Consider the following 57,671-nt stretch of genomic DNA (forward strand, 5'->3'; position numbering starts at 1 on the left):
GGGGGTGTGGCCGGGGGTGGGGTGCGCGGAGCGTAGCGAGGGCCCGTGACTTTGCCAATCGCCGGGTCTGGCCGTTCGCGCAGGCCGTCGAACGCCGTCATGGCGGGCTTTGCCGGGAATGCTGCAGCGCAGCGCTCCGGCGTGGCCCCGGGATCACGGACCCGCTCGGCGCGGGCAGCGAACGGCGCACGCATCGTTTGAGATTGACAGCGTTGTCATGCGCTGGGTACAACGCATCCCGCGGTGCCGTCCGGCAACGCGTCCGGATCTGGGAGGGTCGGGGAATGTCGTCGACGCGCCTGGCGCGAAGGGCGGACGCGGCCCATGCCGCGCCGCCCGCTCACCGGTGGACCGCCATCCGCGCTCAGCGCGCGGCGGCGGCCGGCGTCATCGAATACGGCGCCTCGGCTCCTGCGCCCGGCCACGCCTGCGACGGCTCGGCCTGCATCGTGAAGCGCAGTTCGCCGCCGGCGAGAATCTCGGCGTGACGCAGGAACGCGCGCTGCAGCGGCTTGCCGTCGAGCGTGACGCTGCCGATGTAGCCGTGGCCCTGTGCGAGTCCGTCGGCGACGACGGTGAACTGCCTGCCGTTCGGCAGCTTCAGCGTGGCACGCGGCAGGAACGGCCGGCCGATCACGTACTCGCCGCTGCCCGGCGCGACCGGATAGAAGCCCAGCGCGGTGAACAGATACCAGGCCGACATCTGGCCGAGGTCGTCATTGCCAGCCAGGCCATCGGGCCGGTCGGCGTACTGCGTGTCCATGATCGTCTTCAGCCGCGCCTGCGTGCGCCAGGGCTGGCCGGCGTAGGCGTAGAGATACGCGACGTGATGGCTGGGTTCGTTGCCGTGGGCGTACCAGCCGATCAGACCGGTGATGTCTTCCATGTGCTCGAAGATCGACGGATCGACCTCGGCCTCGAAGGCCGCATCGAGCTTGCCGAGCAGCGCGTCGGCGCCGCCGTGCGCGGCGGCCAGGCCGGCGACGTCGTGCGGCACGTACCACGAGTACTGCCAGGCGTTGCCTTCGGTGTAATCGGTGCCGTAGCCGCTGGCGGTCGGATCGAACGGCGTGCGGAAACTGCCGTCGCGGTTCTTCGCGCGCATGAAGCCGGTGCCGGGATCGAAGGCGTTGCGCCAGTTCGCGGCGCGCGTATCGAAGCGGCGCGCGATGTCGGTGCGGCCCATCGCCTGCGCCATGCGCGCGATCGTCCAGTCGCCATAGGCGTATTCGAGCGTCTTCGACGCGGCCTCGCCCTCCTCGTCGATCGGCACCCAGCCCAGTTCCATGTACTGCCGCAGGCCGTCGTAGGGGCCGTAGGACGCGCTGGCGACCATCGCGTCGAGCGCGGCGTCGGCATCGAAACCGCGGATGCCCTTCAGATACGCATCGGCGATCACCGGCACCGAGTGGTAGCCGATCATCGTCCACGTCTCCTGCCCGTGGAACGACCAGACCGGCAGGATGCCGTAGGGACTGCGTCGCCGGTGCGCGAGCAGCGAGTCGACGAAGTCGGCGTTGCGCTTTTCTGGCTGCACGATCGTCAGCAGCGGATGCAGCGCGCGATAGGTGTCCCACAGCGAGAACGTCGAGTAGTGGACGAAACCGTCGGCCGTGTGCACGGCCTGGTCCGGCCCGCGATAGCGGCCGTCGACATCCATGAAAAGCGTGGGGCCGAGCAGCGTGTGATACAGCGCGGTGTAGGCGCTGCGGCGGTCCGGCTCGGGCGCGTCGATGTCGAGCACCGACAGCGCCTCGGTCCATTCGGCCTTGGCCGCGCTGCGCACGCGGTCGAAATCGAAGTCCGGCACTTCGGCGTCGAGATTGGCGATCGCGCCGGCCTCGTCGACCGACGAGATCGCGACCTTGACCACGAGCGGCGCATCCAGCTTGCCGAAATCGAAGGTGCCGACCAGTTGCCGGCCTTCGATCTGCGCGCGTTCGCCCGGGCTGCGGTCACCCGGCGGCGCGAAGCCCTTGTAGGCGATGTCGGTCTCGGTGTTGTGGAAGGCGTGTCCGGTCAGCGGACGCGAGAAACGCATCGCGAAGTACAGCTGCCGGCCCGGCGCCCAGCCGCGGGTCTCGCGGAAACCGGTGATCGTGCCGTCGGGCATCTGCCGCAGTCGCGACCACAGGACCTTGCCGGGGTAGTCGTACATCGACGTGCGCAGGTCGAGCAGCACGCGCGCATCGGTGTCCTCCGGGAAGGTGTAACGGTGCACGCCGGCGCGCGCGCTCGCGGTGAGTTCGGCGCGCACCCGCGCATCGTCGAGGGTGACGGCGTAGTAACCGGGCTGGGCGATCTCGTCGTCGTGGCGGAAGCGCGACGCGTAGCCGCTGCCGGGCACTTCGGGATCACCGCGTTCGAGCTTCTCGGGGCCGGTGACCGGCATCAACAGCACGTCGCCGAGATCGGAATGGCCGGTGCCGGAGAAGTGCGTGTGCGAGAAGCCGACGATGCTGGTGTCGTCGTAGCGGTAGCCGGCCGCCCAGTCGTAGGCCTGCGCGCGCGGCTGGATGCGCGTGTCCGGGCTCAGCTGGACCATGCCGAAGGGCACCGTCGCACCGGGATAGGTATGGCCCTCGCCGCCAGTGCCGATGAAGGGATCGACCGACGCGTAGGCCTGCTCGCCCACGTCGCGCGCATCCGCCGGCGCCGTGCCCGCGCCCAGCAGCGCACCCATCGCGAATACCGCCTGTGCCATCGCCGCTCCCAGCTTCGCCATCGCGCCCTCGATTGGATCGGTTCAATGGCGGCGAACCTAGCACCGGCGCGCCGGCGCCGCATGCTGCGCCGCAGGATGCCGTCGACCGCCGCAATGGTCACCATGCGCGCGTCTGAACCGGTTCAAATTCCTGGCATGTCTCCGACCCGACGCGTGACCCTGGCCGACATCGCGGCCGCCTGCGGACTGTCCAAGGCGACGGTGTCGATGGTGCTGCGGGACAACCCGCAGGTGCATCCCGACACCCGCGCGCGGGTCCGCGCCGAACTGGAACGGCAGGGCTACGTCTATCACCGCGGCGCCGCCAGCCTGCGCCACGGCGGCGCGTCGAATGCGGTGGCGCTGGTCGTCAACGATCTGGCGAATCCGTTCTTCGCCGAGTTCGCCGCGGGCGTCGATGCGGCGCTGGCCGAAGCCGGTCATGTGATGCTGCTCGGCAGCACCGGCGAGTCGGTCGAGCGCCAGCAGGCCGTGCTGGCCTCGCTGGTCGAGCACGCGCCGGCCGCGCTGATCCTCTCGCCCGCCGAACACAGCAGCGCGGCGCGCCTGCGGAAAGTCTGCGGGCCGCGCCTGCCGGTGCTGCTGTTCAACCGCACGCTCGACGACGGCGGCACCGGCGACTGGGATTATCTGGCGCTCGACAACCGCGCCGGTGCGCGTCTGGCGACGGAACACCTGCTCGCGCAGGGCCATCGCGCGATCGCGTTCTTCGGCGGTCATCGCGAGTCGAGTTCCTGCGGCGAGCGTCGCGCCGGCTATCGTGAAGCGCTGGCCGACGCGGGCATCGCGCCCGATCCCGCGTGGCTGATCGAGTGCGCGCCCACGCGCCTCGAGGCCGCGCGGCAGACGCCGGCGCTGTTCGCGCGCGATCCCGCGCCGACCGCGGCGGTCTGCTACAACGACGCCGTCGCGCTGGGCCTGATCGCCGGCCTCGCGAGTTGCGGCCGCCGCGCCGGCCACGACTTCGCCGTGACCGGTTTCGACGACATCGCCGAAGCCGCGTTCGCCTCGCCGACGCTGACCACCATCGCCACCGATCCACGTGCCCGTGGCCTGCAGGCCGCACGACTCGTACTCGCGCGATTGCGCGGTGCGCTGCCCGACTCGCCCCACACCACCATCGCCCCCGTTGCGCTGCAGATCCGTGCCAGCACGGCCGCCGCGCCCGACACCGCATTCCCATCGCCCGCCCGGGCCCGAGGTAGCGCCGCATGAATCCGTCCAGCCGCACGATGTCCAATCCCGCCGCGATCGCGGTGGTCAGCCTGATCTTCTTCACCTGGGGCGGCCTGACCAGTCTCAACGACGTGCTGATCCCGCATCTCAAAGCCGTGTTCTCGATGAACTACACGCAGACGATGCTGATCCAGTTCACGTTCTTCGGTGCGTATTTCCTGATGTCGATGCCGGCCGGCGCCGTCGTCGCTCGGGTGGGCTACAAGGCGGGCATCGTCATCGGCCTGGTGATCGCGGCGATCGGTGCGGCGCTGTTCTACCCGGCCGCGCGCCTGCCGTCGTATCCGGTGTTCCTGACCGCGCTGTTCGTGCTGGCCAGCGGCATCACGTTGCTGCAGGTCGCGGCCAATCCGTACATCAGCCTGCTCGGCCGGCCGGAGACCTCGCACAGCCGCCTCAATCTGGCGCAGGCGCTGAACTCGCTGGGTACGACGGTGTTTCCGCTGCTGATCGGTCCGCTGATCCTGGTCGGCGCGGTGCTCGGCGCCGACGAGATCGCCGCGATGGGCGCGGCCGAACAGATCGCCTACCGCGCGGCCGAAGCACGCTCGGTCGAAATGCCTTACCTGCTGCTCGCAGGCGGCCTGCTGTTGATGGCGGTGTTCGTGCTGCTGATGCGCATTCCGTCGCTGCGCGAATCCACCGAGGCCAGCCCGGCGGTGCACCACACCTATCTCGAAGCGCTGCGCACCCCGCATCTGCGCTGGGGCGTGCTGGGCATCTTCTGCTACGTCGGCGCGGAGGTCGCGATCGGCAGCTTCCTGATCAACTACATGGCCGAGCCCGAGATCGGTGGACTGACCGAAGCGCGCGCCTCGCAGTTCCTCGCGTTCTACTGGGGCGGTGCGATGGTCGGCCGCTTCCTCGGCGCGGCGCTGATGACCTTCATCGACGCGCGCAAGCTGCTCGGTTTCGCCGCCGGCATGGTCTGCCTGCTGCTGGTGGTCACGATGAGCACGACCGGTCACGTGGCGATGTGGAGCGCACTGGCGATCGGCCTGTTCAACTCGATCATGTTCCCGACCATCTTCACGACGGCGATCGAGCGTCTCGGCACGCTGACCAGCAAGGCCTCGAGCCTGCTGGTGATGGCGATCGTCGGCGGCGCACTGATCCCGCTCGCGCAGGGCGCGCTGGCCGACAACATCGGCATCCAGCATGCGTTCGTCGTGCCGCTGGTCTGCTACGTCTACATCATCTGGTACGGCCTGCGCGGCTCGCGCCTGAGTGGCGCCGCGCTGACCACGGCCGATGTGCCGGCGCCGCGTCCCGGTGCGATGCATTGAGGGTGCAGGCAACGATTGCAGCCACGCGCGACATCGTCGCCTGCTTCGGCGAGGCGCTGATCGATTTCCGCGCCGAGCACGGCGGCGACGGCACGCGCCGCTTCATCGAACAGCCCGGCGGCGCGCCGGCCAACGTCGCCGTCGGCGTGGCGGCGCTCGGCGGTCGTGCGCGTTTCATCGGCATGCTCGCCCAGGACATGTTCGGCGACGCGCTGCATGCCGCGCTCGCCACGCGCGGCGTCGATGTCTCGCAGGTACGACGTACCGGCGAGGCGCCGACGGCACTGGCCTTCGTCGCCCTGGCCGCGGACGGCGAACGCAGCTTCAGTTTCTACCGGCCGCCGGCTGCGGATCTGCTGTTCCAGGACGGCGATTTCGTCGAACACGCCTTCGACGACGTCGCCGTGCTGCACGTGTGCTCGAACAGCATGACCGCGCCCGCGATCGCGGCCACCACGCTGCAGGCGATGGCGCGCGCCGCGCACGCCGGCGCACTGGTGAGTCTGGATCTCAATCTGCGGCCCGCGCTGTGGCCGCGCGACGTCGATCCCGCGCCGACCCTGTGGCAGGCGCTTGCGGCGGCGCGGCTGATCAAGCTCAGCGCCGAGGAGTTCGCATTCCTGACCGGCAACGGCGATCTCGCCGGCACGATCGCGCGGCTGTTTGCCGGTGATGCCGCGGTGGTGCTGGTCACCGACGGCGCCGCCCAGATGCGCTGGTGGACGCGCACGCGTGCCGGTACTGCCGGCACGTTCACGGTCGATGCGATCGACACCACCGCTGCCGGCGATGCCTGCGTCGCCGGCCTGCTGCAGCGCCTGGTCGCACGCGGCATCGATGCCGACGGACTCGCAGCCGCGTTCGAGGACGACGCGGTGCGCGAGGATCTGCTGCGCCATGCGGCGGCCGCCGGTGCACTCGCGACCACACGTCACGGCGCGTTCGACGCGATGCCCGACGCGGCTGCCGTGCGCGCCCTGCTGGAGACCGCACGATGAGCCTGCCCGCTTCGCCGCTGCCCGATTTCACCGCGCAGGCCACGTTGCGCGCGCACATCGCCGACACGATGGCGTTCTACCACCCGCGTGCGATCGATCCCGACGGCGGCTTCTTCCACTATTTCCGCGACGACGGCAGCGTCTACGACCGCGGCCATCGCCACCTCGTCAGCAGCACGCGCTTCGTCTACGACTACGCGATGGCCGCGGTCGAGTTCGCCGATTCGCGTCATGCCGACGACTGGCGCGCCGCCGCGATGCACGGGCTGCGCTTCCTGCGCGAGGCGCATCGCGATACCGAGCGCGGCGGCTACGTCTGGACATTGCAGGACGGTGCGATCGAGGACGATAACCGCCACAGCTACGGCATGGCCTTCGTGCTGCTCGCCTGCGCCAGCGCGCGCAAGGCCGGGCTGCCGACGCAGGCGTGGATGGACGAGACCTGGGATCTGCTCGAGCGCCACGCCTGGGATGCGGATGCGGGCCTGTATCGGGACGAGGCCGATGCGCAGTGGCGCTACAGCGGCTATCGCGGCCAGAACGCGAACATGCATCTGTGCGAAGCGCTGATCGCTGCACACGAGGCCGGCGGCGACGCGCGCTATCTGCAACGCGCGCTGCAGCTTGCCGATCACATGACGCGCCGCCAGGCGGCGCTGTCGGGCGGCCTGGTCTGGGAGCACTGGCACGCGGACTGGTCGGTCGACTGGGACTACCACCGGGACGATCCCAGGCACCTGTTCCGGCCCTGGGGCTTCCAGCCCGGCCACCAGATCGAATGGGCGAAGCTGCTGCTGTCGCTGCGCGCGCATCTGGGCGATGCCGCGCCGGCGTGGTTGCTGCCGACCGCGCGCCATCTCTACGACACCGCGCTCGCGCACGGCTGGGACGCCGAGCACGGCGGCATCGTCTACGGCTTCGCGCCGGTATCGCTGCGCGAGGCGTCGCCCGCGCGCGGCGCGGCGCCGCCGGACCTCGCACAGGTGCCGATGTTCTGGTGCGACGACGACAAGTATTTCTGGGTGCAGGCCGAAGCGATCGCCGCGGCCTGGCGGCTGTTCGACGCGACCGGCGACGCGCGGTACCGCGACGACTACCTGCGTCTGTGGGACTACGCGTGGCGGCACTTCGTCGACCACACCCACGGCGCGTGGTTCCGCATCCTCGACCGCCGCAACCGCAAGTACGACGACCTCAAGAGCCCCGCGGGCAAGACCGACTACCACACGATGGGCGCCTGCCACGACGTGCTCGCGGTGATGCGCGGCGCACACACCCGGAGCATCGACGCATGAGACTTCCGCGATACCGGTTCCGCCGGCGCGCCCCCGCCATCGCATTCGCCGCCTGCGCCGCGCTGCTCGCCGGCTGCGCATCGATGGCGCCGGCTGCGCGCACCGCCACCAACCACAGCGTCGTGCACGTCGCACCGGACGCGCAACGCCGCCTCGATGCCAACGGCGCGGACGCGGTGATGGCCGCGCGCGTCAAGGCCGAGTTCCTGCACGGCTGGCGTGGCTACCGCCAGTACGCCTGGGGGCGCGATGCCCTCAAGCCGCTGTCGAGCACCGGCAGCGACTGGTACGGCGAATCGCTGCTGATGACGCCGGTCGACGCGCTCGACACGCTGCTGGTCATGGGCCTGACCGAAGAGGCCGACGCCGCGCGCGAGCTGATCGCGACGCAGCTCTCGTTCGACAAGGATCTCGACGTCAAGCATTTCGAGATCGTGATCCGCCTGCTCGGTGGCCTGCTGTCCGGTTACCAGATGACCGGCGACGCGCGCCTGCTCGCGCTGGCCGACGATCTGGGCACGCGGCTGCTGCCGGCGTTCGATTCGCCGACCGGCCTGCCGTACGTCACCGTCAACCTGCGCACCGGCGCGACCGGCGGCACCGAAAGCAACCCGGCCGAGTCCGGCACGCTGTTGCTCGAATACGGCACGCTCGCGCGGCTGACCGGCAAGCAGGTGTACTGGGACAAGGCCTGGCGCGCGCTCGAAGCGACGTACGCAATGCGCTCGCCGATCGGCCTGGTCGGCGAACGCTTCGATGTCGAGACCGGCCAGTGGACGCAGACCCGCACCCACGTCGGCGCGCGCATCGACTCCTATTACGAATACCTGTGGAAGTGCTGGCAGCTGTTCGCCGAACCGCGCTGCAAGACCATGTGGGACACCCACATCGCCGCGCTCAACACGCATGTGGCCGACGAGGTCGACGGCGCGCTGTGGTACGGCCACATCGACATGGCGAGCGGTGCGCGCATCGCGCCCCGCTTCGGCGCGCTGGATGCGTTCTTCCCGGGTCTGCTCGCGGTCTCCGGTGATCTCGACCGCGCCGCCCGCCTGCAGCGCTCGGCGTTCTCGATGTGGCAGGCACACGGCATCGAACCGGAAGTCTGGGATTACCGCACCCGAAAGGTCGTCTCGCCCGGCTACCCGCTGCGGCCGGAGATCGTCGAATCCGCCTGGTACCTGTATCGCCTGACCGGCGACGACGCCTGGCGCGACATGGGCCGCGCGATGTTCGACGACTTCGTCCGCCATACGCGCACCGACAGCGGCTTCGCCGCACTGGCGAACGTGGTGACCAAGGAGAAGAAGGACGACATGGAGAGCTTCGTGCTGGCCGAGACCTTCAAGTACTTCTATCTGCTTTACGCCGACCCGGCGACGCTCGATCCGGCGACGACAGTTCTGACCACGGAAGCGCATCCGCTCCAGCCCGTCGCGGCGCAGCGCTGATGTCGCAGTCGGCTGCTGCGTCGCAGCACGAATTCCCTGTTTCGACCCGTTACGAATGCGTTTTCGACCCATCGACCCATGCCCGTTGACAACGCTGTCAACCTGACATCCAATCCGCGCTGAAATACACCGCCCGCATTCCCCCGGACGCGCGGGTACACAACCGAACTGCATGCGAATCCTTGGGAGGGGAGATCCATGAAGCGATTGCACGCCGCGCCGAAGAAGCGGCTTCTCACGTCTGCGTTGTTGTTCGCGCTCGCGCCACCGCTGGCGGCGCAGGTCGCCGAGCCGGCTACCGACGGTCCCGACGCCACCACGCTCGATGCGGTCACCGTGACCGGTATCCGCGGCAGTCTCGAATCGTCGATGAACCTCAAGCGCGATGCCCGCGGCATCGTCGACGGCATCATCGCCGAGGACATCGGCAAGTTCCCCGACACCAACCTCGCCGAATCGCTGCAGCGCATCTCCGGCGTGTCGATCGACCGCAGTGCGATTGGTGAAGGTTCGCGCGTGACGGTGCGCGGCGTGGGTCCGGACTTCAATCTGGTGCTGCTCAACGGCCGCCAGATGCCGGCGTCGAGCAACGGCGACGGAAGCACCGTGTCCAACTCGCGCGCGTACGACTTCGCCAACATCGCCTCCGAAGCCATTTCCGCGGTCGAGGTCTACAAGAGCGGCCGCGCGGAGACCCCGACCGGCGGCATCGGCGCGACGATCAACATCAAGACCGCGCGTCCGCTCGACAACCCGGGTTTCCGGGCCAATGTCGGCATCAAGGGCGTGCACGACACCTCGCTCGACAACCTGCCCGACCAGTTCAAGGGCAGCTCGGTCACGCCGGAAGTCTCGGGCATCTTCAGCACCACCAGCGCCGATGGCCGCTTCGGCATCGCGGTGACCGGCAGCTACCAGGAACGCGATCTGGGCTACAACCAGGTCTCGGTGCCGGGCGGCTGGCGCGGCTTCCGCGGCGACGAGGAAAACTGGGGCACGATCCCGCAGCCCGGCGCGCCGGGTTCGGAGAACATCGTCAACCGGCCCGGCCCGGACGATGTCTATTCGGTGCCGCAGAACCTCAACTATTCGGTCACCGGCGTGCAGCGTCAGCGCACCAACGGCCAGGTCGTCCTGCAGTGGGCGCCGACCGACAGCATCACCACGACGCTCGATTACACGTACTCCGAGAACAAGATCCAGCAGCAGCGCAACGACATGTCGGTGTGGTTCAACTACGGCCCGTCGTCGTCGTCGTGGACCGATGGCCCGGTCGCCGCGCCGCTGCTCTACACCGAAATTCTGCCCTTCACCTGCGCGCCTGATTCGGGCGTCTGCCGCGGCGCCGATCTGGCGATGGGCGGCGCGGACATCGCCAACCGGAACGAGAACAAGTCGCTCGGCTTCAACGTCGAGTGGGAAGCGACCGACAATCTCGGCTTCGAGCTCGACGTGCACAAGTCGACCGCGGAGACGAGCCCGGACAGCCCCTACGGTTCCGGCGGCACGCTCGGTACGGCGGCCTTCATCCGCGGCAACACCACCGCCGATTTCAGCGGCGACTTCCCGATCCTGACCGTGCAGTACCCGCCGGGTTACACCGGCCCACGCGCGTCCGACATGCTGGTCACCGGCTCGGTGTTCCACCGCAGCTACATGAAGTCGGAGATCGAACAGGTCCAGGCCCGCGGCCACTTCAAGTTCGGCGACTACTCGCGCCTCGACTTCGGCGTGGCGGCAACGGAAGCCAACAACCGCACCGCCTACGGCAACGTGCAGCGCGACAACACCTGGGGCGGCGCGGAAGGCAGCGCCGAGGACTATCCGGACAACATCTGGATCCCCGGCAACATGGGCGACTACTTCGACGCGTTTCCGGGCAGCGGCAATCCGGCGTTCACCGACGGCTTCTTCATGTTCGACTTCAAGACCGTGCGCGATCTCGCGGCGCAGTTCGCCGGCGACGAAGCGCTGTATCTCGCGCCTGCGACCTACAACACCGATCGCCGCGTCACCGAGAAGTCGAAGAGCGCCTACATCCAGGTGAGTTCGACCTGGGACATCGGCATCCAGTTGAACGCCGCCGCCGGCGTGCGCTACGAGAAGACCGACGTCACCTCGTCGGCGCTCGTGCCGGTCGCCACCGCGCTGCTGTGGGAATCCAACAACGAGATCGGCATCCAGCGTGACGGCTCCGACTTCACCACGCTCTACGGCGATTACGCGCACTGGCTGCCCAGCATCGACCTCAGCGCCGAGCTGACCGACAGCCTGATCCTGCGCAGCAGCTACAGCCGCACGATCGGTCGACCGGGCTGGGGCGACATCCAGGGCGGACAGACGCTCAACGAACCGGTGCGCATCGACGGCGGCACCGGCCAGCAGGGCAACCCGGGGCTGGAGCCGCTCAAGGCCGACAACTTCGACCTGTCGCTGGAGTGGTACTACGCCGAGGCGAGCTACCTGTCGTTCGGCTACTTCCAGAAGAATATCGACAACTACATCGGCACGACGATCATCCAGGCGACGCCGTTCGACCTGACGACGCCGATCGGTGGCGCGTACTGGAATGCCGCGGTCGCCAACGCGTGTCCGACGACCGATCTGACCTGTATCCGCAACTACATCTTCACCAACTTCAACGGCCAGCCGGGCGTGGTCCGTGGGCCGAACGACGCGGGCGGCAATGCGACGGGCACGATCACCGGCCAGCCGGGCGATCCGATCGCGAACTTCCGCATCACCACGCCGGCCAACACCGGCTCGTCGAAGCTCGACGGTGTCGAACTCAATCTGCAGCACGTGTTCGGCAACAGCGGCTTCGGTCTGGCGGCGAACTACACCTACGTCGACAGTCCTGATCTGAACTACGACAACTACAACCTCGGCGGCCAGTTCGCGCTGGTGGGCCTGAGCGATTCGGCCAACCTGGTGGCGTTCTACGACAAGGGGTCGTGGCAGGCGCGTGCGGCCTACAACTGGCGCGACAAGTTCCTGTCCAGCGGCTTCGACAGCGAACGTCCCAACCCGGTGTACGTCGAGGAATACGGCCAGCTCGACGTCAGCGTGGGCTACAAGGTCACCGACAACCTCACCCTGCAGGCCGAGGCGATCAACGTGACCGACGAGACCCAGCGCACGCACGGACGCAACGCACGCCAGCTGCTGTACGGCACCCAGACCGGTCCGCGCTACATGTTCGGCGTCAGGTACACGTTCTGATTCCGGTGAGCGCCCATGCGCCGCGGCTTCGTGCCGCGGCGCTGTTTTTCCACGGCGCCCGTCGCGATCCGCGGGCTGCCTGTACGGACATGCCCCGTTGAGCCGCCCGCTGCGTCACGTCGTCATCCTCGGCGGCGGTTCCGCCGGCTGGCTGACCGCGGCCTTGCTGGCCGCCGATCACGACAGCGCATCGCCCACCGGCCTGCGCGTGACCCTGATCGAATCGCCGGACGTGCCGACCATCGGCGTCGGCGAAGGCACCTGGCCGACGATGCGCGACACGCTGCGCCGCGTGGGCGTGTCGGAGACCGACTTCGTGCGCGCCTGCGATGCGACCTTCAAGCAGGGCTCGAAGTTCGCACGCTGGACCCACGATCGCGCCGACGATCACTACCACCATCCCTTCGTGCTGCCACAGGGCTACCACGATGCGGATCTCGTCGCCGGCTGGATGCGGCATGGCGATGTGCCCTTCGACCGGCTGGTGAGTTTCCAGCCGCAGCTCTGCGATGCCGGCCGCGCGCCCAAACAGTTCGGCACGCCGGAATACGCCGCGGTCGCCAACTACGCCTACCACCTGGATGCGGCGAAGCTCGGCCTGTTCCTGCGCGCGCACTGCACGCAGCGCCTGGGCGTGCGGCTGGTGTCGGATCATGTCGAAGGCGTGGACGTGCACGACAGCGGCGACATCGCCGCGCTGCGTACCCGCGCGCACGGCGCGATCGACGGCGATCTGTTCGTCGACTGCACCGGCCTGCGTGGGCTGCTGATCGGCCAGCACTACGGCGTCGAGAAGACCGCCTGCGGCGACGTGCTGTTCAACGACCGCGCACTGGCGCTGCAGGTGCGTTATCCGGATGCCGACACCCCGATCGCCTGCCAGACCATCTCCACCGCGCAGGCCAACGGCTGGATCTGGGACATCGGCCTGTCGGCGCGACGCGGCGTCGGCCACGTGTATTCCAGCGCGCACACGGATGCCGACGCCGTCGAGGCCACGCTGCAGCGCTACATCGCCGACACCGGCGGCGCGGACTGCGAGGTCATCGCGCGCCAGTCGCTGTCGTTCGAGCCCGGCTACCGGCGCCGCAGCTGGCACCGCAACTGCGTGGCGATCGGCCTGTCGAGCGGCTTCGTCGAACCGCTGGAGGCGTCCTCGCTGGTGCTGGTCGAACTGGCCGCGACGATGCTCAGCGATCAGCTGCCGGCCACGCGCGAGACGATGGACACCGTCGCGGCGCGCTTCAACGACACGTTCGCCTACCGCTGGGAGCGCGTCGTCGAATTCCTGAAGCTGCACTACGTGCTGTCGCACCGCGACGACAGCGCGTACTGGCGCGATCATCGCGATGCTGCGCGCATGCCGGCGCGTCTGACCGAACTGCTGGCGCTGTGGCGCCACCAGGCGCCGTCGCGCTACGACCTGCCGCGCGTGGACGAGGTGTTCCCCTCGGCGAGCTGGCAGTACATTCTCTACGGCATGGGATTCCGGCCGGACTTGCGCGCCACCACACGTCGCGCCGCCGATGCGGGACGCGCCGAAGCGGCGTTCCGCGAAGCGTCCGATCTCGCGCGCAAAATGATTCCGGCGCTGCCCAGCCACCGCGAACTGATCGACCACATCCACACCCGGGGCCTGTCCCCTGTCTAGGCGAGCGTGATGTCCAGGACCGTGCAACTCAACAACGTCGACCACAAGGATCTGCGCGTCGACACCGGCCATGGCGCCGCGCTCGGCGACGCCGTGATGTGGGCGATCACGTTTCCCGCCGAGTTCCGCAACGTGCAGGCGAACTATCCGATCGTGTTCGGCAAGTCCGCCGACGGCGAGTTCCAGCCGCTGGCGCTGTTCGGCTTCACCGATGGACAGAACCTGTTCCTCGACGGCGAGCGCTGGGACGCGACCTACATCCCGCTGACCATCGAGCGCCAGCCGTTCCTGATCGGCCGGTCCGCCGACGAGATGCTGGTGCACATCGATCTCGACCATCCGCGCGTCGGCAGCGCGCGCGGCGAAGCGCTGTTCCTGCCGCACGGCGGCACCAGCGACTATCTCGAACGCGCGAGCTCGATGCTCAACACCATCCACCAGGGCCTGCAGACCAATGCGCCGTTCGTCGCCGCGCTGCTGCAGCACCAGCTGCTCGAACCCTTCGTGCTCGACATCCGACTCGACGACGGCTCGGACAACCGGCTGTCGGGCTATTACGCGATCGACGAGGACCGGCTGCGCCAGCTCGACGGCGATGCGTTCGCATCGCTGGGCCGCGCCGGCCATCTGGAGCCGATCTACATGATGCTGGCCTCGGTCGCCCGCTTTCGCGACCTGATCGACCGGGTGAACCGTGCCGGCGCTGCAGGTCGATAAGCGCATTCCGGAGATCGCCGGGGTCGATCCCCGCGCGATTCCCGAGGCCGTGCTGCGTTCGGAAACACCGCTGGTGCTGCGCGGCCTGCTGGCCGACTGGCCGGTCGTGCAGGCGGCGCAGCAATCGCCCGATGCGGTGGCGCAGTACCTGCACCGCTTCGAACGCGTCGACGGGCCGCCCGTGGTCGCGACCGTCGGGCCGCCGGAGATCGACGGCCGCTTCTTCTACGACGACACTTTGCAGGGCTTCAACTTCCGCCGCGAGAACGTACCGCTCTGCGTCGCGCTCAAGACACTGCTCAAGTACGCGGTCGATCCGGCGGCGCCGGCGATCTACGTCGGCTCGACGACCATCGACACCTGGCTGCCGGGCTTCCGCGCCGAGAACGACCTGCCGCTGGGCGGGCGCGATGCGCTGGCCAGCATCTGGATCGGCAACCGCACGCGCATCGCCGCGCATCAGGACCTGCCCGACAATCTCGCCTGCGTGGTCGCCGGCACGCGGCGCGCGACGCTGTTTCCGCCGCAGCAGCTCGAGAATCTCTACATCGGACCGCTCGACTTCACCCCGGCCGGCCAGGCGGTGAGCCTGGTCGATTTCGCCGACGTGGACCACGCCCGCTTTCCGCGCTTCGCGCAGGCCCAGGCGCAGGCGCAGTGCGCCGATCTCGCGCCGGGTGACGCGCTGTTCATTCCGAGCATGTGGTGGCACCACATGGAAGCGCAGACGCCGTTCAACGTGCTGGTGAACTACTGGTGGCGGCAGGCGCCGGCGTGGGCGAATACGCCGATGGACACGCTGATGCTCGCGATCATGAGCATCCGTGATCTGCCGACCGCCGAGCGCGCGATCTGGGGCGACGTCTTCCGTCATTACGTCTTCGACTACGACGAGGACACCGTCGCCGGCCACGTGCCCGCGCCCGCCCGTCGCAGCCTGGCACCGCTCGACGAAACACGCGCGCGCGAAATCCGCGCGCGTCTGCTCAAACGCCTGAACCGCTGAGGATCGCACTCGTCATGCACACCCATTCCGACATCGCCGGGCGTCCGGTCAAGCGCGTGGTCATCGCCGGCGGCGGCACCGCCGGCTGGATGGCCGCCGCTGCGATTTCGCGCACGCTCGGCAAGGTGCTCGACATCACCCTGATCGAATCGGAGGAGATCGGCACCGTCGGCGTCGGCGAGGCCACGATTCCGACGCTGATGACCTTCCACCGCCTGCTCGACATCAAGGAGCAGGATTTCATGGCCGCCACCCAGGGCACAATCAAGCTGGGCATCAGCTTCGAGAACTGGCTGGACCAGGGCGTCGACTACATCCATTCCTTCGGCCTGACCGGCACCGACCACTGGACGGCGGGCTTCCAGCATTTCTGGATGAAGGGCCGCGAGCGCGGCCTCGCCGGTGATTACGGCGACTACTGCGTCGAGCTCAAGGCCGCCGAACAGGGCCGTTTCGCGCATCTGCCCAAGCGCCGCCTCAACTACGCCTACCACATGGACGCGAGCCTCTACGCGCGCTTCCTGCGGACCTTCAGCGAAAGCAACGGCGCGAAGCGTGTCGAAGGCAAGATCACCGAAGTGAAGACCGACGACGCGTCGGGGTTCATCACTTCGCTGGTGCTCGCGAACGGCGACGAGATCGAGGGCGACTTCTTCATCGACTGCACGGGCTTCCGTGCCCTGCTGATCGAAAAAGCGCTCGGCGTCGGGTTCACCGACTGGTCGCACTGGCTGTTCAACGACAGTGCTCTTGCGACGCAGACCACGGCGGTTCGCGACGCGGTGCCCTATACGCGCGCGATCGCCGACACGGCCGGCTGGCAGTGGCGGATTCCGCTGCAGCACCGCGTGGGCAACGGCATCGTCTATTCGAGCCGCTACATGGGCGACGACGAGGCGAAGGCACGCTTCCTGTCGAGCATCGAAGGCGAAGTCATCAAGGATCCGTGGCCGGTGCGCTTCCGTCCCGGCCAGCGCGAGCAGTGCTGGCACAAGAACTGTGTGGCACTGGGGCTGGCGGGCAGCTTCATCGAGCCGCTGGAATCGACCACGATCCACCTGATCCAGCGCGGCATCATCCATCTGATGCAGACCTTCCCGCGCGTGGTCTCGCAGCCGGACATCGACCAGTACAACGCGCGCCTTTCGGAAGAAATCCAGCACACGCGCGACTTCGTGATCCTGCATTTCCATCTCAACAACCGCACCGACACGCCGTACTGGATCGACTACCGCGAGATGACGATCCCCGCGACGCTGAAGCACCGCATCGATCTGTTCCGCGAAACCGGCCGCGTCTTCCACGTGCCGACCGAGCTGTTCGCGGAGAACTCGTGGATCCAGGTGATGATGGGTCAGGGCATCTACCCGAAGCATTTCCACCCGTCTGCGGATCTGATGGGCGACGCCGAGCTGTCGCATTTCCTCGGCCAGATCAGCACCGACGTCGAGCGCACGGTGCGCCAGCTGCCGACGCACATGGATTACATGCGCAGTTACGCGCCCGGTGGTGCGCCGCCCGTCTGAAACGGCGGGATCGGGTCAGGCGCGCACGGGTCCGGTCGACTTGCGCACCTGCAGCGCGTACGGCAGTTCCAGCGTTTCGCCGGCGCTGCTGTCGCGGATCGCCTTGAGCAGTTCGAGACCGGCCAGTCGACCCATCTCGCGGCTGGGCTGACGCACGGTGGTCAGCGAGGGATAGATATGGCGCGCGATCGGCATGTCGTCGAACCCGCAGACCGACACGTCCTTCGGCACCGACAGGCCGCGCTCGCAGATCGCGCAGATCGCGCCCGCCGCCATGTCGTCGTTGGCGGCGAAGACCGCGGTCGGCGGATCCGGCAGATCGAGCAGGGTGTTGGTCGCGTCGAAACCGGATTCGTAGAAGAACTTGCCGGCGACGACCAGCGCGGCGTCGTAGGCGAGGCCCGCCTGCTTGAGACCGTCGCGATAACCCGCCAGACGCCAGCGGCTGGCGCCGTGCGCGGGGTGGCCCTTGATGTGGGCGATGCGGCGATGGCCGAGACCGGCGAGATGCAGCACGACATCGCGCGCCGCGCTGCGTTCGTCGACGACGGCGCCGATGCGCCGGTTCTGTTCCTGCGCCGACACGCTGGCGAACGGGATGCCCATCTCGTCGAGCCGTGCGAGCAGCCTGGCGTCGTCGGTGATCGGCGGCGTCAGCACCACGCCGTCGAGCTGCGACTGCACGATCATCGACTCGACCTTGGCGACGATGTCCTTGGCGGTGTAATCCACCGGCGCAAGCATCAGGTTGTAGTGCTGCGACTGGCAGGCATCGAGCACGCCGAGCTCGACTTCCATGAGGTAGTTGCTCGACGGATTGTCGTAGAGCATCGCGACGAGATACGAGCGGCGCCCGGCGAGCAGCCGCGCCGAAGCCAGCGGCCGGTACTGCAGCTTCTCGACCGCGGCCTCCACGGCCACGCGCGTGCGCTCGGAGACGTTCGGCTCGTTGTTGAGCACGCGCGACACCGTCTTCATCGACACGCCCGCCGCTTCCGCGACATCCTCGATCCGCACACGCATGCTGTTCAATCCGGCCATCGTCTTCCCGGTGGCGCATTCTGCCAGAGCCCACAGTGCAGCACGTGCGGTGCCGTACGCGTCGATGACGCCCTGCAGCAAGCTTCGGCGGGCGTGCGCCGGTATGCTGGCGCCCGCCTGACAACGCTGTCATCGCTGCCGTGCAGCATGGCGCCCGTCCCCACCGCGGCTCCGGTCGCACCCTCCTGATCCGGAGCCCTTCGATGATCCAGTCGCATCGCCCCGCATACCGCTCGTTCCGTCGCGCCCTGCTGCCGGCGATGCTCGCCGCGCTCGTCCTCGGCGCCTGCGCGCGCGACGACGCGCCTGCCCCCGTGGCCGCGCCCGCATCTGCCCCGGCGAATACCGCCGATGCCGGCGCGATCGATCCGGCCAACTGGCCCGAGACCACATGGCCGCTGGCCGAGGATCCCGCGCTCGAGCAGAAGATCACCGACCTGATGGCGACGATGACCGTCGAGGAAAAGGTCGGCCAGATCGTGCAGGGCGACATCGCCGACATCACGCCCGAAGACCTGCGCAAGTACCGGCTCGGCTCGATCCTCGCCGGCGGCAACTCCGATCCGGGCGGCCGCTACGACGCCGCGCCGGCCGAGTGGCTGAAACTGGCCGACGCGTTCTGGGAAGCCTCGATGGACACGTCGGGCGGCGGCAAGGCGATTCCGGTGATCTTCGGCATCGACGCCGTGCACGGCCAGAGCAACATCGTCGGCGCGACGCTGTTTCCGCACAACATCGGCCTGGGCGCGACGCGCAATGCCGAACTGATGCGCGAGATCGGTCGCGTCACCGCGATCGAAACCCGCACCACCGGCATGGAGTGGGCGTTCGCGCCGACCGTTGCAGTGCCGCAGGACGACCGCTGGGGCCGCACCTACGAGGGCTATTCCGAATCGCCCGACATCGTCGCCGCGTTCGCGCCGGCCGTCGTCGAGGGCATGCAGGGCAAGGCCGGCTCGCCGGAGTTCCTCAACGATCACCACGTCATGGTGTCGGTGAAGCACTACCTCGGCGACGGCGGCACTACGGGCGGCAAGGACCAGGGCGAAACCGCGGTGACCGAAGCGCAGTTGCGCGACATCCACGGTGCGGGCTATCCGCCGGCGATCGCCGCGGGTGCGCAGGCGGTCATGGCCTCGTTCAACAGCGTGCATGGCCAGCGCATGCACGGGCACAAGGCGCTGCTGACCGACGTGCTCAAGGACCGCATGAACTTCGGTGGCTTCGTCGTCGGCGACTGGAACGGCCACGGCCAGCTGCCGGGCTGCACCACGACCGATTGCGCGTCGACGTTCAACGCCGGTCTCGACATGGCAATGGCGCCCGACAGCTGGCGCGGCCTGTACGACAGCACGGTCAAGCACGTGCAGTCGGGCGAACTGCCGATGGCGCGTCTCGACGATGCGGTGCGCCGCATCCTGCGCGTCAAGTTCCGCATGGGTCTGTTCGATGCGCCCAGGCCGTCCGAGCGTGCGCTGGGCGGCAAGTTCGAACTGCTCGGCGCGCCCGAGCATCGCGAAGTCGCGCGTCGCGCGGTGCGCGAATCGCTGGTGCTGCTGAAGAACGACGGCGTACTGCCGCTCGCGCCGAAGCAGCGCGTGCTCGTCGCCGGCGACGGTGCCGACGACATGGGCAAGCAGTCCGGCGGCTGGACGCTCAACTGGCAGGGCACCGGCACCAAGCGCGCGGACTATCCGAACGCCGACACCATCTGGGACGGGATCCGCACCCAGGTCACCGCGGCCGGCGGCACCGCGCAGCTCGCGATCGACGGCGCGTACCGCCAGAAGCCGGACGTGGCGATCGTCGTGTTCGGCGAGGACCCGTATGCCGAGTTCCTCGGCGACCTGCCGAACCTGCTGTACAAGCCCGGCGACGATGCCGACCTCGAACTGGTCAAGCGCCTGCGCGCCGAGGGCATTCCGGTGGTGTCGGTGTTCCTCAGTGGCCGCCCGCTGTGGGTGAATCGCGAGATCAACGCATCCAATGCCTTCGTCGCCGCCTGGCTGCCGGGCTCCGAAGGTGCAGGCGTTGCCGACGTGCTGCTGCAGAGCGCGGACGGCAAGCCGCAGCACGACTTCAAGGGCAAGCTGAGCTTCTCGTGGCCGCGTCGCGGCAACCAGTACGTCAACAACGTCGGCATGGAGGGCTATGACCCGCTGTTCGCGTTCGGGCACGGTCTGACCTACGCCGATGACGGCAACCTCGCCGCGCTGCCGGAAGACGCCGGCGTCAGTGCCGAGGACGGCAAGGATGCGGGCTACTTCGCCCGCGGCGTGCCCGGCCCGGGCCTGCGCCTCGTCGTGACCGGCGCCGATGGTCGCGGCGCCGACGTACTGCATCCGCGTGTCGCCACGCCGGACGGCACGCTCACGCTCGCCGCCGTCGATTACCAGACCCAGGAAGGCGCGCGTCTTCTGACCTGGACCGGCAACGCGACCGCCGAACTGCTGTCGCACTCGCCGTCCGATCTGAGCCGCGAGACCAACGGCGATTCGCTGCTGCTGGCGACACTGCGCATCGATGCGCTGCCGGCGTCGGGTGACACCGTGCTGTACGCGGACTGCGGCGCAGGCTGCAAGGCCGAACTGCCGATCGGCCCGTGGCTGGCCACGCTGCCGCGCGGCGAGTGGATCACCGCCGGCGTTCCGCTGAAGTGCCTGACCGTCGCCGGCCTCGACGCGACCCGCGTCAGCACGCCGTTCGCGATCAGCGCGCCGGCCGGCCTGACGCTGGGCCTGGCCGACATCCGCATCGGCACCGAAGCGACGCACAGGCTCGACTGCAAGACGCAGTAAGCGCAGCACGCATCGCCTCTCGCCCCTCGCCCCCAGGGAGAGGGGCTGCGGTGAGGGCCGACGCCCGCAGAACAACGGATCGACGCCGCCCCGACAGGCGGCGTCGTCATGTCCGCACCCCAAGACCCACCACCGCAACGCAGCGTGCGCCCTGTATCCACGCCACGCTCCGGACGCGCACCTAGACTCGTTGCACCTGTCCGCGGAGCGTCCCCATGATCGAGTTCCACTACTGGCCCACCCCCAACGGCCACAAGGTCACGCTGTTCCTCGAGGAAGCCGGTCTCGACTACACGATCCATCCGGTCAACATCGGCAAGGGCGACCAGTTCAAGCCCGAATACCTCGCGTTCTCGCCGAACAACAAGATGCCGGCGATCGTCGACCGCGCGCCCGCCGACGGCGGTGCGCCGCAAACCGTGTTCGAATCCGGCGCGATCCTGCTGTATCTGGCGGAGAAGTCCGGCCAGTTCCTGTCGACCGATCCGCGCGTGCGCATCGAGACGCTGGAATGGCTGTTCTGGCAGATGGCCGGCCTGGGCCCCATGACCGGCCAGTACGGCCACTTCAATGTCTATGCGCCGGAGAAGATTCCGTACGCGATCGAGCGCTACACCAACGAGGCCAACCGCCTGCTGCAGGTGCTCGACACGCATCTGAAGGGCCGCGACTTCATCGCCGGCGACGCGTATTCGATCGCCGACATGGCGACGTATCCGTGGATCGGCGTCTACGACAAGGCGCCGATCGACATGACGCCCTACCCCGAAGTCCAGCGCTGGCACGCCGCCATTAAGGCACGCCCGGCCACGGAGCGCGCGTACGCCAGGGCGAAGGACGTGAATCCCGACGCCGGCAAGACCATGAGCGACGAGGAAAAGAAGCTGCTGTTCGGGCAGGGTCGTCGCTGAGGCATCGCTGATCAAGGCTGCTTTTGCTCGTCATTCCCGCGAAGGCGGGGATGACGGCTTTTCCAGCGTTGCCCTGAAGCATCGACACCCGTGGCGGTCTGCACCGCCACGGCTGGATCAGCACACCTATTGCGCAGGCGCACCGCTTGTGGGGATGGTCGGAGGGCAAGACGCGCCGCGAGGCCTGCGCGGACTAGCGTCACCGGGGCGCGATTGACCCACCCGATACACTGGGCGCCTCGCTCCCATGGACCCGCCATGCGCTCCGTACTTGCCGCTGCCGCCCTGATGATCGCCACGTCCACCGCCCTCGCCACCACACCGCCCGCCACTGGCGGTCTCACGCTCGAAGCGATCACCGGCGATGCGCCGCTGTCGGGACCGACGCTGATGAAGCCGCAGGTCGCGCCGGACGGCTCGCGCGTGACCTTCCTGCGCGGCAAGGACGAGAACCGCAACCAGCTGGACCTGTGGGAATACGACATCGCCAGCGGGCAGACGCGGATGCTGGTCGATTCCAAGGTCGTGCTGCCGGGCGAGGAAACGCTCAGCGATGCCGAGAAGGCGCGCCGCGAGCGCCAGCGCATCGCCGGCCAGTCGGGCATCGTCGATTACCAGTGGGCGCCGGATGCGCAGCGCCTGCTGTTTCCGCTCGGCGGCGAGCTGTATCTCTACGACCTGTCGAAATCGGGTTCCGAGGCGGTCCGCAAGCTCACCGACGGTGGCGGCTTCGCGACCGATCCGAAGGTGTCGCCGGGCGGCGGCTTCGTCAGCTTCGTGCGCGCGCGCAATCTGTGGGTCATCGATCTGGCCAGCGGCGCCGAGCGCCAGTTGACGACTGACGGCAGCGAGGTGATCGGCAACGGTGTCGCCGAGTTTGTCGCCGACGAGGAAATGAACCGCCACACCGGCTACTGGTGGGCGCCCGACGACAGCGGCATCGCGTATGCGCGCATCGACGAATCGCCGGTGCCGGTGCAAAAGCGCTACGAGGTGTATCCCGATCGCACCGAAGTCGTTGAGCAGCGCTATCCCGCCGCCGGCGACGACAACGTGCGCGTCACCCTGCATGTCGTCGCGCCGCAGGGCGGCACGGTGACGGACGTCGATCTCGGCAACAACACCGACATCTATCTCGCTCGCGTGCAGTGGCGCGATGCGCAGCGCCTGACCTTCCAGCGCCAGTCGCGCGACCAGCAGACGCTCGAACTGATCGAGACCACGCTCGCCACCGGTGCGCGACGCACGCTGGTCACCGAGCGTGGCCGCACCTGGGTACCGCTTCACGACAGCCTGCGCTTCCTCGATGACGGCCGCTTCGTGTGGTCGTCCGAGCGCGACGGCTTCCAGCATCTGTATCTCGCGTCCGAAGACGGCCGTCGCATGACCCAGCTCACGCAGGGCGACTGGCCGGTCGACGAACTGCTGGCGGTCGATGCCACCGCGGGCCTCGTCTATTTCCGCGCCGGCATGGCGCTCGAAGACGGCAAGGCGCTGCCGCGCGCGACGGAATCACGGATCTACAGCGTCGGTCTCGACGGCGAGCGCGCCTACACCGCGCTGTCGCGAGAGCCCGGCATGCACGGCGCCAGCTTCGCGCGCAATGCGTCGGTCTACGTCGACAGCTGGTCGAACACGATCACGCCGCCGCAGATCGCACTGCACCGCGCCGACGGCACGCAGCTCGCGACGCTGGTCGAGAACGATCTCGCCGCGGCCGATCATCCCTACGCGCCGTTTCTGGCCGCGCACCGTCCGACCGAGTTCGGCACGCTGACCGCCGCCGACGGCCGCACGCCGCTGCACTACTCGCTGATCAAGCCGGCGAATTTCGACGAAACCAAGCCGCATTCGGTCGTCGTGTTCGTCTACGGCGGCCCGGCCGCGCAGACCGTGCTCGACACCTGGCCCGGCCGCGCCGACGCGAGCTTCCACCAGTACCTTGCGCAGCAGGGCTACGTGGTGTTCTCGCTCGACAACCGCGGCACCCCGCGTCGCGGCCGCGACTTCGTCGGTGCGCTGTACGAGCGCCAGGGCACGGTCGAGGTCGAGGACCAGCTGCGCGGCGTCGAGTGGCTGAAGTCGCAGCCGTGGGTCGACGGCGACCGCATCGCGGTCAACGGCTGGTCGAACGGCGGCTACATGACACTGATGCTGCTGGCCAAGGCGCCCGACGCCTACGCCTGCGGCATCGCCGGCGCGCCGGTCGCCGACTGGGCGCTCTACGACACGCACTACACCGAGCGCTACATGAACCTGCCCAAGGCCAACGTCGACGGCTACCGCGAGGCCAGCGTGTTCACCCACGCCGACCACATCAAGCCGAACGCGCTGCTGCTGATCCACGGCATGGCCGACGACAACGTGCTGTTCACCAATGCCACGCAGCTGATGAGCCAGCTGCAGCAGGCCGGCACGCCGTTCGAACTGATGACCTATCCGGGCGCCAAGCACGGGCTGCGCGGGAAAGACGCGCTGCATCGCTACCGCACGAGCGAGGCCTTCCTCGCGCGTTGCCTGACGCCCTGACCACGCCCGCCGGACGCCCGCGCATGTCCACGCTGCCGCCCCCGTTGCCGCCACGTCCCGCACAAGCGCCCGCGCCGCCGCGCGGCTGGTGGCAGCGCAACTGGAAGTGGGCATTGCCGGTCGTCGTGGTCACCTTCGTCGCACTGGTGGCGGCGTTCGTCGCGATCATGCTGTTCGCGATCCGCGGCTCGATGATGCGCTCGGACGTCTACGTCGACGCACTGGCACGCGCCCGCGCGCATCCCGAGCTCGTCGCGACGATCGGCACGCCGATCACGCCCGGCTTCATGCCGATGGGCTCGGTCAGCACCTCGACCGACGACGGCGGCTCGGGCCGCGCGGACCTGGTGATCGGCATCGAAGGCCCGTGCGGTGCGGGTCACCTGGTCGCGAGCGCAGAGCGTCGACTCGGTGCGTGGACCTGGGAATCGCTGCTGTACATGCCGGGCGACCACGACCCCGGGCAGATCATCACCATCGCCGAGGCGGACACGCCGGTCGAACACCACGCACTGCCGGCGCCGTGACCTCCGGCCATTGCCGGCACGCACGCGAGCGCCTACGGTCGGCGTTCGTCCTTGCCGCTGGTGCTGCCATGAAACCGCTCGTCCTCGCGATCGCCCTGTCCCTCGCCGCGCCGCTCACGGCCCTCGCCCACACCGATGACGCCAAGGCGGCCGTGACCGCGTCGCAGGCCGCATCGCCGGCCTGGGTCACGCGCAGCAACGCGCTCGCGCAGATCCTGATCGACGCCCAGGCGCCGTTCCAGCCCGAATCCGCCGGCTTCTTCGGCGTGCCCGGCTACGACGACCAGGTTGCCGACTTCGGCCCCGACAACGCCGCCCGCTATCGCACGGCCATGGCCGGTGCACGCGCGAAGCTGCAGACCCAGCTCGAACTCGAGCGCGACGCCAACGTGCGCCAGGACCTGCAGATCCTGCTCAAGAGCATCGACGACAGCGTCGAGGGCAGCACGCTCAACGAGCGCTATCTGCTGCCGTGGACCGACGCGCCGCAGCTGGTCTTCGGCGGCATCAATGGACTGCTGTCGGCGCAGACGCCGCCCGAGCGCCGTGCGCACGCACTCGCGCGCCTGCAGCGTTATGCCGGGCTCACGGAAGGCAGCACGCCGATCACCACGCTCGCCCGCCAGCGTTACGAAGAACGCCTGTCGAATCCCGAACTGCTGCAGCCGACCCGACTGGAAGTGCAGCGCGCGCTCGACAGCGCCGACACCTACATCGCCGGCATCCGCAAGCTGTTCGAGGAATACAAAATCGAAGGCGCCGAGCCCGCGCTCGACGCGATCGCGAAGGAGATCACGGCCTACGCCGACTGGACCCGCACCACCGTGCTGCCGAAAGCGCGCGAAGACACGCGCCTGCCGCCGGAACTGTATGCCTTCGGGCTCAAGCAGTACGGCACCGATGTCGATCCGCAGCTGCTGATGCAGCGCGCGCAGCTGGCCTTCATGGAGATCCGCGCGCAGATGCAGCAGCTCGCGCCGCTGGTCGCCAAGGACAAGGGCATCGACGCGACCGACTACCGCGCGGTCATCGCCGCACTCAAGCGCGACACGATTCCCAACGCGCGTCTGGAAGCGAGCTATCGCGAAGTGATCGACGCGATCGATCCGATCATCGAGCGCGAGAACATCGTCGACGTGCCGCAGCGCGAGATGCAGATGCGCCTGGGCTCGGATGCCGAATCGGCCGCGCAGCCGGCGCCGCATTTCCGCCCGGCGCCGCTGGTCGGCAACACCGGCCAGCAGGGCACGTTCGTGTTGCCGGTCGGCAACCCCGGCGGCACCGGCGACGACGCGGCCTACGACGACTTCAACTTCGACGCCGTGCGCTGGACGCTGTCGGCGCACGAAGGCCGTCCCGGCCACGAGCTGCAGTTCACCGCGATGGTCGAACGCGGCGTGTCGCTGGCGCGCTCGATGTTCGCGTTCAACTCGGTCAACGTCGAAGGCTGGGCGCTGTACGCCGAAGCCGAAATGGTGCCCTACGAACCGCTCGACGGCCAGCTGATCGCGCTGCAGTTCCGCCTGCTGCGCGCCGCGCGCGCGATGCTCGACCCGATGCTCAATCTCGGCACGATCGACCGCGAACGCGCCGGCCGCGTGCTGACCGAAGAGGTGATGCTGTCGCCGGCGATGGCGCGCCAGGAACTGGACCGCTACACGTTCAACGCACCGGGCCAGGCGACGAGCTACTTCTACGGCTACACCCGCATCCTCGAACTGCGCATGCGCACCGAGCTGGCGCTGGGCGAGAAGTTCGACCGCCGCGCGTTCAACAACTTCCTGCTCGACCAGGGCCTGCTGCCGCCCGACCAGCTGGCCGAGGCGGTGGAGACGGTGTTCATCCCGGCGCAGCAGCGCCGTTGATCGCGCCTGTGCGCCCTGCCCGGGCGGGTGGGGCGCATGCCGGCGCACCGTCGATGCTCAGCTGATGCGCTCGATCAACCGTCGATGCCCGATCAGCCGCGCCCAGCGCACGCCGATGTCGAGCCAGCAGACATACGCCGCCTCGCCGGCGATGCGCCACAGCATGCCGGGGCGCCACGACAGCGCCGGTTCGGCCGCGCACAGTTCCCAGTGCAGGCCCAGTCCGCGTGCGAACAGGGCGCAGCGCGCGAGGTGATAGCGGCTGCTGAGCAGGGTGACCCGGCGCGTGGGCGCGTCGGGATCGACGGCCGCCGCGGCCAGCAGGCTGCGCGCGTTGCGCAGGTTCTGCAGCGTGTCGCGCGAGGCGTCTTCGAGCACCAGCGGGGCGTCGTCGGGCACGCCCAGCGCATGCAGGGCATCGCGCGCCAAGGCGGCCTCGGTCGGCGCGCCCATCGGACCGCCCCCCAGGAGCAGCACGCGGCCGGGCGCATGCGAACTCCACAACGTCGCCGCGCGCGACAGCCGCGCCTGGAAATCCGCATCCAGCCGGCCCTGCGGCGAGTGCTTGCCGAACACCAGCACGCACTCGCCACTGACCGGCACGCAGGGCGCGTTGCGTGCGACCCGCAGCACGTGCACCAGATAGCCCACGTAGACCAGCCCGAAACTCAGCGCGCAGGCCACCGCAGCGACCGCGAGCGTGTGCAGCGCGTCGCGGTCGGACAGGCGTTTCAAACGGTGCAGCAGGCGGGTACGTGCCATCGTGAAGCGGTGGTGTCGACGCTCTGGAACTGGGGCTGACCCGGGAGTCTAGCCTCACGATGCTGTGGCTATACTCGGCCGCCTGATTGTCCCCCGGATCCGTTGCGTGCCTGAACCGCTGTCCCCGTCGCCGATGCCGGCACTTGCCATCCGCGCGTTCACCGCGACCACCGCCCTCGGACGCGGCACCGCCGCTCAGGCCACGGCGCTGCGTGAACGACGCGGTGGCCTGCGCCGCAATGATTTCGGCCCGACCCCGCTGCCGACCTGGATCGGCCGCGTCGAGGGTGTGGAAGACGCGCCGCTGCCGTCCGCACTGTCGCGCTGGGAATGCCGCAACAATCGCCTCGCCTGGCTGGCGCTGCAGCACGACGGCGTGCTCAACGCGCTCGATACGATGGTCGCGAAGTACGGTGCGGACCGCGTCGCGCTGGTCGTCGGCACGTCCACCTCGAGCATCGGCGCGAGCGAGGAGGCCTATGCGCGCGCCGATGCCGATGCCGACGGCGTCCGGCATTTTCCCGACGATCTCGCCCGACCGATCGTGCACACCCCGCATTCGCTGGGCGATTTCCTGCAGCACGCCATCGGCCTGCGCGGCCCCTGCATCACCGTCGCCACCGCCTGCTCGTCGAGCGCGAAGGTGTTCGCGCAGGCGGCGCGCATGATCGAAGCCGGCCTCGTCGATGCGGCCCTGGTCGGCGGCGTCGACACCCTGTGTGGCAGCGTGCTGTTCGGCTTCAACGCGCTCGGCCTGGTGTCGACCGAGCGGTGCCGTCCGTTCGACGCGACGCGCGATGGCCTGTCGCTGGGCGAGGCCGGCGGATTCGCCGTGCTCGAACGCGCGGCCACCGGCGATACCGGCCTGCAGTTGCGCGGTTACGGCGAATCCAGCGATGCGCACCACATGTCGGCGCCGCATCCCGAAGGCCTCGGCGCGACGCTGGCGATGCGCGGCGCGCTGGACCGCGCCGGTGTCGAACCGGCGGACGTCGGCTATCTGAACCTGCATGGAACGTCGACGCCGGCCAACGATTCGGTCGAGGCGCGCGCGGTCGATGCGCTGTTCCCGGGCACGCTGCACGCCAGTTCGACCAAGGGCTGGACCGGTCACACGCTGGGCGCGGCGGGCATCGTCGAATCGGTGTTCGCCCTGCTCGCGCTGGAGCACGGCCTGCTGCCGGGCATTCTCGACAGCACCGTGCGCGATCCCGCGTGCGGGCCGCAGATCCGCTTCGACAACGCGGAGGCGGACATCCGATTCGCGATGAACAACTCGTTCGGCTTCGGCGGCAACAACTGCTCGCTGGTGTTCGGCAAGGTGGCCGCATGAGCACGTCGGGCATGTCGAGCGCGCTGACCGCGACGATCGCCGGCATCGGCTTCTGGACCGACGGCCTGCCGGACTGGGCCGCCGCACGCGCATTCGCGATAGACGGCACGCGTCCGGAATCGGCACCGTCGCGCCCGTCGCCGCAGCTGCTGGCGCCGAACGAACGCCGGCGCGCGCCGGGCTCGGTCGCGGTCGCGCTCGAAGTCGCGATGGCCGCGTGCCGCGATGCCGGCATCGCACCGGAGACGCTGCCGTCGGTGTTCGCCTCGACGCACGGCGATCTGGGCATCACCGATTACATGTGCGACACGCTGGCGACCGATCCCACTGCGATCTCGCCGACGAAGTTCCACAACTCCGTGCACAACGCCGCTGCGGGTTACTGGACCATTGGCGCCGGCTGCACGGAAGCGACGACTGCACTCAGCGCCTACGACGCCACGTTCGCCCAGGGGCTGCTGGAAGCGATGATGCAGCTCGCCACCGGCACCCCGGCGGTGCTGCTGGTCGCCTACGACACCGCCTCGGCGGGTCTGCTCGGCACGGTGACGCACAGCGAAGGCCTGCTCGGCGCCGCGCTGGTACTGGTGCGTGACGGCACCGGACCACGCATCCGCGCGAGCCTGCGCGACGGCGCCGATCTCGAATCACCCGGCCCGCTCGGCACGCACGGCGAACGCAATGCGATGGCGCAGATGCTGCCGCTGTTCGACGCGCTCGCCACCGGGGGATCGCGCGCCGTGCTGCGCGCCGGTCCGCACCGTTCGCTGTCGCTCGAGATCGACGACACCACGCAGCCGGAGCCGGCGCATGGCTGAGCATGCGCACCTGCATCGCGGCAATGTCGCGGTGGTGATTCCGGCGCTCAACGAAGCGCTGCGCATCGACGAGGTCGTCAGCGAAGCGCTGGCGTACAGCGAGCACGTGATCGTCGTCGACGACGGCTCCGACGACGCCACGCCCGACATCGTCGCCGCGCTGCCGGTCACACTGCTGCGCCACCCGCGACGCATGGGCAAGGGCCAGGCCCTGCGCGACGGGTTCGCCGAAGCGCGACGCCGCGGCTTCGCCGCGGTGGTCACGATGGACGGCGACGGCCAGCATCGCGCGAGCGACATTCCGCGAATGATCGAAGCCGCAAACCACCACCCGAACTGCATCGTCAACGGCGCGCGCCTGAAGAAGCGCGGCACCCAGCCCTGGTACCGACGGATCGGCAACGACTTCGGCGACTGGGGCATCGCCTGGGCCTGCGGCTTCCGCATGGTCGACACGCAGAGCGGGCAGCGGCTGTATCCGGCCTCGGTGCTCGCGCTCGACGACATTCCCGGCGAAGGCTTCGTGTTCGAAGCGCAGGTGCTGATCAGTGCCGCGCGCCAGCTCGGCTGCGGCGTGGTGTCGGTGCCGGTGGAGACGCGCTACCACTGCGCGGATTCCGACGAACAGTTCCGCAAGAGCCATTTCCGCCTCTACCGCGACCTGAAACTCATCACCCTGCACGTGCTCGGGCAGGTGCTGACGCGCGGCGATCTGCTGCGCACCTGGCGAGCCAAGCGGGCGAATCCGCCGGTGATCTTCGATCCCGGCGCGACGCCCGACGCGATGCTCGCTTCCGAACCCATGCAAGGCGCCGGCTGATGCAGACCACGACCCGTACCGATGTCGCGATTCTCGGCGGCGGGCTCGCCGGGCTCACCCTCGCATTGCAGTTGCGCCAGCGCGACCCCGACTGCGCGGTCACCGTCATCGAACGCCGCGCGCACCCGGTGCGCGAAGCCGCGCACAAGGTGGGCGAGTCCACGGTCGAGATCGGCGCGCATTACCTGGCCAAGGTGCTGGGTCTGGAAGCGCATCTGGAGAGCGAGCAGATCCGCAAGTTCGGCTTCCGCTTCTTCTTCTCCGAAGGCAGCCACGCGATCGACCAGTGCACCGAGCTCGGCGTGAGCCGGTTGCTGCCGACGCCGTCATGGCAGATCGACCGCGGCCGGTTCGAGAACTTCCTCGGTGAACGCGCGCGCGCACTCGGTGTGCAGTTCGAGGATGCCGCCGTGGTACGCGAGCTGACGATGGCCGGCGACGGCGCAGACGATCACGTCGTCGCGTTCGAGCGCGATGGCGCGACGCACACCTTGCACAGCCGCTGGCTGATCGATGCCAGCGGCCGCGCCGGTCTGCTCAAGCGCAAGCTCGACCTCGCCCTGCCCAACGACCACGACGCCAATGCGGTGTGGTGGCGCGTGGACGGCACCATCGATCCCAATGCCTGGTCGCAGGACGCGGGCTGGCTGCAGCGCTGCGATCCACCCGACCGCTGGCGCTCGACCAACCACATGTGCGGCCCGGGCTACTGGTTCTGGCTGATTCCGCTGGCCTCGGGGTCGCATTCGCTCGGCATCGTCTGCGACGCGAAGATGCATCCGCTCGAGACGATGAACACCCACGCGAAAGCGATGGACTGGCTGCGCACGCATCAGCCGCAGGTCGCCGCCACGCTCGACCGCAGCGAGCACACGCTGCAGGATTTCCTGTTCCTGCGGCACTTCTCCTACGGCTGCAAGCAGGTGTTCTCGCGCGAGCGCTGGGCGCTGACCGGCGAGGCCGGGCTGTTCCTCGATCCGTTCTATTCGCCGGGCACCGACTTCATCGCGATCGGCAACACCTACATCTGCGATCTGATCGGCAAGGACCGCGCGGGCACCGATTTCAGGCCCTACGTCGCGCTGTACCAGCAGCTCTATTTCTCGTTCTACGAGAACACGCTGACGCTCTACCAGGACCAGTACCCGCTGTTCGGCGACGAGCAGGTCATGCCGGTCAAGGTGATCTGGGATTACACGTATTACTGGTCGCTGCTGACGCCGCTGTTCTTCGCCGACCGCCTGACCAGCATGGCGGTGCTCAGCCGCCTGCGCCCGGCATTCACCGAAGCGAGCGCGCTCAATCTCGCTCTGCAGCAGCTGCTGCGCGAATGGGGCCGCCGCAACGGCGACGGGGCCGCGTCCGGCGCGCGTCTGCTCGACCAGTCCGACATCGGCTGGTTCCGCGCGATGAACGCCGCGCTCGACGACGTACTCGATGACGACGCACTGGTCGCGCGCATCGAGGACAACGTGGCGCGCATGCGCTGGCTGGCGGCCGAGATCCTGCAGCACGCACGCGGCGCCCATGCGGATATCGACGACTTCGGCCTGACCACGTTGCTCGGCGATGCACCGGCCACGCCGGCATCGCTGTCCACGCTCTGGTACGCCGACGCGGCCTGAGCGGGCACAATCGAACACCTTCCATCCGCACAAGGCACCGTCACCGCATGAATCCAGGCACTGCGCACATTTCCGGCGGCGATGCCCGCACCGATGTCGTCATCCTCGGCGGTGGTCTCGCAGGGCTCACACTCGCCCTCCAGCTGCGCCAGCGCGAACCCACGCTGTCGGTGACGGTGATCGAACGTCGCGCGCATCCGGTCCGCGAAGCGGCGCACAAGGTCGGCGAGTCGACGGTCGAGATCGGCGCGCATTACTTCGCCGACGTGCTGGGGCTGCGCGACCATCTGGAAGCCGAGCAGGTGCGCAAGTACGGCCTGCGCTACTTCTTCACCGATCGCGAGTACGACGTGCAGGCCTGCAGCGAGATGGGCGTCAGCAAGCTGCTGCCCACGCCGTCGTGGCAGCTCGACCGGGGTCGTTTCGAGAACTTCCTCGGCGATCGCGCGCGCGAAATGGGCGTCGATTTTCGTGACGAAGCGGTCGTGCGCACGCTGGAGCTGTCGGAGACCGATGCGCCGCATACAGTCGCCTTCGATCACGCCGGCGAGCGCCGGACGCTGGAAGCGCGCTGGGTCGTCGACGCCTCGGGCCGCGCCGGCCTGATCAAGCGCAAGCTCGGTCTGGCGATGGCCAACGACCACGACTGCAATGCGGTGTGGTGGCGGATCGACGGCCAGTCGGATCTCGACCAGTGGTCGGACGATCCGCAGTGGCGCGACCGCTTCACGCCTGCGCGCCGGGTGAACTCGACCAACCACATGTGCGGCCCGGGCTACTGGTTCTGGCTGATCCCGCTGGCCTCGGGCTCGCATTCGCTGGGCATCGTCTGCGACGCGAAGATGCATCCGCTCGAGACCATGAATACCTTCGACAAGGCGATGGACTGGCTGCGCACGCACCAGCCGCGCGTGCACGAAGCGCTCGACAAGCCCGAGTACACGCTGCAGGACTTCCTGTTCCTGCGCCACTTCTCGCACGGCTGCAAACAGGTGTATTCGAAGCACCGCTGGGCGTTGACCGGCGAGGCCGGCCTGTTCCTCGATCCGTTCTATTCGCCGGGCAGCGACTTTATCGCGATCAGCAACACCTACGTCTGCGAACTGATCGGCAAGGACCGCGCGGGCGAAGACATCGCGCCGTATGCCGACATCTACCAGCAGCTGTACTTCTCGTTCTACGAGAACACGCTGACGCTCTACCAAGACCAGTACCCGATCTTCGGCCACCCGCAGGTCATGCCGATCAAGGTGCTGTGGGATTACGTGTACTACTGGGCGCTGCTGGCACCGCTGTTCTTCAGCCGCCGCCAGGCCGACCTGTCGATCCTCGCCAAGCTCAAGCCCGCCTTCGCCGAGGGCCGTGCACTGAATCTGGCGATGCAGGCGCTGATGCGCGAATGGGGCACCCGCGATGCGTCGCCCGAGCTCCGCGAAGCGCGTGCCTACGACCAGTACGAAGTCGACTGGTGCCGCGAGATGAACGGTGGACTGACCGACGAACTCGACGACGCCGCGTACATCGCGCGCACCCAGCGCTCGATGGCTGCGATGCGCCAGCTGGCGTCCGAAGTGCTGGCACTCGCGCGCGCCGCGATTCCGGACATCGGCGATCACGGCCTCGATGCATTGCTGGCGAAACACGACAGCAGCGCACACGCGTCGATGCTGCCGGCGCAGTGGTTCGTACCGGTTGCCGAAGCCGCCTGAGCCGTCGATGATTGCGGCTGCGCGGGCTGGAAGGCCGCATTGAAGACCCGGGAACCTGTGCCGCGATGACGACCCTCCTGCTGCTCCAGTTGGCCGTGATCCTCATCGCCGCACGCGCCTGCGGCTGGGTGCTGAAGTATTTCGGACAGCCGCCGGTGATCGGCGAGATGACTGCCGGCCTGCTGCTCGGGCCGGTGGTGTTCGGCGCGATGCTGCCGGATTTGCACGCCGCGCTGTTTCCGGCCGCATCGCTGCCGCCCCTGTCGGCGCTGGCGACCGTGGGCCTGGTGCTCTTCATGTTCATCATCGGCGCCGAACTGCGTTCGGTCGAAGGCACGCGCGCGCAGGTGCGCGCCGCGAGTCTGGTCGGCGTGCTCGGCATCTCGCTGCCGCTGGCGCTGGGCCTGGCGATCTCCCCGTGGCTGTATCCGCGCTTCGCACCCGAGGGACTGGGTTTCTGGCCGTTCGCGCTGTTCATCGCCGCGGCGATGTCGGTGACCGCGTTCCCGGTGCTCGCGCGCATCCTCAAGGATCGCAACCTCACCCAGACCCGCGCCGGCCGTCTCGCGCTGAGCGCGGCGATCATCGACGACGGCTTCGTCTGGATCTTCCTCGCGCTGGTGCTGACCATCGGCGGCGCGCATCGCGGCCCGGGTGTCGGCATGGTGGCCGCGGGCGCGGTGGTGCTGGTCGCGGTCGCGTTCCTGGTGCTCAAGCCGCTGTATGCGTGGATCCTGAAACGCGGCTGTGATGCCGACGGCGCGCCGACCCGCGGCACGCTGATCGCGATCCTGATCGGTCTGGTCTGCTGCGCGGCGTTCGCCGAGGCGATCAGCCTGCACGCGGTGTTCGGCGCGTTCGTATTCGGCGTCTGCCTGCCGCGCGACAATCGCCTGCTGCACCATCTGGCCAAGGCGTTCGAGCCGGTATCGATGCTGCTGTTGATGCCGATCGTGTTTGCGCTCGCCGGCCTCAACACCACGTCCGAAGCCTTCGTCGGCGCGGGCATCGGCGCGTTCGGCCTGATCCTGCTGGTGGCGATCGCCGGCAAGATGCTCGGCGGCACGATCGGCGCGCGGCTGTCGGGCTACGACTGGCGCGACAGCCTGTCGGTGGGTTCGCTGATCAACGCCCGCGGCCTGATGGAACTGGTGGTGCTGAAGATCGGCCTCGATGCTGGCCTGATCGGGCAGGAACTCTTCACCCTGATGTTCGGCATGACCCTGGTCACGACGGTCATGACCTCGCCGCTGCTGTCGCTGTGGAACCGGCGCTTGGCGGGTGCCGACGCGCTCGAGCACGAGCGCGCACGCTGACCGCGTCATCGACTCATACGAAAACGCCGGCCGCTCTCGCGGCCGGCGTCGTCTTCGGCACCGGCTGACTCAGCGCGCCGGCGGTACGGCCGGTGCAGGCGCGGGCATGGACTCCACCGGCGGCGGATTCGCCACCCAGATCGCGACGCCGCTGGCGTACTTCTGCTGCGGGCTGATGTCGACACCCACGCCGGCAGACGAGAACGAACGGCCGCCGCCGCGTCCCAGACCGCCGCCGACACTGACGCCGCCGCTGCGGTAGCCATCGGCCGTGCCCTGGAACAGCACGCCGTTCGCACCGAGCTTGGCGGCCTCGTTGCGCAGTTTCTGCAGCACCGAGTTCACCTTGTTCTGCTCGCCGTAGGTCAGCGCGCCACTGCTGGTGTTGAGGATCGCGATCTCCTCGTACTGGCCCGGCGGCGGGCCGTGATAAATGCGCACCTGCGACGGATCGATCGGCGCACGCGGCGTGCCGGTCAGCACATGGGAACTGGCGCAGCCGGCGAGCAGGCCGACGCCGAGCAACAACGGGAGCAGGCGGGAAACGCGCATCGGGGCATCCTCGTGGCGGGTGCAGGGATGATGCGACCGGCGGCGTGAATCCGGATTCATGGCGCTGAAGGGCAACTGGATGGGCGCCGCCCGTGCTGCATCCGGGATCCCGCGCGCCCGGAACCGGGTCAGCCGCCCTGCCCGATCCGCGCGCCGTCTACCGGATTTCGCAGCCAGCGCTTGATGTGCCAAGTCAGCGCGCGGAAGTTCGAATTCATCTGGAAACAGCCGCTGGTCAGCCCGCCGCCACGGCCCTGCATGACGCCGTTGAAACCGGCGACACGTGTGCCGTCCTCGTACAGCGCGCAGCGCACGCGCAGCGTCTGGGTGTGTTCGATGAACCAGTTGCCGCCCCAGATCGCATCGACGATCTCGACCTTGAGCACCCGCCCGTGCATGTCGGCCAGCGGCGCCTGCGCCGGCTCGGCGACCTTGCGCAGTTCGCGGATCAGTGCGGTGTTGAAGTTGCTGGCGACGTCGCAGTTCTTGAGGATTTCGGCATCGATGTCGGCGCCTTCGACGACGGGCACCGGTACTTGCAGCCGAATCTTGTCTGCTGCGGCGGCACTGGTGGCGAGCGTGCAGCCCGCAGCCAATACAGCACTCAGAAGAAGCATGCGCATCGGGACGTCCTGTTTCAGGGAAAGTTCGGGCTCAGCCCATGCCGCCGTTGATGCCGATGACCTGGCCATTGATGTAGCCGGCCGGCTCCGAACACAGGAACGCGACCAGCGCCGCGACCTCGTCCGGCGTGCCCGCGCGTGCGGCCGGAACGATCTGCTTGATCATCTCGTCCGGAAACGCATCCTGCGCCATGCTGCCGGCGATCACGCCGGGCGCGACCACGTTGACGCTGATGCCACGGCTCGCCATCTCGCGGGCCAGCGATTTCGATGCGCCGTGCAACGCCGCCTTCGCCGCCGCGTAGTTGGTCTGCCCGCGATTGCCGGTCACCGCGGCGACCGACGACACGCTGACGATACGGCCCCAGCGCTTGCGCGCCATCGGCAACAGCAATGGTTGGGTCACGTGGAAGAAGCCATGCAGCGATACGTCGATGACGCGCTTCCATTGCGCCTCCGACATGCCGGCCATCGGCGCGTCATCGTGGATGCCGGCGTTGTTGACGATCACCTGGATCGGCCCTGCTTCGAGCAGCCCGTCGAGCGCGCGCCGCGTGACCGAACCGTCGGCGACATCGAACGCGATCGCTTCGGCGCTGCCGCCTGCGGCGACGATCTCGGCGACGACGGATTCCGCGCGCGCGAGATTGCCGTTGGCATGGACGATCACATGCAGTCCATCGGCCGCGAGACGACGGCAGATCGCGCCGCCGATGTCGCCGCTGCCGCCGGTGACGAGCGCGCGCCGCGCAGGGGTGGTGGATGCGGAATTGGTCATGCGGCGATTGTAGCGGGCGACGCGCGCGGCTCAGGTCTGCGCGTGCGCGAGTGCGCCGAGCACCGCGTCGATGGAGGCGAGCGGTCGACCGTCGTCGACGCGCCAGCCCGTCTTCGTGCGGGTGATGCGATGCACGGCGTTGTCCGCATCCGCGATCGCGAAGCCGCGCCGACGCAGCGCGCGTGACAGCCACATCGCGTCGCGCCCCGTCGCCGCGACGTGGACGGCCACGCCCGAGCCGACCGGTGTCTCGAAGCGACCCGACCCCAGCGAGAAGCGCAGGTTGTGCTGGTCGAAGGCATCGCCGATCGCACCCGAGAGCGCGACGTCTTCGGGCGCGCCTTCGATGAAGCGTCCGTCGCCGGGCAGCAGCCAGAGGCGATCGGCGGTTTCCAGCGACAGTTCCAGATCGTGACTCGACAGCACGATGGCCACGCCCTGCTCGCGCGCGATGCGTCGCAGCAGATCGATGATCGTCACGCGGCTCGGCAGATCGAGAAACGCGGTGATCTCGTCGAGCAGCAGCAGCCGCGGCTGCTGCGTGAGCGCCCGCGCGATCATCACCCGTTGCCGCTCGCCGTCGCTGAGGCTGTCGACCGCACGCCGCGCGAGATGACCGCCGCCCACACGGTCGAGCGCATCGGCCGCGATGCGGCGATCCTCCGCCGACAGAACGCCGACCCAGCCTGTGTGGGGTTGCCGGCCCATCTCCACGAGTTCGAGGACGTCGAGCGCGCCCAGCTGTGGACGCTCGGTCAGCACCACCGCGACCCGCCGCGCGCGTTCGATCGGCGACAGCGCGCGCAGCGCGACGCCATCGAGTGCGACCGTGCCCGCGACCGGCGCGAGAAAGCCGCCGAGCGTGCGCAGCAGCGTGGACTTGCCTTGTCCGTTGCGGCCGAGCACGCAGACGAAATCGCCGGCGCGCACGTCGATGTCCGGCAGCTGCGCGAGGGCGTGCGTGCCGTAGCCGATGGCCAGTCCGCGGAGCGCCAGCATCTCAGCGCTCCGCCGCGCGCAGGCTGCGCGCGGTCAGCAGCAATCCGATCACCACCGGCGCGCCGATGATCGCCAGGATCGCGTTGAGGTGCAGGAAATGCTGTCGCCACGGCAGGTGTACGACGAGATCGGCGACCAGCGCGAGCAGTGCGCCGAGTGCGAACGTGGCGGGCAGCAGCGCGCCGATCCGCGCAGACCCCAGCAGGCCGCGCGCCAGATGCGGCGTGATCAAACCGACGAAGGCGACCGGTCCGCAGAACGCGGTGACCGGTGCCGCGAGCAGAATCGTCGCCGCGAGGACGCGTCGTCGCAGACGCGCGACGTCGACACCGAGACTCGCCGCATAGGTGTCGCCGAGCAACAGCGCGGTCAGCGGTTTGCCCAGCCACACGGCCAGCGCCAGGCCCACCAGCAGCGGCGGCGCCCAGATCGCGAAATCCGGCCACACCACGGACGCGAACGTGGCGTCGTTCCACGACGCGAAGATCCGCGACTGCGTGCGGTTGGTGAAATGCAGCAGTACGCCGATCAGGCCTTGGGCGAGGAAGCCGAGCATCAGCCCCAGCACCAGCAACGTCACCGTGCCGACGCGCCGCGCCATCGCGCCCATCGCCAGTGCGACGCCCAGCGTGCCGAGCGCCGAGCCGGCCACGATGCCCACGCTCGAGAACACGCCCAATGCCTGCAGCGCGGCTGGACCGACGACCGCCCCGGCAACCACCACCAGCGCAGCGCCGAACTGTCCGCCCGCCATCAGACCCAGCGACCACGCATCGGCGAGCGGATTGCGGAACAGCGTCTGCATCAGCAGACCGGCGACACCGAGCGCGCCGCCACCGGCGACTGCGGCGAGCACGCGCGGCAACCGCAAGCCGTGGATGATGCGGTGTTCGGCGGATGCGGGGTCGAGGCCGGCCAGACCGTGCAGCACGCGCGCCAGCGAGAGCGGTTCGTGACCGATCGACAGGCTCGCGAGCGCGACACCCGCGAGCAGCAGGAGAACCGCCAGCAACGCGAACAGCGGCCGCGTCGCGACGCGGGTGCCGGGAAGCGTCACCGCGCTCACTGGTACGCATCCCGCGGCAGCGGTTTGAGGAAGCGGAACGGCTCAGGCTGCAACTCGGGATGCAGCATCTTTACGAAATCGGCCAGCACCCAGTCCGGCCGCACGACCGCGGTCTGGTACCAGTCGTGCACGTCCTCGCCGGGCAGGCTGCGCCCGGTGTTGCCATAGAGCCGGCCCGCGCGCCATGCAGGAAACCCGTCCAGCACCGCGCGTCCACGCGGCGGCACCGCATGGATGTCGCCGATCAGCCACAGGTCGGTGCGCTCGGCCAAGGGCAGCAGCGCTTCGCTCGACACCGTCTCCGACGACCAGCGCGCCGGATCCTCCGCGCGCGCCATCAGGTTGGTGCCGCCGGCGTCGGTAATGAACGCCGCCTCCGCGCCGCGCACCGTGGCCACCCAGCGGTCGGCGCCATTGGGATACGCCCACAGCACGCCCGGCTTCGGGCGCCCGGCGACCCGCGCCTTCAACGCATCGACGCCCGTCTCGATCCCGTCGAACAGTCGCGACGCGGCAGCGTCGGTGCCGGTGAGCAGGCCGAACAGGCGGATCCACTCGGCGCGCCCGAGAGAGGTCGGCTCTTCTTCCGCGAATGTCGGCACGACGGTCAACCCGAGTGCGCGCGCGCGGGTCAGCACGGGCGTCTGCGCCAGATCGGACAGGCGCATCAGGAACACGTCCGGCTGCCGCGCGATCAGCACGTCGAGATTCGGCGGGGCGTGCCAGTTGTAGCCGATCTGGGCGACCTCGCCGCGCTGCACGCGCTCGCGCGTCGCAGCGTCGTAGGAGCGCAGGCCGCCGACCGCCACCAGACGGTTGGCGACACCGAGGGTCGACAGGAACGCTTCGTCGACGCCGTTGTTGGCGGCGATCGTCGCGACCGGCACCCGCACGACGGTCGCATTGCGCAGCGCGCCGGTCAGCGGCGGCGCATCGATGCCGTCGGACAGCAGCACCAGCGTGTCGCTGCGGGTCTCACGCGCGCCGCCCTGGTCGGCGACCGGCGCGCGCAGCTGGGCGACGACGTAGCCATCGTGCTGCTGGAGCGTCAGGTACCGCGCGTGCCGCAACGGGATAGGCGTGCCGGTCTCCGCCTGTGCCGTGGTGCTCCCGGTGTCCACCGCGCCCGGCCCACAGGCGGCGAGCACCGCTGCGAGGGCGACGGCCGCCATCAGCAGCCCCGTTATGGTCCATCCCGATCGGCACCCGCCGCACCGCGTTGCACACCGTCGCCCGCACGCCATCTCGTCAATCCCGTCGATTCGTGTTGTTATGTTATATCAATTCATAACAGGGGAATCGAAGTGCGTCATCCACGCTCCATCGCGCTCGCGTGCGCGCTCGTCTGCACCGCCACCGCCGCACCGCTCGCAGCGCGCGACCCGGCGGATGCCGCCGCCCCGCAGGCGCCCTCGGCCACCGATCTCGACACGGTGACCGTCTACGGCCGCCGCATCGGCCGGATCCCCGGCGAGACCGCCACCAAGACCGGTGCGCCGGTGCTGGAGACGCCGTTCGCAGTGAACGTCGTCCCGCGCGAATTGCTGGACCTGCGCAACGTCTCCAACATCGGCGAGGCGGCCGAAACGGTCAGCGGTGTGCAACGCACGATCGGCTTCTCGGGCAACCAGCGCTTCCGCATCCGCGGATTCCAGGCCGTCAGCACGTTGCGGGACGGCTTTCGCCAGAGCGTTTCGCAGCCGGAGATCGACCTGCAGGGCGTGGACAGCATCGAAGTCCTGAAGGGACCCGCGTCGGCGCTGTACGGCCGCTTCGAGCCCGGCGGCGTGATCAACTTCGTGTCCAAACGTCCGCAGGAAGCTGCTGCGCATGCCGCGTCGTTCACCGCGGGCGCCTACAACTACGCGCGCGCCGGTCTCGATCTCAACGCGCCGCTGCGCGCCGACGGCACCCTGCTCGGGCGCTTCAATCTGGGCTACGAGGATGCGGGCTCCTTCCGCGAAGGCATCGACAACCGGCAGCTCTATGTCGCCCCGGTGATCGACTGGCGCCCCGATGCCGACACCAGCGTGCTGCTGCGCGCGGAGTATCTCGATCGCGATGCCGCGTTCGACCGCGGTCTGGGCAACAGCGCGCGTTTCCTCGACCTGCCACTGGGCCGCAATTTCGGCGAAGAGTTCATGCGCATCGAAAAGCAGCAGTGGAGCATCGGCGCCGAGTTCAACCGGCAGTTCGCCCGCGACTGGCGTCTACGCATCGGCGGCTTCGTCTCCGACGTGGACGTGCCGCGCGAGGAATTCTTCAACTACGGTTTCCCGGCGCTCGCCGGCGACACCGTGAACCGCAACTTCGTCAGCTATCACGAGCGGCAGCGTGACGCGACGCTGCAGGCCGAGCTCTACGGCACATTCGACACCGGTGCATTCCGCCATCAGATGCTGGCCGGCGCGGAACACGTCGACGACCGCCTGCAGTTCCTCGACGGACGGATCGCCTACGGCCAGCCGATCGATCTGTTCGACCCCGTGCCGACCGGCCGCCCGGACACCTACGTGCCGACCGGCGACAGCCGCTACACCTATCGCACCCGCGCGCTCTATCTGCAGGACGAAATCGCCTGGCAGCGCTGGCGCCTGCTGCTGGGCGGGCGCCTGGAACACACGGAAACCGAGTCCTTTTACACCGGCGGCATCGACCCGGCGATCCTGCGCAAGGATTCGCCGTTCTCGCCACGCGCAGGTCTGACCTTCCTCGTGACGCCCGACCTGTCGCTCTACGCGAGCTGGGCGCGCTCGTTCCGCAACGAGGCCGATGCCGGCCTGCTGGAAAGCGGCATCACGCCGAAGCCCACGCGTGGCGACCAGATCGAGGCGGGCGTGAAGTCACTGCTGCTCGACGGGCGCATGGAAGCGACGTTCGCGGTATTCGATCTGCGCAAGCGCGACGCCGTGGCCGCCGATCCGGTCGACTGGAATCTGGTCGTCCAGACCGGCGAACTGCGCGTGCGTGGCGTGGAAGCGGAAGTCTCGGCGCGGCCCGTCGATCCGTGGACGCTCGTCGCCTCGTATGCCTATTCCGACGCGACGATCACCCGGGACACGAGTCCGTTCCTGATCGGCAACCGCCTTGCCGGCGTGCCGGAACACCAGGCCAGCGTGTGGACCTCGTGGGCCTTCGATGGCGTGCTGTCGGGGCTGACGCTCGGCGGCGGCGTATTCCATGCGAGCGACCAGGCGGCGACCACCGCGAACACCTTCGTGCTGCCCGGCTACACCCGGCTCGATCTCAATGCGCGTTATGCATTCGGCGACGGTCTGGAGGTACTGCTCAACGTCGACAACGTGACCGACCGGCGCTATTTCATCACCGGCGGTTTCTCGCAGATCTATCCGCAGGCGCCGCGCACCGCGCGGATCACGCTGACGAAACGCTGGTAACGCGGATCAGCGCGCGGCGCCGAGCATCACCGCCGCGCGCCCTTCAGCGAGCAGCACGCCATCGCACTGGATGCGGAACGCGTATTGCTGGCTGTCGCCGGCTTCGACCAGCACTTCGGCGACGCATTCGAGATCGCCGGCGAGGTCGTCGATGCGCGCAGCATGCAGCTGCACGCCGCGCAATGCGACCAGCATGCCGGGGCGCACGGGTGCGCCGCTCCCGCGTGCACGCAGGCCACCGTGCACCGCCATCGCCTGCGCGCCGTATTCGCACAGGTGCAGCGCGCGCAGCTGGTCGTCGCTGCGCAGCGGGTTCGCCGGATCGCGATGGCTGGCGCTGCGCAGGGTCACGCTGGCGTCGTCCCACGCGGTGACCGCATCCCACAGGCACATCGCGCCCTGATGCGGAATCATCGACGCGATGGCGTCGCGATCGACGAGGATCATGCCACCGGCTCCGGTTCGGCGCGTGCCGCGATGATCGCCGCGCGCTGACGCGCGACCAGCAGCGACAGCACGAAGTTGAAGACCACGCCGAGCGCGACCGTGCTGCCGATCGCACGCAGCACCGGAATCGACGACAGCGCGAGCAGGCTGAAGACCAGCAGCGTCATCAGGCTGCAGACAAGGATCGCGTGCAGGGTGCGGATCTGGTCCTGGCGTTCGTCGCCGGCATGTTCGAAGAACAGCGCGTAATCGAGCCCGAGACCGGCGGCAAGGATCAGCGCGACGAGATGGAACAGGGTCAGTTCGACGCCGACCAGTCGCAGCACTGCGACGACCACCAGCAAGGTCAGCAACGTCGGCAGTAGCACGCGCCAGACACGGCGCGGGCTGCGCAACGCGATCCACACGGTGCCGATGAGCAGCACCAGCGCGACCGCCATCGCCGCGAGCACGCGGCCGCGGTATTCGACGACCAGCGATTCGGACGCGTCCTTCATGTCGAGCAGGCGCACGTCGACGCCGGGTGCACTGGCCTGCGAGGCGAGCGCGATGACGTCGGCCGGATCGTCGAGACCGCTGAGCGAGACCAGCGCGGTCGAACGGTCCTCGTGTTCCAGCAGCAGGCCGGACACCGCGGTCGCCAGCGGCGAGCCTTCGAGATCGGGGCGCGTCAGCGGCGCGGCGGCCTTGGCGCGGGCGATGTCTTCGACGAAGGGTTCGAACGCGTCGTCGTTGAACGCGGAGTCGGTCAGCGCGTCGGCGAGCATCGCGCGCAGCGCAGGGGTGTCGGGCAGCGCGGCCTGACGCGCGCGTTGCGTATCGGTGCCCGGAAGATAGCGCGAGGCCATGTCGTAGCCGTCGAGCTGGCCGTCGGCGACCAGCGCATCGAGCGCGGGCTGCAGCGCTGCGGTCGCGCCGAGCGCGGCGTCGCTGTCGGTGGCCTGCGCGACCAGCACGTAGCGCACGTCGGGCGCACCGAGTTCTGCGCGCAACTCGGTGTCGCGCTGCATCGATTCGGGATCGACCGGCGTCAGCTTCGACAGATCGTTCTGCCAGAACGCCCCGGGACTGAAACCAATCGCGGCAACGGCGGCGAGCGCCAGCACGGCCAGCGACCACTTCGGCCGCGGCAGCGCTTCGATCCGGTGCCACAGGCGCTGCAGACGCGGCGACTCGGCGAGATCCGGCGGCGAGGGATCGACCAGACCCGGCAGCAGATAACGCGTGGTCAGCGCGGCGACACCGAGCGCGAAGATCGTGAACACCGCGAGCTGGCGCAGGCCATCGACGCCCGAGAACAGGAAGGTCGCATACGCGATGCAGGTCGCGACGACGCCGGTCGACAGCGCCGGCCACAAGCCGCGCACGTTCTTCCACGGCGACAGGCCGGCGCGCTGGTGGCTGAAGAAGTGGATCGGATAATCCTGCACCACACCGATCAGGGTGAAGCCGAACGCAATCGTGATGCCGTGCACGCCGCCGGGAAACAGCAGCGCCACCGCCGTGAGTCCGGCGATGCCAGCACTCGCGAGCGGCAGCACGCCGAGCAGCGGCATCTTCCAGCTGCGATACGCGACCAGCAGCAACAGGATCAGGCCGATCGTGTCGACCATGCCGATGCGCTGCGCCTCGGCCTGCGTGCGCCCGCCGATGTCGACCGAGAACGCGCCGGGCCCCACGACGTCGAGCGTGGCGCTGCCCTCGCCCACCTGCCGCGCGAAGGTGTCGCGGATGGTGCCGACGGCGTCGAGCTGGCCGGTCGGATCGAAGCCCGCCGCGCGCGTTTCCACCAGCAGCAATGCCTGCGTGCCGGCCTGGTCGAACCACACGTCGTGCAGCCGCTGCGGCGCACCGGCCGGCTGCCAGGCTTCGGCGAGTGCGAGCACTTCCAGCGTGGGATCGGACGGAATCAGCGGTTCCACCATGCCGGCGGCCGGTGAGCCGAGATCCTGCAGACGTGCGTCGAGTGCGTCGCGCAGGGTGTCGGCATCGAGTGGCGCGGCGTCGAACGACGACGTCAGCAGATAGCGGTAGGGCAGCAGGTCTTGCGGAAACGCGTCGAGTCCGGCCTCACCGCCATTGGTGACCAGGGTGAAGCGCGGATCGCCCGCGAGGGCGTCGTGCAGGGCGCGCGAGCGTTCGGCGAGTACTTCGGGTGTGTCGCCGGAGATCGCCAGCATCAACAGGCGCGACCCGGGCCCGTCGCCGAGTTCCTCCATCAGCAGCCGCTGCTCGGGCGTGCGGGCATCCGGCAGGAAGCGGCGCAGGTCGCCACTGAATTCCAGCTTCGCCGAGGCCATCCAGCCCAGCGCGAGCAATGCCAGCAGCCACGCGACGGCCAGCGTCAGCCGCAGGCCGGGACGCTGCAGCAGCGTCTCGCGGAATCCCGGGCGCCCGCTCAACGCGGGACGTCGTGGCACAGCCGCTGCGCGGCTTCGAGCGAATCCACGGCGGCCGCGGCGGTGGCGGCGCTGCCGAGCAGGGTCGGCTGCGCGTCGCCCTGTTTCGGTCGCGTTTCGATGCAGCGCAGTTCGGCGTCGCGGCCGCGCAGCACGATGCCGGTGACCCGACCGGCGACGCGTGGATCGCGCGGCGTCAGGGTCAGTGTCCAGTCGGCCGGCACACCGTCGGCTTCGAGCGCGTACACCGTCTCCAGCGCCTTGCGGTCACCGGCCAGCAGCGCGCCGAAGCTGCCCTGCAGCGCGGCGAGCTCGGGCACGCGCGACAGCGAGAACGTGCGCGGGTTGCGGCCTTCGCGGGCGATGGTCGCCTCACCGGCGCGGATCGTCGTGGTTTCGGCGTAGGGCACGCGGACCTCGCGCACCAGCGTGTCGACATCGGGGCGGCGGTACTCGCCCGACAGCAGCAGCGGGCGCTTGAGCATCGAGGACGTGCGCAGTTCGACGAACGGCGTCGCGGTGGCGCCGTGCTGGGTCAGGCGCTGCAGGATCCAGTCGGCATCGACGCTGCGGCCGGTCGCGGTGACCGGCGCGGGCACGCGATCGCGCGACTGGTTCGCGCGCGGCGTTTCAGCGGTCTGCGCCGCCGCCCACATCGGCGCTGCGAGCAGCGTCGCCAGCAGCAGGCAGAGCGCCGGCCGCGGGCGGAAGTTCGTCGCACGTGTCATCGGCGCCTGTCCAGAAGTCATAGAAATTGAACCAGTTGTAGGGAGCGCTGCGTGCGTGATGTTCCAGCCGCGCGGCGTAACGGTGGATGAGCGCGGCCACGCCAGCCTGGCGTTCGCGGCGCGGCAGGTCGATGCCGTCGCTGAAGGGCTCGAACACCAGGTCGTAGCGGTTGCCGCCACGGTACAGGCCGAAGGCCAGCATCACCGGCGCCTTGAGCACCGAGGCCAGCAGCCACGGCGCGACCGGAAACTGCGCCGGCGCGCCGAGGAACGGCACCGGCATCGTCGCCCCGCCTTCCTGGCTGCGATCGACCAGCAACGCGACCATCGCGCCCTGCGCCAGACCTTCCTGGATCGCCAGCGCGACCGCGGGACCGCTTTCGCCGGCGTCGATCACCGTGGCCGCGACCGCGGGGTTCAGCGCTTCGAGCAGTTCGGTCATCGCCTGGCCGTGCGCGCGATCGAGCACCACGCGGATCTTGTACTCGGGCCGCTGGGTCGCGAGCACGCGCAGCACTTCGAAACTGCCCAGGTGCGAGCCGAACAGCAGCACGCCGCGCCCGGCATCGAGATGCCCGTGCAGCACGTCGAGCCCCTGCGCGTGCACGTCGAAGCGGCGGGTGTTCTCGCTGAGCAGGAACAGCCGGTCGAGAATCGTCGCGGCGAAGGTGCGGAAATGCCGCGCGACCTCGCGCAGCGTGGCCGGCCGGCCGAACATGCGCGCCAGATAGCGCCGCGAATCGCGGCGCTCGGGCCCGCGGCGGAGCATGAAATACAGCGCGATCGGATGCAGCAGCGCGCGCGCCGGGGCGCGTCCGAAGTTCGATGCGAACACCAGCAGCGAGCGCAGCGCGAGCCGCCCGCCGCCCTCGCGGCGCGCTTTCCACGCGCTGCTCATGCCTGCGCGGGGCCGTCGGCGACGACTTCACCACTGGCGAGCAGCATGCCCGCACGCTCGACCCGGAAGCGCCAGCGCGCGACGCCGTCGCGGCTGGCATCCTCGAGCGCGATTTCGGCCTGCTCGTCCGGCAGCAGCGGCTGCACGAACTTCACCTGCGGCAACCGCAACGCGCCGAGCGGACCGTGCACGGCCTCGACCGCCGCGACCACGCGATCGAGGATCACCACGCCCGGCACCAGCGGCTGGCCCGGGAAGTGCCCCGGCAGGCAGGGATGCGCGGCCTCGATGACGAACGTGTGCGGCGCCATCGCTCAGCGCCTGCCGAGCATCGCGGCCACGGCGTCCTGCGCTTCGCGGGCGACCGCCTGGCGGCCAGTGGCGCCGATGCGGCCTTCGACAGGAATCGGCGTGCCGACGGTGGCCCGCATCGGGCCGCGGCAGGTGCGGAAGAACCCGGTCGGCGGCAAAACCTTGCCGGTGCCGTGCAGCGCGATCGGCAGCACCTCGACACCGGCATCGATCGCGGCCTGGAACGAGCCCGACTTGAATTCGCCCATGCGGCCATCGCGCGAACGCGTGCCTTCGGGAAACAGGCACAGCGACTGGCCCGCCCCCAACAGTCCGGCGATCTGGCGCCGCAACAGCGGGCCGGCGCGGCGGTCTTCGCGGCTGATGAAGAGCATGCCGGTCGCACGCGCATAGCTGCACAGGAACGGCACGCGGCACATTTCCTGTTTCAGCAGGAAGCGCAGCGGCACCGGCACGGCCATGAACAGCACGCAGATGTCGAGCAGGGATTCGTGGTTGGCGACCACCAGATACGGACGGTTCCAGTCGATCGCCTCCGCGCCTTCGACCGTCAATCCACCGGCGGGACCGACCAGACCCGGCGCCCATTGCGTCCGCGCCATGTCCAGCGCCAGCTCGGGCCGGCCGGTCAGCGCCTGGTGGAGCAGCGACACGCTGATCCAGCCCGCTGTCCATAGCAGGGTGTACAGGCACTCCAGGACGTTGATCGCGCGCGCATATACGGCGGCGAACGCCGCGGCCCCGGGTGCGGCACGGGTCTGTCGGTATTCCATGAGCGGATAGGATATCCCGTGTGGCCGCCGCACATCGCGCTCGATGCGTTCAGCAAATGCCGCGTCAGCGCAGCAGATCGCGCCAGAACATCGGGCCCAGACCCGCCAGTTTGCGCAGGAAATCGAAGAATCCGCTGTAGCGGCCCGGGAAGCGCCGTTTGCGGAATGCGAACTCGATGACGAAGAAACCGCCGATCACGGTGTAGTTCAGCAGGTTCGCCCACAGCGACCACTGCTCCTGGGTGATCGGCAGCGGCGACGCCACGCCGACGCTTTCCAGCAGGCCCGCGGGGCTCGCGATCAGCGCGAGCAGCAGGTTCGCGCCGGCCATCAGCAGCAGCACACCCGCCCAGGCGGCGGTCAGCGTGCGCGTGTAGCGGCGCAGATCCGGCTCCAGCGCCTCGGGACCGTCGCCGCCCTCGATGCCCAGCACGATGCGGGTGATCAGCGGCACCGAGCCGGCGCGCAGCGTGCGTGCGAACAGCCACGCGATCGCGACCACGAACACCACCGGCACCAGCAGCAGCGGCAGCGCGGCATGCCCGGCGGCGTACAGCGCCCACGCGCCCCAGGCCAGCAGCGGTGTGGCGATGAACGCCCACGGGCGCCGGGCCAGCAGCGGTTCGATGACCACCATCGCGATCAGCAGCGCCAGCGCGCCCAGCGCGAGGCCGTCGTGGTGCCAGCGGCTGGCGAGATGCGCCAGGGCCGTGTAACCGAGCCCCAGCAGCAATTGCAGCAGCAGGATCAAGTGGTGCGGTGCTGCTCGATGTGCGCCGACAGCGCGCGCAGCGAGGCGAAGATCTGCCGATTCTCGTCGTTGTCCGAACGCAGCTGGAAGCCGTAGCGCTTGCTCACGGCCAGCGCGAGTTCCAGCGCGTCGATCGAATCCAGCCCCAGGCCGGCGTTGAACAGCGGCGCCTCGGGATCGATGTCGGCCGCCTGCACGTCCTCCAGGTTCAGGCTCTCGACCAGCAGGTCGGCGAGCGCGCGTTCGGCTTCGGTTTGGGCGGACATCGGGGCTTCCGTGGAATGACAGGGCTGCCACGATCCGGCATCGGACCCGCGCGCGCAAGCACTCCGGGCCGCCGTGGAGGCTTCCCGTTATGATGCGCGACTGCCCGCACCACCCCCAGATCCAGAATGAGCCCGATCGCGACCGCCGTTGCCACTTCCGAGTCCGCCCGGCTCGACGTCGACGTGCTGGTCATCGGCGGCGGCCCGGCGGGCACCACCGCGGCCACGACGCTCGCGCGGCGCGGGTGGAAGGTGCTGCTGCTGGAGAAGGACGTGCACCCGCGCTTCCACATCGGCGAATCGCTGCTGCCGATGAACCTGCCGATCCTCGAACGCCTCGGCGTGCTGGAGCAGGTGCGCGCGATCGGCACGCTCAAGCTGGGTGCCGATTTCCCGGTGCACGATGCCGACGACACCACTCACGTGTTCCGCTTCGATCGCGCGCTCGATCCGAAGTTCGGCTACGCCTTCCAGGTGCGCCGCTCCGAGTTCGACGCGATGCTGTTCGACAACGCGCGCGCCAACGGCGTCGACGCGCGCATGCGGGTCAAGGTCGAATCGCTGGTCCACGATGCCGACGGACGTCCGACCGGCGCGGTCGCGCGCGATGCCGAAGGCGGCCGGCTCGATGTGGCGATGCGCTACCTCGTCGACGCCAGCGGCCGCGACACGTTCCTGGGCAGCAAGCTCGAGCTCAAGCGCAAGAGCGCGAAGCACCAGTCGGCGGCGATCTTCAGCCACTTCCGCGGCGTGCAGCGCCGGGACGGCGACGACGCCGGCAACATCACCGTCGACCGCTTCGAATACGGCTGGTACTGGCTGATTCCGCTCGGCGACGACGTCATGAGCGTCGGCGCGGTGTGTTTCCCCGAATATCTCAAGCAGCGCCAGGGTCTCGACAACGAGGCGTTCCTGATGCGCACGCTGTTGCGCACGCCATCGGTCGCCTCGCGCATGGCCGGCGCCGAACGCGTCGCTCCGGTGCACGCCACCGGCAACTATTCCTATGCGTGTACACGCATGACCGGACCCGGCTGGGTCATGGCCGGCGACGCCTATGCATTCATCGATCCGGTGTTCTCGTCGGGCGTGTATCTGGGCATGAACAGCGCCGAGCACGCAGCCGACGTCGTCGACGGCGCCTTGCGCGATCCGTCGTCCGAGCGCGCACTGCAGCGCGCGATGGAACGGCGCTTGCGCCGTGGGCTGCGCCATTTCAGCTGGTTCATCCACCGCTTCACCACGCCGGTGATGCAACGCCTGTTCGCCGCGCCGCGCAACGACTGGCAGCTCGAGCAGGCGGTGATCTCGATGCTCGCCGGCGATGTGTTCGACAATCCCGCGGTGTTGCGCCGCCTGCGTCTGTTCCGACTGGTCTATGCGGTGAACGCGATCGCGATCGCACCCGCCGCGCTGCGCGGCTGGTTCGCGCGCCGCCGCCAGGTCCGCGAACAGTTCCGCGGCGACACCCTGCACGAGGGCAATCCATGAGCCGAGCGGTACCGTTGCATCCCGAATCGCTGCCGCGCCTGCGCGTGGATTACGTCGACGGCGCCGCGCCGGCCGACCTGCTCGCGCAGTCTGATGTGCTCGCCGTGCTCGGCTTCGGCGACGCCGTGCCCGCACTCGACGACCCGCGCTGGCTGCGCGTGCCGCTGCAGCCCTATGGCGCGGCGCCGCTGGAAGTCTGGCGTGGCCGCGCGCCGGTGCACGCAGGCCGCGATGGCGAGATCGCGTGGTCGACCGACGGCCATCTGATGTTCGGCGCGATCGAAGTCGACGAGCCCGAAGGCCACACCGGCGCGGGCGATCACAGCGGCATCCTGCTCGCCGCCGAACACGCCTACCGAGAACTGACCCGCTTCATCGGCAAGAGCGAGTTTCCGCACCTGCTGCGGATCTGGAACTACCTCGACGCGATCACCCACGGCGACGGCGACACCGAGCGCTACCGCCAGTTCTGCGTGGGCCGCGCACGCGGCCTCGGCAGCTTCGATACTTCCCAGCTGCCGGCCGCGACCGCGATCGGCCGCTGTGACGACGCGCGCACGATCCAGGTCTACTGGCTCGCTGCGCGCGTGCCCGGCATTCCGGTCGAGAATCCGCGTCAGGTCAGCGCCTACCGGTACCCGCGCCAGTACGGCCCGCAGGCACCGAGCTTCGCCCGCGCGATGCTGCCGCCGGCCGGCAGCGCGATTCCGCTGATGCTCTCGGGCACGGCCAGCGTCGTCGGCCATGCCTCGCAGCACGAAGGCGAACTGCTGGCCCAGCTCGACGAGACGTTCGCGAATTTCGACGCGCTGATCGCCTCGGCACGCACGCACCGCCCCGAACTGCCGGCCGCCTTCGGCCCGGGTTCGCGTCTGAAGGTCTACGTGCGCGACGCCGCCGACCTGCCCGCCGTGGCCGACGCCTTCGACGCGCGTTTCGGCGACCGTCTGCCGCGCGTGGTGCTGCACGCGGCGATCTGCCGTCGCGAACTGGCGCTGGAAATCGACGGCGTGCACGACATCGGCTGATCGCGCTGCGTGGGAGCGCGCTCGCGCGCGACAAGCGGTGGAGACACAGCCTGATCGGAACGACCGGCGCCGACGCCGTACCGGAATCGCGACCACGGCCGCTCCCATACCGGCCGACACCCCCTGCGACCCGCCGTCGCAGGGGTTCGTCAAGTGTGCAGGCGTAGAATCCGCCCCATGGCCCGACTCGATACCCGCATGCGGCGGATGCGCCGCGACGACTTCTCGCGCCGGCTGATGCGCGAATCCACGCTCACCGCCGACGATCTGATCTATCCGGTGTTCGTGCACGAGGCCGACGGCCGCGTCGCGATTCCGTCGATGCCGGGCGTCGAGCGCCTGTCGATCGACGAACTCCTGCGCGTCGCCGAGACCGCCAGCGAACTGCGCATTCCGGCACTCGCCCTGTTCCCGGTCACCGCGCCCGAGGCCAAGTCGCTGGATGCGGTGGCCGCGTGGGACGACGACGGCCTGTGCCAGCGCGCGATCCGCGCCCTGAAGTCGCGCTTCCCTGACCTCGGCGTCATCACCGACGTCGCGCTCGATCCCTACACCTCGCATGGCCAGGACGGCATCACCGATGCCGGCGGCTACGTGCTCAACGACATCACCGTCGACGCGCTCGTGCAGCAGGCGCTGAGTCACGCGCGCGCCGGCGCCGACGTGGTCGCGCCGAGCGACATGATGGACGGGCGCATCGGCGCGATCCGCGATGCGCTCGAAGCCGACGGCCACGTGCACACGCGCATCCTCGCCTATGCCGCCAAGTACGCCAGCGCGTTCTACGGCCCGTTCCGCGATGCGGTGGGCTCGTCCGGCGCGCTCGGCAAGGCCGACAAGTCGACCTACCAGATGGATCCGGGCAATTCGGACGAAGCGATGCGCGAGATCGCGCAGGACCTCGACGAAGGCGCCGACATGGTCATGGTCAAGCCGGGCATGCCGTATCTGGACATCGTGCGCCGCGCGAAAGACGAATTCGGCGTGCCGGTGTTCGCCTACCAGGTCAGCGGAGAGTACGCGATGCTCAAGGCCGCCGCCGCCAACGGCTGGCTCGACGAGCGCAAATGCGCGCTCGAGGCCCTGCTCGGCTTCAAGCGCGCCGGTGCCGACGGTGTGCTGACCTACTTCGCACTCGACGCCGCACGCTGGTTGCGCGCGGGCTGAGCCCGGCCCCGCGCACTGCGCGCTACGTCTCGAGACAACGACGAACGCCCGGCATTGCCGGGCGTTCTGCTTTCCAGCCGCACACGGGTGCGCGACGTCTGCATCGTCGCCGCGCGTACCGCGTACTGCGTCAATCCGGTTCGACGTCACCAAAGAAAACGCCCGGGCAAGCCCGGGCGTTCTCGTCACACTTGAACCGATCGATCAGTTGACCGTCAGCACCACCGGAGCGGCGGCCTTCGGCGTCGCCGGATCATTGCTGCTTACGCACAGGTGGCCGACATGGCGACCCGCGCCCAGACCGGCCGCGTTGACCGCCAGACGGTTGGCCTGGCTCGCGCCTGCCTGCACCGTGCCCGAAGCCGGCGTGACCGCACCCAGCCACGGCGCGCCGCAGCTCACTTCGCCGCGCACCTGCATCGACAGACCTGCGTAGTTGTTCAGCAGCGACCAGCTGCCCGCACCCGAGGATGCCACCTCGATGAACGCGAACGAGCCGTTACCCGCCGGCGACGCGTACCACGCCCAGGTGGAGGCATACGCGCCACGCGTGTACGCCACGAGCCAGTAGCGACCCGGCTGCAGCACGACATTGTTCTGACCCGCTGCGTTGAAGTTGAAGCCGAGATTGGTGCCCGAGACCTGGACGCCCGGGGCATTGGTCGCACCCACGAAACGCCACACCGCAGCATTCGGGGTCGTCACCGGATTGCCGGCCGGCAGTCCGTTGACATCCGGGAAGATCGCCCAGCCCACCTGCGTTGCAGTGAAGGTGCCACCGACCGCGAAGCCTTCATTGAAGATCGAGGTCAGGCGCGTCGGTGACTCGATGACGAAGTCATCGGCCACCATCTGCGCCACGGGCGTGCCTGCATCGGTGCGATGGATGCCGCGATACCCGTTGGTCAACGTACCGCGCAGACGATCGGCGAGCGGCAGAGCGCCGTTGCCTGCATTGTCGACCGAGTACATCAGCGGCGACCCACCGGCGTTGCCGACGGAACCGACCGCCGTGCCGCTGCGACCTGCAGCGAGTGCCAGCGAAATCGATTCGGGCAGCTTGACCACCGGCGCCTGGATCGCGATCGCGATCGGCAGCGTCAGCGGTGCGCGCTGCACACCCAGGATCGGGCCCGTCGACTCCAGACGCATTTCGCCGAAGCTGAAGGTGCCGTTGGCCGCCTGTGCACGGGAGTTGACGGTGATCCTTACCGATGCGGAACCACCGGCCGGTACCTTCAGCGTGGACGGCACGGCCGTTGCGTTGACGCCCGTGAAGCTGATGCGCCAGCTCGACGCGCTGCCGTGCGGATTGCGGAACGTGCGCACGAAGCTGCAGCTCTGGTAGCAGTTGCGGTTCGCCATGCTCGGCTGGTTGAGCGCCGACACGTCACCACCCTGCGCCGGATCGGCCGCGAGGTAGTTCGCCTTGGTCTCGTTCATCACCAGACCGGCATTGATCGCGCGATCCACTTGGATACGACCGCTGCCCTTGTCGAACGGCGTGCCCACCGTGACCTGGTCTTCCTTGAAGACTTCGGTCTTGGCGGTCAGCGCGAGCGCCGACTTGATCTCCGGCACCGTCCACGTCGGCCGCGCCTGGCGAATCAGGCCCGCAGCACCGGCCTGGTGCGGCGATGCCATCGAGGTGCCGTTGTACAGATCGACCGCGTTCTCGAACCCGGTGATCGTGGTGCCCGCGATGACGGCGAGGATGCTCACGCCGGGCGCGGTGACGTCGGGCTTGACCAGATCGAACGTGCCCGCCGGACCGCGCGAGCTGAAGGCACCGAGTGCGTCGGCGGTATTCGGCAGCACCAGCGGCGGGTAGAGCACGCTGGCCGTCGCGGTCGGATTGGCCGCGACGAAGTCTCGCAGCAGGTTCGCATCCGCCTGCGGCATGCCGAACACGGGGACCGTGGAACCCGTAGCGGTCGGGATGATGCCGCCGGCCGCGTTGTTGGCGATCACCACGGCCACTGCACCCGCGTTGCGTGCGTTGTTGGCCTTGTCGATGAAGCCGCAGGTGCCGCGGCGGACCACCGCGATCGCGCCCTGGAACGCGTTCGCCGGGAAGGCTGCGCAACCGTCGTTCGCGGTGTCGATCGTCGCGCTGACCCGCACGGGCGTGGTGCCGGGAATCGAGGTGGTGAACGGCGTGCCGGTGTTGCCTTCCTCGATCAGGACCGGACGCAGCGGCTCGGGCACGGTGCCCGGACCGGTCACGTTGAGCGCGAGCGCGAACGAACCGCGGCCGTGCTGTGCGGCGGCCGTCGACGACACCCACGGTTCCAGATGACCCATGGTGTTCGGGCCGGGACCGCTGTTGCCGGCCGAGGAGGCCACGAAGATGCCGGCATCGACGGCGTTGAGGAACGCCAGCGACACCGCTTCGCTCCACGGTGCCGCGCCGCCGCCGATGGAATAGTTCAGCACGTCGATGACGCCGTCGGCGATCGCCTGATTGACAGCGGCCACTGCGGAGTTGTTCGGGCACAGGCCACGCGCGGTCGAGATCTCGGTGTAGCAAATGTCGTAGGCGACGATATTGCCGCGCGGTGCGACGCCGGAGATGCGGCGCGTATTGCCACGGAACAGCGCGTCACGGCGGTTGCCGGCGACGGTCGATGCCACGTGGCTGCCGTGGCCGTTCGTGTCACCGAAGCCCGGCTCTTCGCGGACATTGGCAACGCCGCACTGGTTGCCCGGCGCGCCGCAGACGAAGTTGTAACCACCGATCAGCTTGTCGTTACAGCGACCGGCGTCGACGCCGCCCGGCGCACAGGTGCCGAGATAATTGCCGGCACCCAGCGGATTGACGTGCTGGTAGCCGTCGATCGGATCGACTGCCGTGAACGACGGCGCGCCGAAGTTGATGCCCGAATCGAGGATGCCGTAGACGATGCCTTCGCCCTGGAACTGGCCGGTCGCGCCGGCCCACGTACCGTCCCACACGGCTTCGGAGCCGATCAGTCTCGGACCGGTGTCGGTGTCGAGCACGTACTCGCGATAGGCCTCGACCAGCTGCACGTCGGGCAGCTGCTCGACGCGCGCGGCTTCGGCTGTGGTCAGCTCGACCACGACACCGTTGAGCGCGTGCTGCATGCGGTATTCGACGTCGATCGGACGGCCGACGCGCAGCGCCATGGCGCCGACGAGGTCGGACTGGCGACCCTGCAGATAGTTGACGTAATTGCGCGCGGTCGCGCTCTTCACGTCGAGGCGCGACTTGCCGCGCGCATCGGTGCGCCGGGCGGGCGCTGCGAGGCCGCTGATCTCGCCCTTGTAGCCGGCGAGCGCAGGCTCTTCGAAGACCACGATATAGCGCTCGGGCGTGCCGGACGACAGTGCGGCCGGCGCAGCGGGTGTGGCCGCGCGGCCCCCGCCTGCGGTCGCGACGCTCGTATCGGACGACGCAGCGCCGAACAGCGAACCGACGCTGGCCTTGGCGGAATCGACCGCGTTCCCGATGGCCGGGACACGGGACGGAAGTGCGGTACTCGCGACCGCGACGACGGCGAGGCCGAGCAGGGCAGACGCCACCCCGGCCTTTCGAATGCGTGACATGCGGATGTATCCCCTAGTGATGGAACCTGCCAGACCCAAACGACGATGCCGTCCGACTGCCGACTGCATCGACATCCTTCCCTCCGATGACAGGCGAGCCCCCTGCCGTGCCACGCCATCGGTTCTGTGACGTTGTATACAACTTTTTTCCCCGCACAGCGCATGCCCCGGTCACTTTTTTTCCGTACCGGGGCGTCGGGTGGACACGCCGCTTCGTGACGCCGGCACCGCATCGCGCCGCTAGACTGCGCCGACGCCAGCCCGGCGTGTCGCATTCAGAGGCTTCCATGTCGCCTGCCCGTCTCGCCGTGTTCGGTCACCCGGTCGCGCATTCACTGTCGCCCCGCATCCATGCCGCGTTCGGCGCCCAGACCGGGATCACGATCGCCTACGACGCCATCGATACGGCGCCCGATGCGTTCGCGGAGGCACTCGCGGCATTCGCCGCCGCAGGTGGCACCGGCGCGAACGTCACGCTGCCCTTGAAGGAACTCGCGCACGGGCTGGCATCGACGCGCAGCGAGCGCGCGGCACGCGCGGGCGCGGTCAATACGCTGGTGCGGCAGGGTGAAACCTGGCATGGCGACAACACCGACGGCGCGGGACTGGTCCGCGATCTCACCGAACGCCACGGGCTCGACCTGCGCGGGCGTCGGACCCTGCTGGTCGGCGCCGGCGGCGCGGCGCGCGGCGTGGCACCGGCACTGCTCGATGCGGGCATCAGCGAGCTCTACGTGGTCAACCGCACGGCGACCCGGACCGACGCGCTGGCCGATGCGCTCGGCGAACCGGGACGCGTACATCCGCGCTATCTCGAGCAGCTCGGCGAGCTGGGCGAGTTCGAACTGATCGTCAACGCGACCTCGGCCGGCCGCGGCGGCGCGATGCTCGCCTTGCCACGCTCGCTGGTCGGCATGCGCACCGCGGCCGTCGATCTCAGCTACGGCGAAGCCTCGGTGCCGTTCCTGGCCTGGGCGCGCGCGCACGGATGTCGCGACACGATCGACGGGCTCGGCATGCTCGTCGAACAGGCGGCCGAAAGTTTCGCGCTGTGGCACGGCGTGCGCCCCGAGACCGACGCGGTGTTCGAGGCGCTGCAGTCGCGCAGCGCACTGCTGGTCAACGCGGACTGAGTCGGGTCATGGACCTTCGCGAACTCCTGATGATGCTCGTCAGCCAACTGCCGGGCCGACTGCCGATCCTGATCGCGCTGGCCGTCGGTCTGGTGCTGATCGCGCAGCGCCGCACGCTGTCGCCCGCA

General features: G+C 69.0%; 45 protein-coding genes (1 of these 45 running past the window's edge). 27 read left to right on the forward strand and 18 right to left on the reverse strand.

The genetic code is table 11. The features are described 5' to 3' along the window. Positions 1–364 precede the first annotated feature (364 nt). Positions 365–2,683 carry a GH92 family glycosyl hydrolase gene (locus tag AC3A5T_RS00555; RefSeq protein ID WP_487627422.1) on the reverse strand — a complete coding sequence of 773 codons (2,319 nt, stop codon included), beginning with the start codon at positions 2,681–2,683 and terminating at the stop codon, positions 365–367. A gap of 177 nt (positions 2,684–2,860) precedes the next feature. Here AC3A5T_RS00555 and AC3A5T_RS00560 point away from each other — a divergent pair, with 177 nt between their 5' ends. The 10 genes from AC3A5T_RS00560 (at position 2,861) to AC3A5T_RS00605 (ending at position 17,113) form a co-directional block, all read left to right on the forward strand. Beyond that, positions 2,861–3,940 (forward strand): LacI family DNA-binding transcriptional regulator, encoded by a 1,080-nt coding sequence (locus tag AC3A5T_RS00560; protein WP_487626876.1) that lies wholly within the window; start codon positions 2,861–2,863, stop codon positions 3,938–3,940. Continuing rightward, a complete protein-coding gene (locus tag AC3A5T_RS00565; RefSeq protein ID WP_487626877.1) occupies positions 3,937–5,247 on the forward strand; it encodes a sugar MFS transporter in 1,311 nt (436 codons plus the stop codon). The genes AC3A5T_RS00560 and AC3A5T_RS00565 overlap by 4 nt, the downstream gene beginning before the upstream one ends. Before the next feature lie 14 nt (positions 5,248–5,261). After that, positions 5,262–6,245, forward strand: coding sequence for a carbohydrate kinase family protein (locus AC3A5T_RS00570; protein WP_487627423.1), 984 nt, complete (start codon positions 5,262–5,264; stop codon positions 6,243–6,245). Beyond that, positions 6,242–7,540 carry an AGE family epimerase/isomerase gene (locus tag AC3A5T_RS00575; protein WP_487626878.1) on the forward strand — a complete coding sequence of 433 codons (1,299 nt, stop codon included), beginning with the start codon at positions 6,242–6,244 and terminating at the stop codon, positions 7,538–7,540. Before AC3A5T_RS00570 ends, AC3A5T_RS00575 begins: the two co-directional genes overlap by 4 nt. Beyond that, on the forward strand, positions 7,537–8,991 hold the full coding sequence (locus AC3A5T_RS00580) for a glycoside hydrolase family 47 protein (RefSeq protein WP_487626879.1): 1,455 nt from the start codon (positions 7,537–7,539) through the stop codon (positions 8,989–8,991). Before AC3A5T_RS00575 ends, AC3A5T_RS00580 begins: the two co-directional genes overlap by 4 nt. Before the next feature lie 198 nt (positions 8,992–9,189). Further along, positions 9,190–12,213 carry a TonB-dependent receptor gene (locus tag AC3A5T_RS00585; protein ID WP_487626880.1) on the forward strand — a complete coding sequence of 1,008 codons (3,024 nt, stop codon included), beginning with the start codon at positions 9,190–9,192 and terminating at the stop codon, positions 12,211–12,213. A 97-nt stretch (positions 12,214–12,310) separates the two neighbouring features. Further along, a complete protein-coding gene (locus AC3A5T_RS00590; protein WP_487626881.1) occupies positions 12,311–13,864 on the forward strand; it encodes a tryptophan halogenase family protein in 1,554 nt (517 codons plus the stop codon). A 9-nt stretch (positions 13,865–13,873) separates the two neighbouring features. Next, the gene (locus tag AC3A5T_RS00595; RefSeq protein ID WP_487626882.1) at positions 13,874–14,581 is read left to right on the forward strand and encodes a SapC family protein; all 708 of its coding nucleotides are present in this window, start codon (positions 13,874–13,876) and stop codon (positions 14,579–14,581) included. Further along, positions 14,568–15,587: a cupin-like domain-containing protein gene (locus AC3A5T_RS00600; protein WP_487627424.1), complete on the forward strand. Its 1,020-nt coding sequence runs from the start codon at positions 14,568–14,570 to the stop codon at positions 15,585–15,587. Before AC3A5T_RS00595 ends, AC3A5T_RS00600 begins: the two co-directional genes overlap by 14 nt. Before the next feature lie 14 nt (positions 15,588–15,601). Next, positions 15,602–17,113: a tryptophan halogenase family protein gene (locus AC3A5T_RS00605; protein WP_487626883.1), complete on the forward strand. Its 1,512-nt coding sequence runs from the start codon at positions 15,602–15,604 to the stop codon at positions 17,111–17,113. Between the two features lie 15 nt (positions 17,114–17,128). On the opposite strand, the gene AC3A5T_RS00610 is transcribed toward AC3A5T_RS00605, so the two are convergent. Further along, positions 17,129–18,136, reverse strand: coding sequence for a LacI family DNA-binding transcriptional regulator (locus tag AC3A5T_RS00610; protein WP_487626884.1), 1,008 nt, complete (start codon positions 18,134–18,136; stop codon positions 17,129–17,131). A gap of 221 nt (positions 18,137–18,357) precedes the next feature. Here AC3A5T_RS00610 and AC3A5T_RS00615 point away from each other — a divergent pair, with 221 nt between their 5' ends. The 5 genes from AC3A5T_RS00615 (at position 18,358) to AC3A5T_RS00635 (ending at position 26,784) form a co-directional block, all read left to right on the forward strand. Next, positions 18,358–20,952, forward strand: a complete 2,595-nt coding sequence (locus AC3A5T_RS00615) for a glycoside hydrolase family 3 protein (protein ID WP_487626885.1) — start codon at positions 18,358–18,360, stop codon at positions 20,950–20,952. Positions 20,953–21,167: 215 nt separating this feature from the next. Continuing rightward, positions 21,168–21,863, forward strand: coding sequence for a glutathione binding-like protein (locus AC3A5T_RS00620; protein ID WP_487626886.1), 696 nt, complete (start codon positions 21,168–21,170; stop codon positions 21,861–21,863). A gap of 258 nt (positions 21,864–22,121) precedes the next feature. Continuing rightward, entirely contained in the window at positions 22,122–24,392 is a 2,271-nt protein-coding gene (locus tag AC3A5T_RS00625; protein WP_487626887.1) for a S9 family peptidase, read from the forward strand. Between the two features lie 23 nt (positions 24,393–24,415). Continuing rightward, positions 24,416–24,919 (forward strand): cytochrome c oxidase assembly factor Coa1 family protein, encoded by a 504-nt coding sequence (locus AC3A5T_RS00630; protein WP_487626888.1) that lies wholly within the window; start codon positions 24,416–24,418, stop codon positions 24,917–24,919. A gap of 68 nt (positions 24,920–24,987) precedes the next feature. Then, on the forward strand, positions 24,988–26,784 hold the full coding sequence (locus tag AC3A5T_RS00635) for a DUF885 domain-containing protein (protein ID WP_487626889.1): 1,797 nt from the start codon (positions 24,988–24,990) through the stop codon (positions 26,782–26,784). A gap of 57 nt (positions 26,785–26,841) precedes the next feature. On the opposite strand, the gene AC3A5T_RS00640 is transcribed toward AC3A5T_RS00635, so the two are convergent. Further along, complete coding sequence (locus tag AC3A5T_RS00640) at positions 26,842–27,546, reverse strand: YdcF family protein (RefSeq protein WP_487626890.1); 705 nt, start codon at positions 27,544–27,546, stop codon at positions 26,842–26,844. Positions 27,547–27,679: 133 nt separating this feature from the next. Here AC3A5T_RS00640 and AC3A5T_RS00645 point away from each other — a divergent pair, with 133 nt between their 5' ends. The 6 genes from AC3A5T_RS00645 (at position 27,680) to AC3A5T_RS00670 (ending at position 35,167) form a co-directional block, all read left to right on the forward strand. Further along, on the forward strand, positions 27,680–28,879 hold the full coding sequence (locus AC3A5T_RS00645) for a beta-ketoacyl-[acyl-carrier-protein] synthase family protein (protein ID WP_487626891.1): 1,200 nt from the start codon (positions 27,680–27,682) through the stop codon (positions 28,877–28,879). Then, positions 28,876–29,697: a beta-ketoacyl synthase chain length factor gene (locus AC3A5T_RS00650; protein WP_487626892.1), complete on the forward strand. Its 822-nt coding sequence runs from the start codon at positions 28,876–28,878 to the stop codon at positions 29,695–29,697. Before AC3A5T_RS00645 ends, AC3A5T_RS00650 begins: the two co-directional genes overlap by 4 nt. Next, entirely contained in the window at positions 29,690–30,517 is an 828-nt protein-coding gene (locus tag AC3A5T_RS00655; RefSeq protein WP_487626893.1) for a glycosyltransferase family 2 protein, read from the forward strand. The genes AC3A5T_RS00650 and AC3A5T_RS00655 overlap by 8 nt, the downstream gene beginning before the upstream one ends. Further along, a complete protein-coding gene (locus tag AC3A5T_RS00660; RefSeq protein ID WP_487626894.1) occupies positions 30,517–32,142 on the forward strand; it encodes an NAD(P)/FAD-dependent oxidoreductase in 1,626 nt (541 codons plus the stop codon). Before AC3A5T_RS00655 ends, AC3A5T_RS00660 begins: the two co-directional genes overlap by 1 nt. 47 nt (positions 32,143–32,189) lie before the next feature. After that, the gene (locus AC3A5T_RS00665) at positions 32,190–33,851 is read left to right on the forward strand and encodes an NAD(P)/FAD-dependent oxidoreductase (RefSeq protein ID WP_487626895.1); all 1,662 of its coding nucleotides are present in this window, start codon (positions 32,190–32,192) and stop codon (positions 33,849–33,851) included. Positions 33,852–33,916: 65 nt separating this feature from the next. Continuing rightward, a complete protein-coding gene (locus tag AC3A5T_RS00670; protein WP_487626896.1) occupies positions 33,917–35,167 on the forward strand; it encodes a cation:proton antiporter in 1,251 nt (416 codons plus the stop codon). Positions 35,168–35,236: 69 nt separating this feature from the next. On the opposite strand, the gene AC3A5T_RS00675 is transcribed toward AC3A5T_RS00670, so the two are convergent. The 6 genes from AC3A5T_RS00675 to AC3A5T_RS00700 form a co-directional block, all read right to left on the reverse strand. Then, positions 35,237–35,719 (reverse strand): DUF4156 domain-containing protein, encoded by a 483-nt coding sequence (locus tag AC3A5T_RS00675; RefSeq protein WP_487626897.1) that lies wholly within the window; start codon positions 35,717–35,719, stop codon positions 35,237–35,239. A gap of 128 nt (positions 35,720–35,847) precedes the next feature. Continuing rightward, a complete protein-coding gene (locus tag AC3A5T_RS00680; protein ID WP_487626898.1) occupies positions 35,848–36,342 on the reverse strand; it encodes a hypothetical protein in 495 nt (164 codons plus the stop codon). A gap of 31 nt (positions 36,343–36,373) precedes the next feature. Continuing rightward, positions 36,374–37,120: a 3-oxoacyl-ACP reductase FabG gene (fabG, locus tag AC3A5T_RS00685; RefSeq protein WP_487626899.1), complete on the reverse strand. Its 747-nt coding sequence runs from the start codon at positions 37,118–37,120 to the stop codon at positions 36,374–36,376. A 30-nt stretch (positions 37,121–37,150) separates the two neighbouring features. Continuing rightward, entirely contained in the window at positions 37,151–38,119 is a 969-nt protein-coding gene (locus AC3A5T_RS00690) for an ABC transporter ATP-binding protein (RefSeq protein ID WP_487626900.1), read from the reverse strand. 1 nt (position 38,120) lies between these two features. Further along, entirely contained in the window at positions 38,121–39,176 is a 1,056-nt protein-coding gene (locus AC3A5T_RS00695) for a FecCD family ABC transporter permease (RefSeq protein WP_487626901.1), read from the reverse strand. A 5-nt stretch (positions 39,177–39,181) separates the two neighbouring features. Then, positions 39,182–40,357 (reverse strand): ABC transporter substrate-binding protein, encoded by a 1,176-nt coding sequence (locus tag AC3A5T_RS00700; RefSeq protein ID WP_487626902.1) that lies wholly within the window; start codon positions 40,355–40,357, stop codon positions 39,182–39,184. A 132-nt stretch (positions 40,358–40,489) separates the two neighbouring features. Here AC3A5T_RS00700 and AC3A5T_RS00705 point away from each other — a divergent pair, with 132 nt between their 5' ends. After that, positions 40,490–42,583 carry a TonB-dependent siderophore receptor gene (locus AC3A5T_RS00705; RefSeq protein ID WP_487626903.1) on the forward strand — a complete coding sequence of 698 codons (2,094 nt, stop codon included), beginning with the start codon at positions 40,490–40,492 and terminating at the stop codon, positions 42,581–42,583. A gap of 6 nt (positions 42,584–42,589) precedes the next feature. On the opposite strand, the gene AC3A5T_RS00710 is transcribed toward AC3A5T_RS00705, so the two are convergent. From AC3A5T_RS00710 to AC3A5T_RS00745, 8 genes are all read right to left on the reverse strand, one after another. Then, positions 42,590–43,030: a hotdog family protein gene (locus AC3A5T_RS00710; protein WP_487626904.1), complete on the reverse strand. Its 441-nt coding sequence runs from the start codon at positions 43,028–43,030 to the stop codon at positions 42,590–42,592. Next, the gene (locus AC3A5T_RS00715) at positions 43,027–45,330 is read right to left on the reverse strand and encodes an MMPL family transporter (RefSeq protein ID WP_487627425.1); all 2,304 of its coding nucleotides are present in this window, start codon (positions 45,328–45,330) and stop codon (positions 43,027–43,029) included. Before AC3A5T_RS00715 ends, AC3A5T_RS00710 begins: the two co-directional genes overlap by 4 nt. Positions 45,331–45,428: 98 nt before the next feature. Beyond that, complete coding sequence (locus AC3A5T_RS00720; RefSeq protein ID WP_487626905.1) at positions 45,429–46,157, reverse strand: LolA-related protein; 729 nt, start codon at positions 46,155–46,157, stop codon at positions 45,429–45,431. Then, on the reverse strand, positions 46,060–47,055 hold the full coding sequence (locus AC3A5T_RS00725) for a lysophospholipid acyltransferase family protein (protein ID WP_487626906.1): 996 nt from the start codon (positions 47,053–47,055) through the stop codon (positions 46,060–46,062). Before AC3A5T_RS00725 ends, AC3A5T_RS00720 begins: the two co-directional genes overlap by 98 nt. Next, positions 47,052–47,366 carry an ApeI family dehydratase gene (locus AC3A5T_RS00730; RefSeq protein ID WP_487626907.1) on the reverse strand — a complete coding sequence of 105 codons (315 nt, stop codon included), beginning with the start codon at positions 47,364–47,366 and terminating at the stop codon, positions 47,052–47,054. Before AC3A5T_RS00730 ends, AC3A5T_RS00725 begins: the two co-directional genes overlap by 4 nt. Before the next feature lie 3 nt (positions 47,367–47,369). After that, positions 47,370–48,140 carry a lysophospholipid acyltransferase family protein gene (locus AC3A5T_RS00735; RefSeq protein WP_487626908.1) on the reverse strand — a complete coding sequence of 257 codons (771 nt, stop codon included), beginning with the start codon at positions 48,138–48,140 and terminating at the stop codon, positions 47,370–47,372. Between the two features lie 64 nt (positions 48,141–48,204). Further along, positions 48,205–48,891: a COG4648 family protein gene (locus tag AC3A5T_RS00740; protein WP_487626909.1), complete on the reverse strand. Its 687-nt coding sequence runs from the start codon at positions 48,889–48,891 to the stop codon at positions 48,205–48,207. Beyond that, complete coding sequence (locus AC3A5T_RS00745; protein ID WP_159680767.1) at positions 48,888–49,157, reverse strand: phosphopantetheine-binding protein; 270 nt, start codon at positions 49,155–49,157, stop codon at positions 48,888–48,890. Before AC3A5T_RS00745 ends, AC3A5T_RS00740 begins: the two co-directional genes overlap by 4 nt. A gap of 126 nt (positions 49,158–49,283) precedes the next feature. Here AC3A5T_RS00745 and AC3A5T_RS00750 point away from each other — a divergent pair, with 126 nt between their 5' ends. The 3 genes from AC3A5T_RS00750 to hemB all read left to right on the forward strand — a co-directional run bounded on the left by AC3A5T_RS00750 (position 49,284) and on the right by hemB (position 52,843). Further along, positions 49,284–50,648, forward strand: coding sequence for an NAD(P)/FAD-dependent oxidoreductase (locus AC3A5T_RS00750; RefSeq protein ID WP_487626910.1), 1,365 nt, complete (start codon positions 49,284–49,286; stop codon positions 50,646–50,648). Then, positions 50,645–51,676 (forward strand): chorismate transformation FkbO/Hyg5 family protein, encoded by a 1,032-nt coding sequence (locus AC3A5T_RS00755; protein WP_487626911.1) that lies wholly within the window; start codon positions 50,645–50,647, stop codon positions 51,674–51,676. Before AC3A5T_RS00750 ends, AC3A5T_RS00755 begins: the two co-directional genes overlap by 4 nt. Before the next feature lie 177 nt (positions 51,677–51,853). After that, positions 51,854–52,843 carry a porphobilinogen synthase gene (hemB, locus tag AC3A5T_RS00760; RefSeq protein ID WP_487626912.1) on the forward strand — a complete coding sequence of 330 codons (990 nt, stop codon included), beginning with the start codon at positions 51,854–51,856 and terminating at the stop codon, positions 52,841–52,843. A gap of 204 nt (positions 52,844–53,047) precedes the next feature. Here hemB and AC3A5T_RS00765 read toward each other — a convergent pair whose 3' ends face one another. Beyond that, on the reverse strand, positions 53,048–56,410 hold the full coding sequence (locus tag AC3A5T_RS00765) for a S8 family serine peptidase (protein WP_487626913.1): 3,363 nt from the start codon (positions 56,408–56,410) through the stop codon (positions 53,048–53,050). Positions 56,411–56,697: 287 nt separating this feature from the next. On the opposite strand from AC3A5T_RS00765, the gene aroE reads away from it, so the two are divergent. Together aroE and AC3A5T_RS00775 are read left to right on the forward strand one after the other, a co-directional pair. Further along, the gene (aroE, locus tag AC3A5T_RS00770; RefSeq protein WP_487626914.1) at positions 56,698–57,543 is read left to right on the forward strand and encodes a shikimate dehydrogenase; all 846 of its coding nucleotides are present in this window, start codon (positions 56,698–56,700) and stop codon (positions 57,541–57,543) included. 8 nt (positions 57,544–57,551) lie between these two features. Then, positions 57,552–57,671, forward strand: partial view of a hypothetical protein gene (locus tag AC3A5T_RS00775; RefSeq protein ID WP_487626915.1) — the 5' portion only. The gene runs 216 nt beyond the window's last position; 120 of the gene's 336 nt are visible here — the first part of the coding sequence; its start codon is at positions 57,552–57,554; the stop codon falls past the right edge of the window.

It is taken from the genome of Luteimonas sp. Soil_C_16, from assembly GCF_057657295.1.

Excerpts from the sequence above, each read along its gene's own strand:
- AC3A5T_RS00555 (WP_487627422.1), bottom strand. The coding sequence starts at position 2,683 with ATGGGTGCGCTGCTGGGCGCGGGCACGGCGCCGGCGGATGCGCGCGAC.
- AC3A5T_RS00560 (WP_487626876.1), top strand. The coding sequence starts at position 2,861 with ATGTCTCCGACCCGACGCGTGACCCTGGCCGACATCGCGGCCGCCTGC.
- AC3A5T_RS00565 (WP_487626877.1), top strand. The coding sequence starts at position 3,937 with ATGAATCCGTCCAGCCGCACGATGTCCAATCCCGCCGCGATCGCGGTG.
- AC3A5T_RS00575 (WP_487626878.1), top strand. The coding sequence starts at position 6,242 with ATGAGCCTGCCCGCTTCGCCGCTGCCCGATTTCACCGCGCAGGCCACG.
- AC3A5T_RS00580 (WP_487626879.1), top strand. The coding sequence starts at position 7,537 with ATGAGACTTCCGCGATACCGGTTCCGCCGGCGCGCCCCCGCCATCGCA.
- AC3A5T_RS00585 (WP_487626880.1), top strand. The coding sequence starts at position 9,190 with ATGAAGCGATTGCACGCCGCGCCGAAGAAGCGGCTTCTCACGTCTGCG.
- AC3A5T_RS00595 (WP_487626882.1), top strand. The coding sequence starts at position 13,874 with ATGTCCAGGACCGTGCAACTCAACAACGTCGACCACAAGGATCTGCGC.
- AC3A5T_RS00605 (WP_487626883.1), top strand. The coding sequence starts at position 15,602 with ATGCACACCCATTCCGACATCGCCGGGCGTCCGGTCAAGCGCGTGGTC.
- AC3A5T_RS00610 (WP_487626884.1), bottom strand. The coding sequence starts at position 18,136 with ATGCGTGTGCGGATCGAGGATGTCGCGGAAGCGGCGGGCGTGTCGATG.
- AC3A5T_RS00615 (WP_487626885.1), top strand. The coding sequence starts at position 18,358 with ATGATCCAGTCGCATCGCCCCGCATACCGCTCGTTCCGTCGCGCCCTG.
- AC3A5T_RS00620 (WP_487626886.1), top strand. The coding sequence starts at position 21,168 with ATGATCGAGTTCCACTACTGGCCCACCCCCAACGGCCACAAGGTCACG.
- AC3A5T_RS00625 (WP_487626887.1), top strand. The coding sequence starts at position 22,122 with ATGCGCTCCGTACTTGCCGCTGCCGCCCTGATGATCGCCACGTCCACC.
- AC3A5T_RS00630 (WP_487626888.1), top strand. The coding sequence starts at position 24,416 with ATGTCCACGCTGCCGCCCCCGTTGCCGCCACGTCCCGCACAAGCGCCC.
- AC3A5T_RS00635 (WP_487626889.1), top strand. The coding sequence starts at position 24,988 with ATGAAACCGCTCGTCCTCGCGATCGCCCTGTCCCTCGCCGCGCCGCTC.
- AC3A5T_RS00640 (WP_487626890.1), bottom strand. The coding sequence starts at position 27,546 with ATGGCACGTACCCGCCTGCTGCACCGTTTGAAACGCCTGTCCGACCGC.
- AC3A5T_RS00645 (WP_487626891.1), top strand. The coding sequence starts at position 27,680 with ATGCCGGCACTTGCCATCCGCGCGTTCACCGCGACCACCGCCCTCGGA.
- AC3A5T_RS00650 (WP_487626892.1), top strand. The coding sequence starts at position 28,876 with ATGAGCACGTCGGGCATGTCGAGCGCGCTGACCGCGACGATCGCCGGC.
- AC3A5T_RS00655 (WP_487626893.1), top strand. The coding sequence starts at position 29,690 with ATGGCTGAGCATGCGCACCTGCATCGCGGCAATGTCGCGGTGGTGATT.
- AC3A5T_RS00660 (WP_487626894.1), top strand. The coding sequence starts at position 30,517 with ATGCAGACCACGACCCGTACCGATGTCGCGATTCTCGGCGGCGGGCTC.
- AC3A5T_RS00665 (WP_487626895.1), top strand. The coding sequence starts at position 32,190 with ATGAATCCAGGCACTGCGCACATTTCCGGCGGCGATGCCCGCACCGAT.
- AC3A5T_RS00670 (WP_487626896.1), top strand. The coding sequence starts at position 33,917 with ATGACGACCCTCCTGCTGCTCCAGTTGGCCGTGATCCTCATCGCCGCA.
- AC3A5T_RS00675 (WP_487626897.1), bottom strand. The coding sequence starts at position 35,719 with ATGCGCGTTTCCCGCCTGCTCCCGTTGTTGCTCGGCGTCGGCCTGCTC.
- AC3A5T_RS00680 (WP_487626898.1), bottom strand. The coding sequence starts at position 36,342 with ATGCGCATGCTTCTTCTGAGTGCTGTATTGGCTGCGGGCTGCACGCTC.
- fabG (WP_487626899.1), bottom strand. The coding sequence starts at position 37,120 with ATGACCAATTCCGCATCCACCACCCCTGCGCGGCGCGCGCTCGTCACC.
- AC3A5T_RS00690 (WP_487626900.1), bottom strand. The coding sequence starts at position 38,119 with ATGCTGGCGCTCCGCGGACTGGCCATCGGCTACGGCACGCACGCCCTC.
- AC3A5T_RS00700 (WP_487626902.1), bottom strand. The coding sequence starts at position 40,357 with ATGGCGGCCGTCGCCCTCGCAGCGGTGCTCGCCGCCTGTGGGCCGGGC.
- AC3A5T_RS00710 (WP_487626904.1), bottom strand. The coding sequence starts at position 43,030 with ATGATCCTCGTCGATCGCGACGCCATCGCGTCGATGATTCCGCATCAG.
- AC3A5T_RS00715 (WP_487627425.1), bottom strand. The coding sequence starts at position 45,330 with ATGGCCTCGGCGAAGCTGGAATTCAGTGGCGACCTGCGCCGCTTCCTG.
- AC3A5T_RS00720 (WP_487626905.1), bottom strand. The coding sequence starts at position 46,157 with ATGACACGTGCGACGAACTTCCGCCCGCGGCCGGCGCTCTGCCTGCTG.
- AC3A5T_RS00725 (WP_487626906.1), bottom strand. The coding sequence starts at position 47,055 with ATGAGCAGCGCGTGGAAAGCGCGCCGCGAGGGCGGCGGGCGGCTCGCG.
- AC3A5T_RS00730 (WP_487626907.1), bottom strand. The coding sequence starts at position 47,366 with ATGGCGCCGCACACGTTCGTCATCGAGGCCGCGCATCCCTGCCTGCCG.
- AC3A5T_RS00735 (WP_487626908.1), bottom strand. The coding sequence starts at position 48,140 with ATGGAATACCGACAGACCCGTGCCGCACCCGGGGCCGCGGCGTTCGCC.
- AC3A5T_RS00745 (WP_159680767.1), bottom strand. The coding sequence starts at position 49,157 with ATGTCCGCCCAAACCGAAGCCGAACGCGCGCTCGCCGACCTGCTGGTC.
- AC3A5T_RS00750 (WP_487626910.1), top strand. The coding sequence starts at position 49,284 with ATGAGCCCGATCGCGACCGCCGTTGCCACTTCCGAGTCCGCCCGGCTC.
- AC3A5T_RS00755 (WP_487626911.1), top strand. The coding sequence starts at position 50,645 with ATGAGCCGAGCGGTACCGTTGCATCCCGAATCGCTGCCGCGCCTGCGC.
- hemB (WP_487626912.1), top strand. The coding sequence starts at position 51,854 with ATGGCCCGACTCGATACCCGCATGCGGCGGATGCGCCGCGACGACTTC.
- AC3A5T_RS00765 (WP_487626913.1), bottom strand. The coding sequence starts at position 56,410 with ATGTCACGCATTCGAAAGGCCGGGGTGGCGTCTGCCCTGCTCGGCCTC.
- aroE (WP_487626914.1), top strand. The coding sequence starts at position 56,698 with ATGTCGCCTGCCCGTCTCGCCGTGTTCGGTCACCCGGTCGCGCATTCA.